Below are 57,671 nucleotides of genomic sequence, written 5' to 3' on the forward strand. Positions count from 1 at the left end.
TAAAAAATTAAAAGTAAGAAAGCAAAAATGCTAATGTCAAGCTTTAAACTTCTATAAGGAAAATATCGTTTATGAAAAAAAGCGTATAAAGGAGCAAAAATCAAAAAGCAAAAGCTAAATAACAAGCCCAAATGATACCCGCTAATAGCAATTAAATGCGCGATATTATAAAAATTTACATCATTTCTAAGTTCACTTGATACATTTTTTGCAAAAAATAAAGCCCCGTAAAATTCTTTGATTTTTTCATTTTGATGTTGATTTAAAAAATACCTTATTAAAGTATTTTCTTTTTGTGTATCGGTTTTGTTAAAATCATAACTTGGCGCATAAAAACTTTTACTAAGATAATCTTTAAAGTTAATATTTTTAGTGATAATTCTAAGATTTAGAATATCGTTTTTGCTTAAATTTAGATCTTTATAACTAGTAGTGTAAAAAATAAAATCGGAATTTTTGAGTTTGAAAACTTGATATTTTTTACCTTTTTTATTAGTTTTTTCATAAGAAGATAAAATGATGTTATCTTTAAGTAATAAATGTTTAGTAAGTTTAAAATTTTGATATTTTTTGTACTCATAGATGAGATTTAAACTAAAAATTGCTAAAAAACATAATAGTAAAATAAAAAATTCTCTATAAGTTTCTTTTATAGAGAATTTTAAACTCATTTTTTCTTAGAAAAGCGTGATAAATATAACCATATAATAAAAATTAAAGTGATTATAAAAGCAGGAGCTATGTAAGGATAGTTGGCAAATGCTTCAAAAGCTTCTTTTAGGGTATTTCCAAAAATAAAACCAGCATAGCCTAAAATAACAGCCCAAATCAAACTAGCTAAGGTGTTGATGATAAAAAATCTTACAAAGCTAAATTTACAAAGACCTGCTGCTATAGGAATGATAGTTTTTACTCCATAGATAAATTTTTGCACTACTAAAAGCAAATCACCATATTTTTTGATTTTCATCATAGCAAGAGCGATTTTTCTTCTATGATTTTTAAAATAAGGCATTATGTCTTTTTTATAGTATTTTCCCAAGATAAACAACAAGGTTGAGCCTATGGTATTAGCTAAAAAGGCTAAAAATATACACAAATGTAAATCAAGTTTAGTTGAACTTGCACAAAGCACTCCTGCAGCAAGTATAGCAACCATACCTCCACCAAAGGAATAAAAAAATAAAATCAAATAGCCATAAGTGCTTAGATTATCTATCATTTCTTGCATGAAAAACCTTATCTTGCAAAATCAATAGCTCTAAGCTCTCTGATGACATTGACTTTTATTTCACCAGGGTATTGAACTTTTTCTTGGATTTCTTCAGCTATTTCTTTAGCTAAAAGCACAGATTCATCATCATTGACTAATTTTGCATTAACAATAACCCTAATCTCCCTACCAGCATTAATAGCATAAGCTTTTTTAACCCCTTCTTTACTTTTTGCTATATCTTCAAGTTCACTCACTCTTTTTAAAAAAGCTTCTAAAACTTCACGTCTTGCACCAGGGCGCGCAGCGCTTAGTGTATCTGCTGTACAAACTGCAGCTGATTCTATGCTAATAGCTTCTTCATGTCCATGGTGAGCATAAATTGCATTAATCACCACAGGATGTTCTTTATATCTTTTGCAAAGCTCAGCTCCTAAATCCACATGAGAACCTTCAAATTCATGTGTTAAAGCCTTGCCTATATCGTGTAAAATCCCAGCTCTTCTTGCTAATTTTTCATCCCCGCCACACTCAGCTGCTATGATTCCAGCTAAATGTGCCACTTCTAAAGAATGTGCTAGAGCATTTTGGCCATAACTTGCTCTATATCTTAATTTTCCTATTAATTTAACAATTTCAGGATGTATATTATTAAGTCCTAAATCCATTACTATAGTTTGACCTTCTTCTAAGATATTATCTTCAAATTCTTTGCAAACTTTTTCATGAATTTCTTCTATTTTTGCAGGTTGTATTCTGCCATCTTCAACTAAAAGCTCAATCACTTTTGTAGCAATGGCGCGTCTATAAAGATTAAAACAACTTACTATAATCGCTCCAGGTGTATCATCGATGATAATATCAACACCCAAAACCATTTCTAAGGTTTTAACATTTCTTCCTTCTTTACCTATAATACGACCTTTTAGTTCATCATTTTTGATATTTACTACATTGATTAATCTTTCAGCAGCAAATTCTCCTGCAAATCTTGAAGTAGCCTGCGCTAAGATAAAATTAGCCTTTCTTTTAGCTTCATTTCTAGCTTCTTCTTCGTATTTTCTAACAATATGAGCAATCTCAGCTCTTGAGTTTTCTTCTACTTTTTGTAAGACAATGTTTTTTGCCTCTTCTTGTGTAAGACCAGCTGAATGTTCAAGGATTTTTAAAACATCATTTAGTTTTGTTTCATAGTTTTGTTTTAAATTTTCATTTTCCTCATGTAAAGCTTTTATAACTTGTTGCTCTTTTGCTAATTTATTTTTGTTTTCCTCATGAAGTTTTTCTTGATAATGAAGATTTTGTTCTTTTTTATTAAGCTCTTCTAGCTTAACAGAATGCTCTTTTTGTAGTTTTTGAATTTTTTCATCAAATTTTTTCTTTGCTGTAAATTCAGCTTCAGCAACTGAATTTTTAGCATCTTTAAGTGTTAATTCAGCTTCGTATTCAATGGCTTTTGCTTTTGCTTTTGCTTGCTCTAAAAAGATATTGAAATTTGCATCATTAATCTTTTTGGCGACTATATACCCAATCCCTCCGCCTATAAAAACGGCTATTAATGCGACTAATATTTCTATCATTGTTTTTAACTTTCCTAAAATATTTTTTATAAGGGTTTATATAAAAATTTCCTTTTATATCATGATCTTGGCTAAAAAATTGATCAGATTTTGCATCTATCATTTGCGTAAAAATAACCAAAGGTTTTTTATAAGAAATGCTTTCAAAAAATCTATCGTAAAAACCTTGACCATGACCGATTCTTCCTAATTTTGCATCTACACCTATTACAGGGATAATCGCAACATCAATGCGAGTTTGCAAAAAAGAATCTTTTGGTTCATATACCCCAAAGCTCTTTTTTTCAAGAGCTAATCTTAATTTTACTACCTTTAAACTTTTATCTTGCATAAATGGGACGAAAATTTGATATTTTTTTGTTAAAAAATGTCTGAATTTATAAAGATTAATTTCATATTTTAAAGGAATATATATAAGGATATTTTTACAATTTTTGCATAAATTTAGAATTTTCATTATTTCTTGAAAAACTAAAAAATCCCTTTTGTATTGATATTTTAATTTTAAATGCATTTTGGATTTTTGTTTTATTCTAAAATTGTTTTTTATCAAGGCTTTCCTTAAAGTTTTTAACTTTTTATGTTATACTTTTAAGCTTAAAAAATCATAAGGATAAGAATTGAAATTTAAAATTTTTTTAGTAATTTTTATCGCGGTATTTTTTGCTTCATGCTCTAGTGATAAAGAAAATTCTAGTGCTGAAAATACAGACAATGCAAGTTTAACTCAAAGTGAAAATACTGATTTTACTTTGAAATTTTTAGATGGTAGAAAAATGTATGTGAAATATCATGAGCAAGCATTTAATTTTGATGATACGGCTAAAGCTAAGTTGTTTGTTTTTTTTACAAGTTGGTGTGCGCCTTGTAAGGCTCAAATTCCACATTTAAATAATCTAAATAAAAAATATCAAGACAAATTTGAAGTAATAGCGCTTTTTTTAGAAGAAAATAAAGAGCAAGAAATATTAACTTTTATAGAAGATGAAAAAATGAAATTTCCAGTGGCTATAGGGGGGAATAATTTTGTTTTTTCCAAGGTTTTAAATGTCAGTTCTGTACCAACAATGGTGTTGTTTAATGCAAAAGGCGAAAAGATTAAAGAGTATTTAGGGATAATTCCTGAAGAAATGTTAGATATAGATATACAAAAAGCGATAATGTAATGTTTGGATTTTTAAAAAATGGTTTGAAAAAAACCTTAGAAAGTATTCATTTAGTTAAGGCTTCAAATAAAATCATTACCAAAGATTTGCTTGAAGAAATGCTTTTAGAAGCTGATGTAGCGTATGAAATAGTTGAAGAGATTATTTATTATCTTCCTCCAAATGATGAGGTTAAAAAGGCTGATTTAGAGCGTGTTATGGGGACTTATTTTATTTATGATAAACCAGAACTTGCTAATGCCAAGCCTTTTGTGGATTTGATTTTAGGTGTAAATGGGGTAGGTAAGACTACAAGTATTGCTAAAATGGCGCATTTACATAAAGAAAATGGCGAAAAAGTTATACTTGGAGCTTGTGATACTTTTAGAGCAGGAGCCATAGAGCAGTTAAAGTTATGGGCGCAAAAATTAGATATAGATATCATAGCTACTTCACAAGGACACGATCCTTCAGCAGTTGCTTATGATGTTATTTCTAAAGCTTTGGCAAAAAACTATGATAGGGTTATTTTAGATACAGCAGGACGCTTGCAAAATCAAAAAAATCTTGCTAATGAGCTTGAAAAAATCGTTCGCATAAGTGATAAAGCTATGCAAGGAGCTCCTCATAGAAAAATCCTTGTGCTTGATGGCACTCAAGGTGTAGCAGGAATTTTGCAGGCAAAAGCTTTTAATGATTTGGTAAAACTTGATGGAGTGATTATTACAAAACTTGATGGAACTGCTAAAGGTGGGGCTTTATTTAGTATAGCAAGAGAACTTGAGCTTCCTATTTTATATGTAGGAGTAGGGGAGCAACTAGGACAAATTCATGAGTTTAATCCTAATGAATACGTTAAAACTTTAGTTGAAGAGATTTTTGCATAATTTATGGCTAAAAAACATATTTTATTTGAATGTCAAGCTTGTGGAAATCAGCAAAGTAAATGGCTAGGCAAATGTCCTGAATGCGGTTCTTGGGATAGTTTTGTTGAGTTAAAGCAAGAACAAATTAAGGTTTTAAAAGAGTTAAATTCACTCTCAAACACTCCAAGTTCTGCAGTATGTATCAATGATGTTATAGCAGAAAATTTCACTCGCATTAGCACTGATGATAATGAACTTGATTTAGTTTTAGGTGGTGGGCTTGTTGTGGGCTCTTTGGTGTTAATTGGGGGTTCACCTGGGGTTGGAAAATCCACACTTTTATTAAAAATTGCTTCCAATTTGGCAAAAAGTGGTAAAAAAGTACTTTATGTAAGTGGAGAGGAGAGTAAATCTCAAATCAAACTGCGTGCAGATCGTTTGAATGCAAATTGTGAGAATTTATTTTTACTTACTGAACTTTGCTTGGAAGATATTTTAAGCGAGCTTTCTAAAAAAGATTATGAAATTTTAATTATTGATTCTATTCAAACTTTATATTCTAATAAAATTACTTCAGCAGCAGGTAGTATCACTCAAGTTAGAGAAATTACTTTTGAGTTAATGCGCTATTCTAAGGCTAATAATATCAGCACTTTTATCATAGGTCATATTACTAAAGATGGAGCTATAGCTGGACCTAGAATTTTAGAGCATATGGTAGATGTAGTGCTTTATTTTGAAGGTGATGCTAATAAAGAAATAAGGATTTTAAGAGGTTTTAAAAATCGTTTTGGAAATATTTCTGAAGTTGGTATTTTTGAAATGACTTCTAAGGGTTTAATTAGTGCTAAAGACATAGCTAATAGATTTTTTACGCGTGGCAAGGCAGTAAGTGGTAGTGCTTTGAGTGTAGTGATGGAAGGAAGCAGAGCTTTAGTACTAGAAATTCAAGCCTTAGTTTGTGAGAGTGCTTACCCAAAACGCAGTGCAACAGGCTATGAAAAAAATCGTTTAGATATGCTCATAGCTTTACTTGAGAGAAAGCTTGAAATTCCTTTGGGGCATTATGATGTTTTTATTAATGTAAGTGGTGGGGTAAAAATTAGTGAAACTGCGGCAGATTTAGCGGTGGTTGCGGCTATTATTTCAAGTTTTAAAAACCGCCCTTTAAGCAAAGATAGTGTTTTTGTGGGTGAGCTTAGTTTAAATGGTGAAATCAAAGAAGTATTTTCGCTTGATGTGCGTTTAAAAGAAGCTAAAATGCAAAAATTTAAAAATGCCATAGTGCCTGTAAAACCTATGGAAGATCTTGGTTTAAAATGTTTTGTAGCTAAAGAATTACGTGAGGTTTTAGAATGGATGTAAAATTTGATGTAATTATTATAGGTTCAGGTCTTGGAGGCTTAAGTGCGGGCGCTTTTTTAGCTAAAAATGGAAAAAAAGTTTTAGTTTTAGAACAGCATTCTTTAATCGGTGGTTGTGCTACTTGTTTTAAAAGAAAAGGCGCTTTGATTGATGCGGGACTTCATGAGATGGATTTAGGTGAAGCAAAAACTGACATGAAGCATTTGGTTTTTGAAAAACTTGGTATAAAAAATAAAATTGAAATTTTACCTTTGCCAAGTGCATGGAGTATTAAAAGTAAAAATTATAATCTAACTTTACCTCATGGTATAGAAAAAGTAAAAGAAGTTCTGAAAAAAGAATTTCCACAAGAATGCAAAGGCATTGATAAGTATTTTAAAGCTATAAAAAAGCAAGCTTATGCTATTCGAAGATTTCCTTGGGATTTAAAATTAAGTGAATTATTGTTATTTCCATTTAGTACTGCTTGGATATTTATTAAAAATAGATTGTTTGATAAAAAAGTTTATGATGTTTTAAATGCTTATATTAAAAATGATAAGCTAAAAAAGATTTTAAATGCAAATTTAAGTTATTATCATCATGATAGTAAAGAATTTATTTTTAGTTTTCATGGCATTGCTCAAAAGCATTATTATGATGGTGGGGTGTATATTAAAGGTGGCTCGCAAGCTTTAAGTGATGCTTTGGCTGAGGTTATCAAAGAAAATCAAGGACAGATTTTAGCCAAGGCTGAAGTTGTTAAAATACTCACAAAAGATCAAAAAGCTTATGGAGTAGAATACATTCAAAATAATCAAAAACACACCATCCATGCGCAAAATATCATCGCAAATTGTGATCCTTTAATCGTATATAAAGACTTACTTAAAGATTTAAATTTAACCCAAGAAATCAAAGCAATAGAATCTAAAAAGCGTGCTTGTTCTTTGGTAAGTGCTTATTTTATTTATGATAAAGATATTTCTAAAATTTATGAAAATATGGATTATTGTAATTTTATATTCGAAGATGATTTTTTAAATAGTTCATATGAAAATACTAATATTTTAAAACTAGATATCAAAAAAAGACCTATAGCTTTTGTAAATTATTCTAAGATTGATAGTGGTTTAGCTAGTGATAAATACATAGGTGTTGTAGCTTTTAGTTCAAATTATCAAGAGTGGGATTTAAATAAGCAAGATTATAAAGCTAAAAAAGAAGAAGTGTTAAAAGCTATAGTGCAAAGACTAGATGAGATTTTTCCAAATTTAAGCTCATACTTGATCCATCAAGAATTAGCCACGCCAAAAACTATACAAAGATACACTAGAGCTTATGAGGGTACAATTTATGGATTTTCTCAAGATCAAGAAGGAGCTAAATATAGATTACATTATAAAAGTAAAAGTATAGAAAATTTATATTTTGCTAATGCTTTTATATTTCCTGGCGGTGGTTTTACAGGTGCAATTTTGGGTGGATATTTTTGCGCTAATAAAATGAATTTTCATTAAAATATAAGCAATTTTTTTTTATAATATTAGCTTTGAAATATTTATTCTGCTAAGGATTTTTTAATGAAAGATTTATTTTTATTTAGTTCTTTTATAGATTCTAGTCACACTTTTGCATACTTTTTTCATTTGGGTATAGTAGTTGTGATTTCTTTGATTTTAGCAAAACTTGCTACAAGATCTATGCAAATTGTTCCAAGAGGTAGTCAGAATTTAGCTGAAGCTTATATGGAAGGCATTTTAAGCATGGGTAGGGATACTATGGGTAGCGATGAAGCTGCTAGAAAATACTTGCCTTTAGTTGCAACTATAGGTTTTATGGTGTTTTTTAGTAATATTATAGGAATCATCCCAGGTTTTGAAGCTCCAAGCGCTAGTTTAAATTTTAGTGCTTCTTTGGCTATTATAGTATTTGTGTATTATCATTTTGAAGGTATTAGAACTCAAGGATTTTTTAAGTATTTTGCACATTTCATGGGACCTGTGAAAATTCTAGCGCCTTTAATGTTTCCTATAGAAGTGGTTTCTCATTTTTCAAGAGTTATTTCTTTATCTTTCCGTTTATTTGGTAATATCAAGGGAGATGATTTATTCTTAGCAGTTATTTTAGCTCTTGTGCCTTGGGTTGCACCACTACCTGCTTATATGCTTTTAACTTTTATGGCATTTTTACAATCTTTTATTTTTATGATTTTAACTTATGTTTATTTAGCAGGTGCAACTGTAGTTGATGAGCATCATTAATTTTTAAAAAGCAAAAAATATTTTTTGCTTTTTTTCTTTTCTAATCTTCCTCTTTTATTCTTTTTTAAACTCTTTTTGAAATAAAAAACGCTAGAATAAATAAAAAATTCTAAGGAAAATTTTAATGTTTGAAGTTGTTATAGGACTTGAAGTTCATGCACAATTAAATACAAAAACAAAAATCTTTTGTTCATGTGCAACTTCTTTTGGAGAAAAATCAAATACTAATGTATGCCCAACATGTTTAGCTTTGCCAGGTGCTTTGCCTGTATTAAATCAAGAAGCAGTGAAAAAAGCTATAGCATTTGGAAAAGCAGTTAATGCAACTATAAATAAAAAAAGTATTTTTAATAGAAAAAATTATTTTTATCCTGATTTGCCAAAAGCTTATCAAATTTCGCAATTTGATATTCCTATAGTGGAAAATGGCGAGTTGTTTATCAATGTAAATGGAGAAAATAAACGTATAGGTATCACTAGAGCTCATTTAGAAGAAGATGCGGGGAAAAATATACATGAGAGTAATTTTTCAAAAGTAGATTTAAATAGAGCAGGTACACCTTTGCTTGAAATCGTTAGCGAGCCTGAACTTAGAAGTTCTGATGAGGCAGTGGCTTATTTGAAAAAGCTTCATTCTATTATAAGATTTTTAGATATTTCGGATGCAAATATGCAAGAAGGTAGTTTTAGATGTGATGCTAATGTTAGTATTCGTCCTAAAGGTGATGATAAACTTTATACTAGAGTAGAGATTAAAAACTTAAATTCATTCCGTTTTATCCAAAAGGCAATTGAGTATGAAGTAAAACGCCAAAGTGAAGCTTGGGAAGATGGAAAATACGATCAAGAAGTTGTGCAAGAAACAAGATTATTTGATACGGTTAATTTAGTTACTAGAAGCATGAGAGGTAAGGAAGATTCTGCTGAATATAGATATTTTCCTGATCCTGATCTTTTACCTGTAATTTTAGATGATGAAATGTTAAATCAAGATATACCTGAACTTCCTGATGAGAAAAAAGCTAGATTTGTTAGCGAGTTAGGTATTAAAGAAAGCGATAGTGAAGTGATTGTATCTTCATTAGAGCTTTGTAGGTATTTTGAGTATTTAATTGATCAAAAATTAAACCCAAAACTTTGTGTTACTTGGCTTACGACAGAATTAATGGGACTTTTAAAAGGTGAGTTAACTATAGAAAACTCACCTATAAAACAAGAAAAATTAGCTATTTTAATCAAACGTATAGAAGAAGGTGTTATTAGCGCTAAAGCAGGTAAGGATATTTTAGCTTATGTGTTTGAAAATACAGAAGTTGAAATTGATGATGCTATTGAAAAACTTGGTTTAAAACAGGTTAGTGATGATGGTGCTATTGAAAAGATTATTGATGAAATTTTAGCAAACAATGAAGATAAAGTAGCTGAATATAAAAGCGGTAAAGATAAACTTTTTGGTTTCTTTGTTGGGCAAGCAATGAAAGCAGGCAAGGGTGCATTTAATCCTGCTAAAGTGAATGAAATTTTAAAAGCAAAACTTGGTTAAATATGAAAATAGCAGTTGTTGGTGCAGGAAAATGGGGAAGTGCTTTATATGATGCATTGAGCGTTAAAAATGAATGCGTGATAACTTCTTTTCACAAAAAAGATCTTTCTTATTTTGTTAGCACCAAAGAAGCTTTAGAATATGAATATTTAGTTTTTGCTTTATATGCTCAAGGAATACATGAGTGGCTTGTAAATAATTTTAAAGATTTAAATCAAAAAATTCTTGTAGCTTCTAAGGGTATTGATTGTAAAAGTTTAAAATTTATGGATGAGGTTTTTGGTGAGTTCATAAGTAGTGATAGACTTTGTTTTTTAAGTGGTCCTTCTTTTGCAAGTGAAGTTTTAGAAAAAAAACCTTGTGCTTTGGTTGTTAGCGGTAAAAATCAAGATCTTTGTAATCAATTTGCAAGTTTTTTTCCAAATTATATTAAAACTTATACAAGTTCTGATGTTAAAGGTGCTGAAATTTGTGGTGCATATAAGAATGTTTTAGCAATTGCAAGCGGGGTTTGCGATGGTTTAAATTTAGGTAATAATGCAAGAGCTTCTTTGGTTTCAAGAGGCTTGGTGGAAATGCACCGTTTTGGGCAGTTTTTTAACGCTAAAGAAGAAACATTTTTAGGACTTAGTGGGGCTGGAGATTTATTTTTAACAGCTTCTAGTAATCTATCAAGAAATTATAGAGTAGGTTTAAGTTTGGCTAGTGGCAAAAATATAAAAGATATTTTAATGGAGCTTGGAGAGGTAGCCGAAGGAGTGCAAACTGCTTATGCTATACATTCTTTATCAAAACAATTTCAAATTTATACCCCGATTGTTAACGAAGTAGTCTTAATGCTAGAGGGTAAGAATGCTTGGGAGTCTTTGAAAGATTTGATGTCATCAAAGGAGGAAATATCATGATTATCAAAAATGCAAAAATTTATGGTGAGCAAAAGCTTGATCTTAAAATAGAAGATGGAAAAATCACTCAAATTGCTAATGATTTAAATGATGATGAGCATATTGTTGATATAGAAGGTAAGACTTTACTTCCTTCGTTTATTGATTTAAATGTTAGTTTGCTTGATAATGAATTTAGTATAGATAAATTATACGATCTTGAAAAAGCATGCTTAAAAGGTGGGGTGGGGACTATTGTTTTAAAAGATAGTTTAGAAGCTAACACTCAAGGCTATGCACTTTATTTTGATAAATTAAAATCTTTAGATATTAATGTTTTACCTACTATTAATGTATTAGATAAAACAGAAAAATTAAAAAATATTGCTACCTTAATTGATATGGGCGCAAAAGGATTAGAGCTTTCAAGTACTTTAGGTGCAAATTATTTAAGACAATGTATGCAATATGCTAATATGAAATCAACTCCGGTGTTTTTAAAGTGTTTTGATGAGAGTTTTGATGATCATGGAGTGATGAACGATGGACAAATAAGTTTTGAATTAGGACTAATAGGAATTAGCGATATAGCTGAAACTAGTGAAGTAGCAAAAATGAAAGAACTAGTGAAATTTTATAAAAACAAAGCTTGTTTTAGCTCTTTAGCAATTACAAGATCATTTGAATTATTGCATGATCAATATAGTGAAATTTCAATCCATCATTTAATCAAAGATGAAAGTGCATGTGAAAATTTCAATACTCAAGCAAAAATCTTACCTCCTTTAAGAGCAAAAGATGAATTAATAAGCCTTAAAAAATTACTTCAAAATAAAAAAATTACTTTCTTAAGCTCTTTGCATACTCCTAGCACTAAAAAAGATTTAGCTTTTGATGAAGCAGATTTTGGAGTTAATGCCATAGCTATGTATATGAGTTTATGTTTTACATATTTAGTAAAAGAAGGTATTTTAACTTGGAAAGAATTATGTGATTTTACAAGTTATAATCAAGCGCAATTTTTAGGATTAAACAAAGGTAAAATAGAAATTGGCTTTGATGCTGATTTAGTTGTATTTGATGAAAAACTTTCTTTTAGTGGAGAAGGTTTATATGTAAATGATATCTTGCAAGGTAAGGTAGAGAAAAGCTTTATAACAGGAAAAGTTTTTAGCATTTAAGCTAAAAACTTTTATTTATTTTGCATAGCTTGTGCTACTTGAGCTGAGCTATTTCTAATTTTTTCCATACACTCTCTAGCCTCTTTAGCTAAGTCCACACTTTGATTTACGCCACTTAAACCATCTTTAATACTTTGTACCACTTCAGCTGTTACATTTCTAATAGAATTAATGGTAGTAGTAATTTCATTTACTGAATGTCCAGTTCTTTCAGCTAGATTTCTAACCTCATCAGCAACAACAGCAAAGCCTCTACCATGTTCACCTGCACGCGCTGCTTCAATAGCTGCATTTAGTGCTAAAAGATTAGTTTGATCAGCTATATCGCTAATAGTTTGAATAATATTTTTGATTTCTTCTGATTGCTCATTTAATGATGAAACCAAATTACTACTATTATTCATCATATCAGCAATGCCCTGAATATTTTGAACTGTATTTTCTATAACGCTATCACCTTCTTGGGTTAAATTATCATTTTGCTCAGCTAATTCACTGATAAGTTTTAATTTTTCCTCATCTCTTACAACTTGTTCGGTAATATCTGTTGCAAATTTAATAACTTTGTAAATTTCTCCATCATCATTTTTGATAGGATTATAACTTGCTTCTAAATGGATTAGTTTGTTATTTTTACCAAAGCGTATGAATTTTCCTGATTGAAATTTACCACTTCTTAGTTCTTCCCAAAAAATTGTATATTCTTTGGAATTTCTAAATTTTTCTTCACAGAACATACTATGGTGTTTTCCTTTGATTTCACTTAATGAATAACCCATAGTTTGAGTAAAGTTTTCATTAGCATTTAAAATCTCTCCATAAGGATTAAATTCAATAATAGCCATAGAACGATTAGCTGCATCTATGGTATTTTTTAGATCAAGCATTTCATAATGTCTTTGAGTGATATCATTAGCAAATTTAATAACCTTATATACTTCATTATTTTGATCTAAAATAGGGAGATAATTTGCTTCAAGATAGATGTCTTTTCCACCTTTTGCAATACGTCTAAAAAGACCATTTCTTGATTTACCACTTTTTAAATCTCTCCAAAAATCAACATAGCGCTGTGATTTTACTACCTCAGGTAAGCAAAACATACTATGGTGTTTTCCTTTGATCTCTTCTAGAGAGTAATTCATGGTTTTTAGAAAATTTTCATTGGCGCTAATGATGGTTCCGTCTGTTTGGAATTCTATCATTGCCATAGTTTTACTTATAGCATTAAGTATATCTTGAAAGGCTTGATTAGATTGCTCTAATTGAGTAATTTGTTCATTAATTTTTTTCTTGTTGATAAACATAAAACCCCTTTATAAAATAATTTGGAATTATATAGTGTTTTTTAAAATAAATAATTTGTTTATATTAGTTTTTTGTTAAATTAGAAAATTTTTCTTGCAAAGAAGTTCTTATTGAATCATTGATTTTTTCACTATCATTTAGATATTGCTCGTTAAGTTTTTCAAACTCTTTTAAAAACTCAAAAAGAGTTTCCTCCCATAAAGCACTATTTTTTTTACTTAAATTCATGGTTTGAATATGATTAAGTTTTCTACTCATATCACTTAAATTTTCTAAAAATTCATCTTTATGATTTTCATTTTGAAGCGTAAAGGTATCTTGTAAAAGATTGTTTTTGATATTTCTTATTTCTTCATTGATTAGATCACAAAACTCAGGATAAATATCATTTTTTATAGGCTCAAGTAAAGCTTGCTCATCTAATTTTAAGGTGTATTTTTTAATAGCAAAGAAAAGAATTAAAAAAGCTATTGCGCTAATTAAGAGATAAAAAGCCATTTTTTAAATTTCCTTAAAATGGTGCGGTTAGCGAGATTTGAACTCGCACACGCTGAGCGCACCACCCCCTCAAGATGGCGTGTCTACCAATTCCACCATAACCGCATAAAGCCCTAAATAGGGCTTTAAATTAAGCTGCTACTAATGCTTGGAATGGATTAGCATAAAGAGCGATAAGAGCAATAACAAGTGCGTAAATAACTTGAGCTTCAATCATCGCTAAAGCAATAAACATAGTAGTCATTAATTTACCACCAAGACCAGGGTTTCTAGCAGTACCTGCTATAGTTGCTGCTGCAGTGTTACCCATACCGATAGCTCCACCTAAAGCTGCAACACCAAGTCCTAAACCTGCTGCTAAGATAGAAAAAGAAGCTAACCATTGATTCATAGAACCTTCAGCTGCAAATGCAAAACCGCTTAAAGCTAGCATTAAAAATACGATTTTTTTCATAGTTTTTCCTTATAAAAATTTAAATCCTTTCGGCTTGCGTATCCCTACTCGTGATTTATAAAAGCGAAATTATATATCAATATAGCTTTAAAATTATTGAAATTTAAATTAATATATCTATTTTAAAACAAATTAAAGTTTTTTTTAGCTACATTAAAAGTTTTTTATAGTTTTATAAATTTAAGGTTATTTTTATGAATGAAAAATTTTCTAAAATAGGTTTTGTATTAGCAGTAGCAGGCTCAGCTGTTGGGCTTGGAAATGCTTGGAAATTCCCAACTTTAGTAGGACAAAATGGAGGCTCAGCCTTTGTGCTTTTGTATTTACTTTTGACTTTGGGAGTAGGTTTTGTGATATTTTTAGCCGAACTTAGCATAGGAAAACTTAGTGAAAAAGACCCTGTAAATGCTTATTATACTTTAGCACCAAAACACAAAAGAGCTTGGTCTATAGTCGGCTTTTCTTTAATAGGTGCTATTTTAATTGTTTCTTTTTATAGTGTGATTATAGGATGGATTGTAAAGTATGCTTATTTTGGGTTTTTTCCTTTACCAAAAAGCATAGAAGAAAGTGGCGCTATTTTTGGAAATTTGCTTTCTAATGATGTTTTATCTCAATTTATATGTTTTACTTTTGTATTTATAGTGATTTTTTATGTAGTATCAAAAGGTGTTAAAAGTGGTATAGAAAAACTCAATGTTTGGATGATGCCAAGTTTATTTATACTACTTATTTTAATGCTTGGATATTCTTTTAGTATGGATGGTTTTTCTAAAGCGAGTGAGTTTTTGTTTTCTCCGGACTTTTCTAAGCTTAGTGTAGGAGCATTTTTGAGTGCTTTAGGACTTGCTTGTTTTTCTTTATCTATTGGAGTGGGTTCGATTATAACTTATTCTGCAAGTTTATCAGATAAAACAAATTTTATTACAAGCACTATTAATATTATTATTATTAATATTATTATTGGTATTATGATGGGACTTATTGTATTTACTTTTATATTTGAATTTGGAGCTGATCCTACTCAACAAGGTCCAGGTTTGATTTTTGTATCTTTAATGAGTTTGTTTTCAAATATTGATCCAATCGGTTTTTTACCTTTAGGAAATATTTTAGCTGTGGCCTTTTTTATAGCTTTATTTTTTGCAGGGATTACTTCAGCAGTCTCTATGATAGAGCCTTTAACTTTTTACTTAATCAATTCTTATAATTTTACAAGAAAAAAAGCTTTAATTTTTATAGCTTTCATTGTATATTTTTTGGGAAGTTTGTGTATTTTATCAGGAATTGAGTGGAGTAAAGATTCTTTAGAATTTTTTGGAAAAAGTTTTTTTGATATATTAGATTTTATTGCTTCAAATTTAATGATGCCTTTGGGTGGATTATTTGGTGCAATTTTTGTAGGCTTTGTGCTTAAAAAAGAAGCTTTGCAAACTTTATTTTATCCTTATATGAGGGGTAAATACTTTGAGTGCTGGTATTTTTTTGTAAGGTATATCTCGCCTTTAGCGGTGATTTTAATCATGGTAAAACAATTATTTTTTTAAGGTTAAAAGATGAATGAAAAATTTTCTAAAATAGGTTTTGTATTAGCAGTAGCAGGCTCAGCTGTTGGGCTTGGAAATGCTTGGAAATTTCCAACTTTAGTGGGTAATAATGGCGGTTCAGCTTTTGTAGTGGTGTATTTGCTTTTAACCTTAGGTGTGGCTTTTGTGATATTTTTAGCCGAACTTAGCATAGGAAAACTTAGTGAAAAAGACCCTGTAAATGCTTATCATACTTTAGCGCCAAAAAACAAAAAAGCTTGGTCGCTTGCGGGATTTTTTATGCTTGGTGCTATTATTTTAGTGTCTTTTTATAGTGTTGTTATAGGTTGGATAGCAAAATATGCTTATTTTGGGTTTTTTGAACTACCTAAAGATACAAATGAAGCAGGCGCTATTTTTGGAAATTTACTTTCTAATGATGTTTTATCTCAATTTATATGTTTTACTTTTGTATTTATAGTGATTTTTTATGTAGTATCAAAAGGTGTTAAAAGTGGTATAGAAAAACTCAATGTTTGGATGATGCCAAGTTTATTTATACTACTTATTTTAATGCTTGGATATTCTTTTAGTATGGATGGTTTTTCTAAAGCGAGTGAGTTTTTGTTTGTGCCTGATTTTTCAAAATTAAGTGTTAATTCTATATTAGATGCGCTAGGGCTTGCATTTTTTAGTATGTCTTTGGGTGTTTGTGTGATTTTAACTTATGCAGCAAGCTTGCCTGATAAAACAAATTTTATAAGTAGTGCTTTAAATATTATTATTATTAATACTATCATTGGCTTAATGATGGGGCTTATTGTATTTACTTTTATATTTGAATTTGGAGCTGATCCTACTCAACAAGGTCCAGGGCTTATATTTATATCACTAACAACACTTTTTGTAAAATTAGGATTTTTGGGAAATATTTTAGCCATAGCCTTTTTTATTGCATTATTTTTTGCAGGAATTACTTCAGCTATTTCCATGATAGAACCTTTTACTTTTTATCTTATAAATCGTTATCAAATTTCAAGAAAGAAAGCTTTGGTTTTTGTAGGTGTGATTGTTTATTTTCTTGGAAGTTTATCTATACTTTCTTTTTATCATGTAAGCGCGCCAAGTTTAAATTTCTTTGGAAAAAGTTTTTTTGATATTTTAGACTTTTTCATACAAAATTTATTAATGCCAATTTCTGCTTTAATTACAGCATTTTTTGTAGGTTTTGTGCTTAAAAAAGAAGCTTTGCAAATTTTATTTCAACCATTTATGCGTGGGGTATATTTTGAAATTTGGTATATCTTTTTAAGATATATTTCTCCATTAGCAGTGATTTTAATCATGGCTAGACAGCTTTTTTTCTAAGGCATTAAAATGAATGATAAATTTTCTAAAATAGGCTTTGTATTAGCTGTTGCAGGCGGGGCTATAGGGCTTGGAAATGCTTGGAAATTTCCAACCTTAGTAGGACAAAATGGAGGCTTTGCTTTTGTGCTTTTGTATTTGCTTTTGACTATTAGCGTGGGATTTTGTGTATTTTTGGCTGAAATTGCTATGGGAAGATTAAGTCAAAGTGATCCTGTAAATGCTTATAAAAGCTTAGCAACTAAATATGCTCAAAAATGGAAATTTGCGGGATTTTTTATGCTTGGTGGAATTTTTGTATTATCTTTTTATCTTGTTATTATGGGTTGGGTTTTAAAATACATGATAACTTCGATTTATTATTTACCTAGCAATACTCAAGAAGCAGGAGCTTTATTTGGAAATTTAATACAAAATAGTATTTTAGAAAGTAGTTTGTATTTTTTAATTGCTTTTTTTCTTACCTTGTTTGTTGTCTCAAGAGGGGTTAAAAGTGGTATAGAAAAACTCAATGTTTGGATTATGCCAAGTTTGTTTATCATGCTTGTTTTAATGCTAGTGTATTGTTTTTTTCAAGATGGTTTTAAGGAAGCTTTTGCTTATTTGTTTTATCCTGATTTTACTAAGCTTAATTTAAATTCGGTTTTAACAGCTTTAGGTCTTGCTTTTTTTACTTTATGTTTGGGTATAGGTTGTATTACTACTTATGCAGCTTCATTAAAAGATGATACAAATTTAATTACAAGTTCAATTGTAATTGTACTTTTAAATATCAGCATAGGTTTAATGATGGGGCTTATTGTATTTACTTTTATATTTAAATTTAATGCCAATCCCGCAGAAGGTGCTGGACTTGTATTTATATCTTTAACAACTTTATTTTCTAATTTAGGCACTATTTTTGGGCATTTTTTAGCCTTTTATTTTTTCTTGGCTTTATTTTTTGCAGGAATTACTTCGGCAGTTTCTATGATAGAACCTTTTACTTTTTATCTTGTGAATGAATATAAAATTTCAAGAAAAAAAGCTTTGGTTTTTATAGGCTTTGTGGTTTTTCTTTTAGGGATGAGTTGTATTTTATCTTTTAGTGCTAGTTATGGAGTTAGCTTTAGCTTTTTTGGTTTAAGTTTTTTTGATATTTTGGATAAATTAACTTCTAATTTTATGCTCCCACTTGGAGCTATTGTAAGTGCTATTTTTGTGGGATTTTTTGTAGATAAAATGAAAATCTATAATTTATTTTCTAAATTTATGAGTAAAGCTGTTTTTGAAGTATGGTATTTTTTGCTTAGATTTGTTGCACCTATTGCGATTATTATCATTATGTTAAATCAAATTTTATAAATTTATTTTTTAAGAAAGTAGAGTTATAATTGCAAAGATGTAAAAATAAGGAAAAATTATGGCTAAAAAGTTAATTGATGTAATGGATACCACATTTAGAGATGGTTTTCAATCTGTTTATGGTGCTAGAGTTTTAATGAATGACTTTTTTCCTGCCCTAGAAGCAGCTAAAGAAGCAGACATTAAACATTTTGAATTTGGCGGTGGAGCTAGATTTCAAAGCTTATTTTTTTATTTAAATGAAAATGCCTTTGAAATGATGGATAAATTTAGAGCCATCGTTGGAAAAGAAGCAAATTTGCAAACTCTTGCAAGAGGGGTTAATACTGTAGCACTTGATACAGGTAGTAAAGAAATTATTGACTTGCATGCAAAAATGTTTGCAAAACATGGCACAACTACCATAAGAAATTTTGATGCATTAAATGATGTAAATAATTTAAAATTTAGTGGAGAATGTATAGTTAAGCATGGTTTAAAACATGAAATTACTATTACTTTAATGGATTTACCTCCAAAATGTAAAGGCGCGCATGATGTGCCTTTTTATGAAAGAATTTTAAAAGAAATCCTACAAGCTCAAATTCCTTTTGATAGTATTTGTTTTAAAGACGCAAGTGGAACTTCAAATCCAAATAAAATTTATGAAGTTATTAAAATGGCTAGAAAAAACTTGCCTGAAAATATGCATATAAGATTACATACGCATGAAACTGCAGGGGTGAGTATAGCATGCTATTTAGCAGCTTTAGAGGCAGGTGTTGATGGTATAGATTTAGCTGCTGCTCCTGTTAGTGGTGGTACTTCTCAACCTGATATTTTAACCATGCTTCATGCTTTAAAAGGAAGTAATTTTGATCTTGGTTTGGATGAAGAAAAAATTTTAAAATACGAAGAAGCGCTAAAAGATTGTTTAAAAGATTATTTTTTACCACCTGAAGCAACAGCGGTAAACCCTTTAATACCTTTTTCGCCTATGCCAGGTGGAGCATTAACCGCTAATACACAAATGATGAGAGATAATAATATTTTAGATAAATTTCCTCAAGTTATAAAAGCCATGCAAGAAGTGGTAGAAAAAGGTGGTTATGGTACTTCGGTTACTCCTGTATCACAGTTTTATTTCCAACAAGCTTTTAATAATGTAATGTTTGGTCCTTGGAAAAAAATCGCAGATGGATATGGTAAGATGGTTTTAGGATATTTTGGAAAAACTCCCGTTGCTCCAGATTCTGAAGTAGTTAAGCTTGCAAGCGAGCAATTAAAATTAGAGCCAACTACAAAATTAGCCACAGATATTGCCGATGCAGATGAGAGTAAAAGTATAGCTTATATTAAAAACTTATTAGAAAAAGAAAATTTAGAAACAAGCGAAGAAAATATTTTTATCGTTGCAGCTTGTAAAGAAAAAGGCATAGCTTTCTTAAAAGGCGAAGCTAAGGTTAATGTTAGAAAGAATAGCAAATTAAAACCAAGTCTTGTTAATGAAAATCAATTTACCGTTTCAGTTAATGGTAATAAATACCATGTAGAAGTAAGTGCAGGTTTTGATAGAGATGTTAATGTTAAAAGTGCTGTAAAAGTAAGTAGTAACAACGCAGAAGCTAAAAAAGTCCAAGCGGGTGATAATGCTATCGTTGCAAGTATGAATGCAAATGTATTTAAAATTTTAGTCAAAGAAAATGATAGTGTAAAAGCAGGACAAGTCGTAGCTGTACTTGAGGCTATGAAAATGGAGATTGAAGTTAGCGCAAGTAAAGATGGAGAAATTGCAGAACTTTTAGTAAATGCCGGTGAGAGTGTAAGTGAAGGCCAGGCTTTAATGACTTATAAATAAGGAGGCAAAAATGATAGGTTTAGAAAATTTAGGTTTAGAAAATATCGGACAAGTTTTTCATAATCTTAGTTATGATGAGCTTCTAAAACATGAAAAAAACAACAATGAAGGTGTATGTACTAAAAATGGTACCTTTAGTGTGGATACGGGAATTTTTACCGGAAGAAGTCCTAAGGATAAATATTTTGTAAAACAAGATCCTTCACAAAAATATATTGCTTGGGGTAAGATTAATCAACCTATTAGTGAAGAATTATTTGAAAAACTTTTAGCAAAAGCTAAAAAGCAACTTAGTAATAGTGATATTTATATTCAAGATGCATATTGTGGAGCTTCATTAAAAAGTCGTAAAGCTGTGCGTTTTGTAACGCAAATTGCATGGCAAGCGCATTTTGTAAAAAATATGTTTATTCGTCCAAAAGAAGAAGATCTTAAAGAGTTTAAGCCTGATTTTGTGGTATATAATGCTTGTAAATGTGCGAATGAAGACTATAAAAAAGATGGTTTAAATTCAGAGGTTTTTGTTATTTTTAACATAGAAAAAAATATAGCAGTAATTGGTGGAACTTGGTATGGTGGAGAGATGAAAAAAGGAATTTTCTCTATGATGAATTACTGGCTTCCACTAGAAAATAAACTTTCTATGCATTGTAGTGCTAATGTTGGAGAAAAAGGTGATGTGGCGCTTTTCTTTGGACTTAGTGGCACAGGTAAAACCACTCTTTCAACCGATCCAAAAAGAAAATTAATAGGCGATGATGAGCATGGTTGGGATGATGAGGGTGTGTTTAATTTTGAAGGAGGTTGTTATGCAAAATGTATCAATCTTGATCCTCAAAGTGAGCCAGAAATTTATGGAGCTATAAAGCAAAATGCACTTTTAGAAAATGTAGTTTTAAAAGATGATTTAAGTGTTGATTTTAATGATGGTTCTAAAACTGAAAATACTAGAGTTTCTTACCCGATAGAACATATTTTAAATCATGAACCAAGTCTTAGCGCAGGTCATCCTAGTAATATCATTTTCCTTTCAGCGGATGCTTTTGGCGTTTTACCTCCGGTTAGTAAACTTAGTAAAGAACAAGCAATGTATTATTTTCTAAGTGGTTATACTGCTAAAGTAGCAGGAACTGAAAGAGGTATTACTGAGCCTGTTGCGACTTTTTCAGCTTGTTTTGGGGAAGTGTTTTTGCCATTACACCCAACTGTTTATGCAAAACTTTTGGGCGAAAAAATCAGCAAGCATAATGTGAATGTTTATCTAGTAAATACCGGTTGGAGCGGTGGAGCTTATGGTGTAGGCAAAAGAATGAGTATTAAAGCTACTAGAGCTTGCATTAATGCGATTTTAGATGGTAGCATACAAAATTGTGAGTTTGAAAACTATGATTTATTTAATCTTGCAGTTCCAAAAGAATTAGCAGGTGTAGAAAGTAAGCTATTAAATCCTATTAATACTTGGGAAGATAAAAAAGCTTATGAGGAAACCAAATTAAAGCTTGCGAAAATGTTTATAGAAAATTTCAAACGCTATGAAGATGTAAAAGAAGGAGCAGAATTTAAATTAGCTGGTCCTGCTATCTAAAAAGAGTTAAGCTCTTTTTAGAATAGTGATTCAGGGTTGATTTGGGCTTCTTTATTTTTTGGAAGCTCAAATCCACCTAACATATGAAAATGCAAATGAAAAACTTCTTGTCCGCTATTTTTTCCACAATTTGTGATTAATCTATATCCACTTTTATCAAGTCCTAAAAGAGTAGCTAATTCTTGAATGAATTGTGTCATTTCGCTCATTAATTCAGGTCTTAATTCTTGAAAGTTTTCAAAATGCTCTTTTGGAATGATTAAAATATGAATAGGTGCTTTAGGATTGATATCATGAAAAGCTAAAAATTTTTCACTTTCTAAAACTTTATTAGCAGGGATTTTTCCTTCTACGATTAGTTCAAATACGGTTTTTTCTCTCATTTAGTAGTCCTTTTTTTATTATTTTTGCTAATTTTAAATAATTTTACATTAGAATGTTTAAAAAAAATTTAGTTGGAGCTAAAATTGCAAGATATGATAGAAAAAATTGCTTCTGTAAATACTTTAGCAGAGCTTGAAAATATAAAAGTAAGTGTTTTAGGAAAAAAAGGTATTTTGACTTTAGAATTTGCAAAGTTAAAAGATTTGCAAGGTGAAGAAAAAAAAGAATTTGCCAATGGTTTAAATAAAACAAGAGATGAATTTAATGAAGCTTATCAAATAAAATTAAAAGAATTAGAAGAAAAAGCTTTAAATGAAAAAATGAAACAAGATGTGCAAGATTTTAGCTTTTTTGATGAAACTTCAAATGCAGGTGCTTTGCACCCAATCATGCAAACTATGGATAAAATCATAGAATATTTTACAGCTTTAAATTTCAGTATAGAAAAAGGGCCTTTGATCGAGGATGATTTTCATAATTTTGAAGCATTGAATTTACCACAAAATCATCCTGCAAGAGATATGCAAGATACTTTTTATTTTGAAGATAAAACCTTGCTTAGATCTCAAACTTCTCCAGTGCAAATTAGAACTATGCTATCTCAAAAACCACCTATTAGAATGATAGCACCAGGTGCAGTTTTTAGAAGAGATTTTGATATTACACATACGCCTATGTTTCATCAAGTAGAAGGACTTGTGGTAGAAGAAGGCGATAAGGTAAATTTTGCAAATTTAAAAGATATGCTAGAGCATTTTTTAAAACATATGTTTGGCGATGTAAAAGTGCGTTTTAGACCAAGCTTTTTTCCTTTTACAGAGCCATCTGCTGAAGTAGATATTTCTTGTGTGTTTTGTAAAGGTTGTGGATGTAGGGTTTGTAAGCAAACAGGATGGCTTGAAGTTTTAGGATGTGGCGTTGTTGACCCTAATGTTTATAAATTTGTTGGTTATAAAAATGTAAGTGGTTATGCTTTTGGTTTGGGTGTGGAGCGTTTTGCTATGCTTTTACATAAAATTCCTGATTTGCGTTCTATGTTTGAAGGTGATTTAAGATTATTGGAGCAATTTAGATGATTATTAGTAGAAATTGGTTAAATGAATGGATTGATTTAAGTGAAATATCAACACAAACTATAGTAAATACTTTAAATTCCATAGGATTAGAGGTTGATAGTTTCAAAAGTGTTAAAGCTCCCCAAAAAGTTGTAATAGGTAAGGTTTTAGAAAAAGTTAAACATGAAAATTCAGATAAATTGAATATTTGTAAAGTAGATGTTGGGAATGAAATCTTACAAATTGTTTGTGGTGCAAAAAATGTTGATAAAGATCAATTTGTAGCCGTATCTTTAGTAGGTGCAGTGCTTCCTAGCGGACTTGAGATAAAACCTGCCAAACTTAGAGGGGTTGAATCTATGGGTATGATTTGCTCTTCTAGTGAGCTTGGTTTTGGAAAAAGTAATGAAGGCATTATGGTTTTAGATGAAAGTATGGGAGAGTTAGTTTTAGGAAAAGCTCTTAATGAATATGATTTGTTTAATGATGAATTAATTGAAATAGAACTTACTCCAAATCGCGGGGATTGCTTGAGTTTATATGGTGTTGCTAGAGATTTAAGTGCAGCACTTGATTTAAATTTAAAAGAATTAAACCCTTTAAAAGAAAGTGAAAATAGCGTAGGTATAGGAAGAATACTAAGTGTTAAAAATCAAAGTGATGTTGAAGGATTTTTTGCTTATAAGGCACTAGAGATTAAAGAAGAATTTAAGTTAAATATCACGATACAAATTCGTCTTGCTTTGATTGAAGCATATAAAAATAACAACATAGAAAATCTTTTAACTTATGCAACTCATGCAAGTGGAGTGATTTTTTGTGCTTATGATTTTCATAAGCTTTGTCAAGATTGTCAAATTGATGAAAAGATTGTTTTAGAGATTAAAACTCAAGAGCATGGAGAGTATGGGGTTTATTATAAAGATGAGTTGATTGCTTTAGCAGGTATAGAGCAAGAAGATAAATTTAAAATTAATGATGAGAGTAAAATCATCATTATAGAAGCAAACTATACTCATCCTCAAACTATAGCAAATGCAATAGCCTTTTATAAAAAGAAAAATGATACTATATATCGTTCTTTAAGAGGCAGTGAGCCTAAGCTTTCTTTGGGAATGGAGTATTTATTTAATGAGTGCTTAAAAATTAGTGCAATGGGTGTTTTTTCAGGAAGCCAACAAGTTTTTAAAGAAAATGAAGCAAATATTATTGGGATTTTTGGTACAGAGATTGATAAAATCATTGGTATGCCTATAGATAAAAATAATTTAGTCAAAATTCTTAGAAAACTAGGCTTTGAAATAAGTGTGGTAAATGATGAACAATTTAATATTAAAATTCCACTTCACCGTAGTGATATAGTAAATATAGCTGATATTAGTGAAGAAATAGTAAGAATTATCGGTATTGATAATATCCCATCAAAAGCTTTAGAATTTAGAGAAAAAAATCGCTTAAATCAAGTATATTTTGATTATCAAGAGCTTAAAAATTTAAGATTAAAAGCAAGTAATAATGGATATTTTGAAAGTGTGCATTATGTTTTGGATAATGAAGAAGAATTAAGTCAGCTAGGATTTAAATGTATTAAAAACAAACTCATTAATCCTATTACTAACGAACTTAATACTTTAAGAAGTACTTTAATAAATCATCTTTTAAATGCAGTAAGCTTTAATCTAAGAAATTCAAAAAAGAAAATCAAGCTTTTTGAGTGTGGTAGTGTTTTTGATGAGTTTTCAAACGAGCATGCTAAATTTGCGATGATCTTTAGTGGTTACAAAGAAGAAGCTAAAATCACAAATAAGGCCAAACCTGTTTTGGTAGATTTTTATACCTTTTTAGCAGAATTAAAAAGCATTATAGGTGAGTTTAGTTTACAAAAATCAGAATATGCATTTTTAAGCCCATATGAACAAGCAAATGTATATAAAAATGGCAAGCGTATAGGGTTTATAGGTAGAGTGCATTTAAGTATAGAAAATGAAAGAGATTTGACTAAAACTTATATTTGCGAGCTTGATTTAGAAGGCTTAAAACAAGACTTTAAAACCGCTAAAGCTTATTCTAAATTTCCATCTATGAGCAGGGATTTAAGTATAGTTATACCTAAGGGTTTTGAATATGAAAAAATCAAACACACTATTGCTAAATTAGATATTGAAAGATTAGAAAGTTTTAGAGTGGTAGATTTATATACAGATGAGAATTTAGGCGATTTTTATAGCTTGACCATTAATTTAGTATTTAGAGATTTTGAAAAAACCTTAGAAGATAATATTATCCTTGAATATATTGATAAAATCATCAAAGCTTTAGATGATGAGCATGGTTTAAAACTTCGATGAAAATCAGTCCTATTGGTTCTTTTACAGCAGAGCTTGAAGATATAGCTTCTGATAAGTCTATATCTCATCGCTTTGCTATTTTTTCTTTACTCACTCAAGGAACTTGCAAAATTAAAAATTATTTAAAAGCACAAGATACTTTACATACTTTAGCAATTATTCAAGCTTTGGGAGCTGAGGTTGAAGAAATTGATGGATTAATTTGCATTAAAGCTCCAAAATATATAAAATCTCCAAATTGTGTTTTAGATTGTGGCAATTCAGGTACAGCTATGAGACTTTTAATAGGTCTTTTAAGTGCCATTGAAGATGAATTTTTTGTTCTTAGTGGGGATTGTTATTTAAATGCTAGGCCGATGAGGCGTGTAAGTGAGCCTTTGATGAGTTTAGGGGCTAAAATTTATGGAAGAGCTAATGCAAATTTAGCACCTATTTGTATACAAGGAGCTAAGTTGGATGGTTTTGATTTTAGTAGTAATATTGCTTCAGCTCAGGTAAAATCGGCTTTAATTTTAGCAGCTTTATTTGCCAAAAAAGAAAGTTATTTTAAAGAAATTGAGCTTTCAAGAGATCATAGTGAGATTATGCTTAATAAAATGGGAGCTTGTATTGAATATTTAAATGAGGAAAAAACTTTTATCAAAATAAATCCTTTAAAAGAAAAATTAAAAGCATTTGAAGTATGTGTGCCAAATGATCCATCATCGGCATTTTATTTTGCTTTAGCTGCTTGTATTTTACCTCATTCAAAAGTAGTTTTAAAAAATGTTTTGTTAAATAAAACACGCATTGAGGCCTTTAAAATTTTAGAAAAAATGGGTGCAAAAATCACTTATAATGTTATCAATGAAGATTTTGAAAGTATTGGAGAAATTTGCGTTGAAAGTGCGCCTTTAAAGGCGGTAAATGTGAGTGAAAATATCGCATGGTTGATTGATGAAATTCCAGCTTTGGCCATAGCTTTTGCTTGTGCAAAGGGAAAAAGCGTTATAAAAAATGCTAAAGAATTGCGCGTAAAAGAAAGCGATAGAATCAAATCAATTGTATTAAATTTGCAAAAATGTGGCATAAAGGTAAAAGAATTTGAAGATGGTTTCGAAGTAGAAGGTGGCGAAGCTAAAAGTGCTAAAATAGAAAGCTTTGGAGATCATAGAATTGCGATGAGTTTTTTAATTTTAGGTTTAAGATGTGGAATGGAAGTGGATGATAGTGAATGTATTAAAACTTCTTTTCCAAATTTTATTGAGATTTTAAAGCAAATAGGAGCTAAATTTGGAGATTGAACTAGCAAAAAGCTATGGATTTTGTTTTGGGGTAAAAAGAGCTATTAAAAAGGCTGAACAGATTAAAGATGCAGCTACCATAGGCCCTTTAATTCATAACAATGAAGAAATCACAAGACTTTGGAAAAATTATAATGTTAAAACATTAAATGATATCAATGAATTAAGCACAGAAAAAAAAGCTATCATTAGAACCCATGGTATTACAAAGCAAGATTTAGAAAAATTAAAACAAAAAGATATAGAAATTTTTGATGCAACTTGTCCTTTTGTGACTAAACCTCAAAAAATTTGTGAGCAAATGAGCAATGAAGGCTATGAAGTTGTAATTTTTGGAGATGAAAATCATCCTGAAGTAAAAGGGGTGAGAAGTTATGTAAGTACTAAGGCTTATGTAGTGCTTGATGAAAAAGAGTTGCTTGATATTAAATTGCCTTCTAAAATTGCAGTGGTATCACAAACTACAAAAAAGATAGAAAAATTTATGGAGATTGTGAATTTTTTAATGCTTAGAGTTAAAGAAGTGCGTGTTTTTAATACCATATGTGATGCGACTTTTAAAAATCAAGAAGCAATCAATGAGCTTGCTAAAAAAAGTGATGTAATGATAATAGTTGGAGGAAAAAATTCAGCTAATACTAAGCAACTTTTTTTAATAGCAAAAAATTACTGCGAGGATAGCTATTTAATCGAAAATGAAAAAGAAATTCAAAAAGAATGGTTTAGTGGCAAAGAAAAATGCGGTATTAGTGCAGGTGCTTCTACACCGGATTGGGTGATTGATTTGGTTTTGGAAAAAATCAAAGAATATACCAAAATTAACTAAGTTTAAAGAAAACAATACTATAATCAAGAATTAAAATTTAAAACAAAGGACCACGATGAGCGAGGTGAACAAAAAAGTTCAAAACAGACTAGAGGATATTATCATAGAAGAAGATTTTGAGCAAATGCTTGAAGAATCTTTTAAGTCTGATGAGGAGGCAACTACACAGGGTATAATTGTCGCGATTAAAGGCGATGAAGTATTTGTAAATGTAGGGCAAAAATCAGAAGGTATTTTAGCAATAGAAGAAATTCAAAACGACAAAGGCGAATTTATCTTCAAAGAAGGCGATGCATTAGAAGTTGCTATAGTGGGTTCTCGCGGTGGCAGATCTTTACTTTCTCATAAAAAAGCTTTAAGAAAGCAAAAAGTTAAAGAATTTATTGATAATTATAAAGATGATGAAAGTATGTTTGATGTGAAAATCATTGGTAAAAATAGAGGTGGCTTTGTGGCTGTGGATGAAAATGGAGTAGAATTTTTCTTGCCAAAATCACAAAGTAGCTTTAAAGATTCAAATAACATCATCAATAAAACTTTCAAAGTTAAAATCATCAAAATAGATAAAGAAGCTCAAAGTATAGTAGTTTCTAGAAAAAAAATAGTAGATGAAGAAAGAAAAAAACGCAAAGAGATTATCTCAAATGTGTTAAACCAAGAAGAAATTATAGAAGGCATTGTTAAAAAAATCACTACCTATGGTATGTTTGTTGATGTAGGCGGTGTTGATGGTTTGGTTCACTATAGTGAAATTTCTTACAAAGGGCCAGTAAATCCTAGTTCATTGTATAATGAGGGCGATAAGGTTCCTGTAAAAGTGATTAAATATGATAAAGATAAAAAACATCTTTCTTTATCTATCAAACTTGCTATGCCTGATCCTTGGGATGAAATTAAAGATGGTTTAGAGGTTGGTGACACTATTAAGGTTACAGTTTCAAATATAGAGCCATATGGTGCTTTTGTTGATTTGGGAAATGATATAGAAGGATTTTTACATATAAGTGAAATTTCTTGGGATAAAAATGCTAAAAATCCAAAAGATTATATTAGCGAAGGCCAAGAGCTTGATGTAGAAGTAATTGAGATTAATGCTAAAGAAAGAAGACTTAGAGTTTCTTTAAAAAATTTATTAGCAAAACCTTTTGATGAGTTTTTAAAATCACATAAAGTAGGTGATGTGGTAAAAGGTAGTGTTACTTCTGTGACTAATTTTGGTGCCTTTGTAAAAATTGCAAACTTAGAAGGTTTATTGCATAATGAAGACGCTTCATGGAATAGAAACGATAAATGCAAAGATATGTATAAAGTTGGTGATGTTATAGAAGTTAAAATCATCAAGCTTGACAAAGAAAATCAAAAAATTTCTTTAAGCACTAAAGAATTGCAAAAAAGTCCTGTACAAGTTTATGCACAAAAACACCAAGTGAATGATATTATCTCAGGAAAAATTAGAGATATTAAAGATTTTGGAGTTTTTGTAGAGCTTGAAGAGGGTGTTGATGCGCTAATCCACAAAGAAGATTTAGGTAATATTGATTTTTCAAGTTTAAAAGTAGGCGATACAATAGAAGCTTTAATTGTTTTCATTGATGAAAAGAAAAATAGAATTCGTTTAAGCGTAAAAAGTCTTGCAAGAATGAAAGAAAGAGAAGCGTTAAACGAAATCAATGATAATGATAAAGTAACTTTAGGTGATATTATCAAAGATCAACTTTTATAATAACAAATGAAAAAATATACCCTTTATGGTATTTTAGGCTTTTTAAGCCTAGCTTTGATTGTTGCTTTTGTTTTTATGGTGAGATATGTAAATGTTGGAAATTTACCTATCTCACAAAATGTTAAATATTCTTTTGATGAGATAAAAAAAGAATTGCCACAAACTTGGCAAGATAAGCTTTCAAATCTTAAAATTAATGATTTTTCTCCAGCAGCGAATGAATTTTATATGAGTTTTAATATGGATGATTCTGTGGTAAAACCAAAACAAAAATTTTATATGCTCGATGTAAATAAAAACGATGTTTATTCTATGTTTTGTTTAAAGCAAACTTTGCATTCTTTTTTTATCAAATACACTTTAACACAAAGCAAAGATGAAGTGGCAATTTATTTAGATACAAATAATGAAAAAGTTTTAAACGCACTGATCGACAAATTAAAAATTTACAACATAAATGCAAAATTAAAGGAGGTTTGGTTATGAAAAAAATTATTGTATGTGATGCAATATTAGACAAAGGTGTGGAGCTTTTAAGAAAAGCTGATGATGTAGAACTTATTGAAGCAGCGCATTTACCTAAAGATGAGCTTTTAACAAAATTAAGTGATGTAGATGTAGCTATTACTAGAAGTTCGACAGATGTGGATTTGAAATTTATCAATGCATGTTCTAATTTAAAAGCTTTAGTTAGAGCAGGTGTTGGGGTTGATAATGTTGATATAGATGAATGCTCTAAAAAAGGCATTATAGTTATGAATGTACCAACGGCTAATACTATAGCAGCAGTCGAACTTACTATGAATCATCTATTATGTTCTGCAAGATCTTTTGTAAATGCCCATAATTTTTTAAAAATACAAAGAAGATGGGAAAGAGAAAAGTGGTATGGTGTTGAACTTATGAACAAAACTTTAGGGGTAATAGGTTTTGGCAATATAGGTTCAAGAGTAGCTGTACGCGCAAAAGCTTTTGGTATGAAAGTTATAGCTTATGATCCTTATGTGGTAGCTTCTAAAATGACTGATTTGGGTATTGAATGTGTGAATTCTTTAGATACAATTTTAACTCAAAGTGATTTTATTACTATACATACACCAAAAACAAAAGAAACAACAGATATGATTTCTTTTGAAGAAATTTCTAAAATGAAAGATGGTGTAAGATTGATAAATTGCGCCAGAGGTGGTCTTTATAATGAAGATGCATTGTGTGAGGGGTTAAAAAGTGGTAAAATAGCTTGGCTTGGTATCGATGTGTTTAATAAAGAACCAGCAACTAATCATCCATTTTTAGACTTTGAAAATGTTTCTGTTACTTCTCATCTTGGTGCAAATACCTTAGAAAGTCAAGAAAATATAGCTATCCAAGCATGCGAGCAAGCTTTAAATGCCGCAAGAGGAATTTCTTATCCTAATGCTTTAAATTTACCAATTAAAACTGAAGATTTGCCAAGTTTTGTAGCGCCTTATATTGAGCTTATTTCTAAAATGGGCTTTTTGGCTGCTCAGCTTGATAAAACTCCTATTAAGGCTATTAAACTTGAGAGCGAAGGACAAATTAGTGAATATAATGAGTCTTTGCTAACTTTTGCAACAGTGAGTGTTTTAAGAGGAATTTTAGGTGAAAATATTAATTATATTAACGCACATTTTGTAGCTAAAGATAAGGGCGTGGAGCTTTCTTCTTGTATTTTACCAAGTAGTGGTTATAGTAATAAAATCACCATAAAGGTAATCACAGACAATTCTAACCTTTCTATTTCAGGAACTATTTTTGGTGAAAATGAACAAAGAATAGTAGAATTAAATGGTTTTGATGTAGATTTTAAACCAAAAGGGAAAATGATAATTTTAAATAACAATGATATACCAGGAGTTATTGCTAATGTTAGCGGAATTTTAGCTAAAAATAATGTCAATATAGCTGATTTTAGACTTGGTAGAAATGGCTTTGGAAAAGCTTTAGCTGTGATTTTGCTTGATGCAAAAATTTCAAAAGCTTTGCTTGAAGAATTAAGAGCAGTTGATGCTTGCATTTTTGCAGAATATGCAGAAATTTAAGGCTTTTTATAAGCCTTAATTGTTACAATTATTTTTTAATTTTAAAATTAAGGAAAATATATGGCTTCTTATGGAATGGGAGATTTAAAAAAAGGTTTAAAAATAGAAATTGATGGTATTCCTTTTAAAATCGTAGAATATCAACACGTAAAACCAGGAAAAGGTCCTGCTTTTGTACGTATTAAAATTAAATCTTTTATCGATGGTAAGGTTTTAGAAAAAACTTTCCATGCAGGAGATAAATGCGAATCTCCAAATTTAGAAGAAAAACAAATGCAATATCTATATGATGATGGTGAAAATTGTCAATTTATGGATACTCAAACTTATGAGCAAGTTGCAATTAGCGATGAAGATGTGGGTGAAGCTAAAAAATGGATGCTTGATGGAACCATGGTGGATGTTTTATTCCACAATGGAAAAGCAATAGGTGTGGAAGTGCCTCAAGTAATGGAACTTAAAATTATCGAAACAGCACCAAATTTCAAAGGTGACACTCAAGGCTCAAACAAAAAACCAGCTACTTTAGAAACAGGTGCAGTAGTGCAAATTCCTTTCCATGTACTAGAAGGAGAAGTAATCCGTGTTGATACTGTGCGTGGAGAGTATATAGAAAGAGCAAATAAATAATCCCTTATTTTAAGGGATTATAAAGTTCTTAATTTGTTAATCTCATCTCTAAGCATTGCTGCTTTCTCAAACTCAAGATTTTTAGCCGCTTCTAGCATTTGTTTTCTTAATTCTTTTACTATTTTGGCGCGTTCTTTTGCAGGCATTTTTTCAAGTTCTTTGCCTTTGCGATAAATTTCTCCTTGCTCAAGTTCATGTTTTAAACTTTCTTCTATATTTCTTTTTACTGAGGTTGGTGTGATGTTGTGCTTTTTATTATAAGCTTCTTGTAGGGTTCTTCTTTCATTAGTAGTATCGATAGCTTCTTGCATAGATTTTGTGATTTTTTTGGCAAAAAGTAAAACTTTCCCATTAACATTTCTAGCAGCACGCCCCATCGTTTGAATGAGTGCAGTGGTACTTCTTAAAAAGCCTTCTTTATCTGCATCCATAATGGCTATAAGAGAAACTTCAGGCAAGTCAAGTCCTTCTCTTAAAAGATTAATTCCGATTAAAATATCAAAAGCACCACTTCTTAAACCACGGATGATTTCATTACGCTCTATTGCGTCAATTTCTGAATGCATGTATTTTACTTTTAAGCCAAGTTCTAAGTAGTATTTACTAAGCTCTTCAGCCATTTTTTTAGTTAAAACGGTTATTAAAACTCTTTCATTACGCTCTATAACTTTTTTAGCTTCATCATATAAAATTTCTACTTGATTTTCACTATCTTTGATTTCTATTTTAGGATCTAAAAGCCCTGTTGGACGCATGATTTGATAAAAAATATTTTCTTTGCTTAATTCTAGTTCTAAAGGTGCAGGTGTGGCTGAAACAAATAAAAATTTACAATTTTTATTAATAAATTCATCAAACATCAAAGGTCTATTATCTAAGGCACTTGGCAAGCGAAAACCATAATCAACCAAAGTTTGCTTTCTGCTTCTATCCCCTGCAAACATTCCGCGAAATTGTGGCAAAGATACATGAGATTCATCTACAATGACTAAAAAATCTTGATTTTTAATGGCAAAATAATCAAAAAGCGTATAAGGTGTATCGCCGCTCTTAAGCCCTGTTAAATGCAAGGCATAATTTTCAACTCCTTTGCACATGCCAGTACTTTGAAGCATTTCAAGGTCAAATTCTACCCTTTGTTTTAGTCTTTGTGCTTCTACGAGTTTATTTTCATTTTCAAAATAAGCAAGGCGTTTATTTAATTCAGCTTTTATACCTTTTATAGCCTCTTTAAGTCTAGCTTCACCTACGCTAAATTGACTAGTTGGATAAAGTATAAATTTTTTTAAGTCTTTACCTTTTTTATTTTCTAAGATATTATAATGATACATCGCCTCAAGTTCATCGCCAAAAAATTCAAGTCTAATAGCTTCATCCTCATAATAAGCTGGATATATATCTACTATATCTCCATTGACTCTAAAATCAGCTCTGTCAAAGAAATTATCATTGCGTTTATAACCCATATCTACAAGTTTTTTTAAAAGTTCTTTTTGATTTATTTGCATATTAAGCTCTAAAATCAAAACCATACCCACATACTCACTTGGATTTCCCAAACCATAATTTGCTGAAACACTAGCTATGCAAATAACATCATCATAACTTAAAAGCGAAGCGCTTGCGCTTAATCTTAATCTTTCTAAATCTTCATTAGTGGAACTATCTTTTTCTATAAAAACATCCGTTCTTGGTATATAAGCTTCTGGTTGATAATAATCATAATAGCTTATAAAATACTCCACATGATTATTTGCAAAAAAACCTTTAAATTCACTATAAAGTTGCGCACATAAACTTTTATTGTGACTCATGATAAGAGTAGGCATGTTTAAGTTTTTAATGATATTTGCCATAGTGAAAGTTTTTCCACTACCTGTAACACCTAGTAAGGTTTGGTATTTATTACCCGCTTTAATGCTTTTTACTATACCATCAATGGCTTGTTTTTGATCAGGACTTGGTTTAAAATCACTAGTAAGTTCAAACATAAATTTTCCTAACTTGTATTTTTGCTAATTTTACACAAAATTTTTTGTAAAAATTTAAATTTTAAAACAAAAAGCTATGCAAAATTAAATTTTTTTTTGTTACAATTATGTGTTTAAAATACTCTAAATATAAAATCAATAAAGGCAAGAAAATATGTATGATGAAAGAATAATCAACACAATGACAGATAAAGTAAATGAGCTTTTGGCTAAATATAATGAAGTATGTGAAATAAATGAAAATTTAAGAAATGAATTAGTAAGTGTAAAAGCACAAAATGAAGCTAAAAATAATCAAATCGCGCGTTTAGAAGAAGAGCTTAAAAATAAAAATATTGAAAGTGAAGATGTGATCAAAAAAATAGAGGCAGTTCTTGGCAAACAATAACCAAAGAAAAGTTACAATTAATGTCTATGCAAAAGACTTTGTTGTAACATGCAGCAATGAATTTGCAAATCATCTTGAAGATGAAATTGCTTTAATTTCTGGAGGCACAGGCAAGATAGAGCTTGCAAATTTCATTAATGCTTTTGTGAAACTTAGCTACGAAAACTATATCTTAAAAAAAGAACTCAATAAACTTATCAATACTATCGATGAAGAAATAAAATAAATGCAAATAAAAAAAGCTTTTACTTTGATAGAGCTTGTTTTTTGTATGATGATTATTGCTATTCTTAGCGTAATTGCTTATCCGTATTTTTCTTTTGGAAAAAACGATGCTAAACTCATTCAAGTAAAAAGTGAGGTGGAGCTTATCAATGCTTCTTTGTCTTTACTTAGAAATCAGTTTTTATTTAAAGAAAGTAAGGATTTTCCAGCAATTTTAGATGAAGCTTTGATAAATAGTGAAAATCAAAAATTATTTGTATGTTCTAATTTTCAAAATCATAAAAATACAAAACAATGCACTTACAGCGTTTTAGAAAAACCAATCATTTCATCTAAAAAATCGTGGATGAAAACAACAAATACTCAATATAGATTTTTCATAAATACTAAAAATTACATAGATTTTTCTTATAATAGTGAAAAAGTTTTTTTAGAATGTGTGAGTTTAAATTGTAAGGATTATGGGTTTTGAACTTTTATCAACTTGCTATTAAAGGATATTATTTAGATACCTTAACTTATGAAAGTGAAGAAGAATTTGAAATTTTAGATGAGGTGGTAGTTGATCTTGCAAGGAAAAAAAATCTCAAAGCTATAATTTTACAAAAATGCTCAAATCCTGATTTTAAAACCCAAGCTATAAAAGAAAAAACAGGTTTTAAGCTAATGCAATACCAATACGAACTTGCTCAGTTTATTGCTTATTATTATGCTAGTAAAATAGCTTTTGTTTTGGGCATGTTTGAAAGCATTAAAGAGTATAAAAATGAAAAAATTCATATAGAAAAAACACCTATTTTAAGTAAAAACCAGCAAGAGGCTTTGGAATTTATAAAAACCAAACAAACTAGTTTGCTATTTGGTGATACAGGAAGTGGTAAAACTGAAATTTATATTAGCTTGATAAAAGAATATCTAGAGCAAGGAAAGCAGGTTTTGCTTTTAATGCCAGAAATCGCTCTAACTCCACAAATGCAAAAAAGATTAAAAGTGTATTTTGGCGAGCATTTTTTCTTGTGGCATTCTAAAATTACTAAGAAAAAAAAGCAAGAATGTTTGCAAGATTTAGCAAATTCAAAAGCTCTTTTAGTGGTGGGAGCTAGGTCGGCTTTGTTTTTGCCTTTTGAGAATTTAGGTTTGATTATTATTGATGAGGAGCATGATAATTCTTATAAAGCTTCTAATAATCCAAAAATCAATGCAAGAGATTTGGCTTTATTTATAGCAAAAAAAATGCATATAAAAGTTCTTTTAGGTTCTGCTACTCCAAGTGTTGTAAGTTTTTATAAACATCCTTGTTTTAGACTTAAAGGAACCTTTTTTGAAAGCAAAAAGCAGTTTTTGTATGATGAGAGTGAGCTTAGTGTTTCATCAAAATTGCTTTTAGAATTAAAAATTAGCTTAAGAAATAAAAAGCAAGCCGTGGTATTTTTACCTACAAGGGCAAATTTTAGACAAATTTTATGCAAAGAATGTGCTAATACCATTAAATGCCCTTTTTGTTCTATTGCTTTGAGTTTGCACAAAAATAAAAATGCATTAAAATGCCATTATTGTAATTTCACTAAAGAAATCGATCAAACCTGCCCAACTTGCAATGGAGTTATGCTTGAAGCTAAAAAAATGGGTACAGCAGAGCTTTGTGAGCTTTTAGAAAAAGAATTAGCCGAGTTTAATCCTATCATAAAAAGATTTGATAGTGATGAGATTAGCAGTGTAAAAAAGCTTGATATGATTTTAAAAGATTTTAACCAAGAAAAAATTGATATTTTAGTAGGCACTTCTATGCTTGCTAAAGGACATGATTATCATAATGTGGATTTGAGTGTGATTTTGGGGCTTGATGAGTACTTATTTAGACCTAATTTTAAAGCCTTAGAAGAGACTTTGGCTCTTGCTATGCAAGTAGCAGGTCGTGCAGGTCGAAAGGGTGAGGGTAGGGTGCTTTTGCAAACTAAGAATAGATCTTTTTTTGAAAAATATATACAAGATTATGATAGTTTTTTAAAAGATGAATTAAATGCTAGAAGTGAGCTTTACCCTCCATTTAAAAGACTTTTAAGGATAATTATTGAAGATGAGGATAAAAACAAAGCTTTAAATTTGTGTGAATTTATAGCTAATAAAGTTCAAGAATTAAAACAAGTGCAATTAGTAGGACATGGTGCTTGTGGCATTGAAATGCTAAATAAAAAATGGCGTTTTTATGTATTATTGCGTGCTAATACTCATCAAGAACTTGTAAAATTTGAGCATTTTGCTTTAAATTTTAAAAATATTACTTGCGATATAGATCCGGTTGACTTTTCTTAAAAAATATATTTATTTATAAATAATTATTATTTTATAATAAAAACAATATTTTATTTTTAATTTTAAATTTATTTTGATAAGAATATACTTTTTTAATTTCTTAAATTTAAAGGAGAGAAAATGAAAAAGTTTAGTTTTCTTACAAGTTGTGTACTTTTTGGTGCTTTGCTTAATAATGCTTTGGCTTGCACTACTATTTTAGTACCAAATGAAGCAAGTAAAGATGGCTCTATGCTAGTTGCAAGAAGTGCTGATAGTAAAGCAGATAAAGCACAGGTTTTTTTAATCCATCCAAGAGTTGAAAATCAAAAAGGTATTTATAGCACTAAAGCACATCAAGGAATGAATGATTTTACCCACCCTTTACCTGCTAAATCTTTTCAATATAGCACTATAGCTAATTGGCAAAGTAAATTACATGGTGCTACTGGTTTTAATGAAAAGGGTGTTGGGATAAGTGCTACTGAATCAATTTATGCAAAAGATGAACTTTTAAAATTTGATCCTTATAATGAAAAAAATGGTATTAGTGAAGATGATATTTTAGATGTTTTGCTTCCAAGAATTAAAAGTGCAAAAGAAGGTGTTTTGTTATTGGGTGATATTATAGAAAAGCAAGGAGCTGCTGAGGGTTTTGGAGTGGCTTTTGTGGATTCTAAAGAAATTTGGTATTTAGAAAGTGCCACAGCACATCAGTGGATGGCTGTAAAAATTCCTAATAATTCGTATTTTGTTAGCGCAAACCAGGGTAGGTTGAAGCAATTAAAATTCAACGATGAAAATACCTTGCATTCTAAAAATTTAATAAATTTTGCCGTCATTCATAAAGCGTATAATCCTAAAGTGGATAAGGATTTTGATTTTTTTAAAGTTTATACAAGAAATGATGATAGAGATTTAACTTATAATTATCCTAGAGTTTGGTGGATACAAAAAATGTTTAATCCATCTTTAAATCAAGATGTAAAAAATGGTGCTAATTTTAATGTGTTTTTACAACCTGAGCAAAAACTTAGTGTGGATGATTTAAAAAAAGCTTTAAGATCGCACTATGATGGAACAAAATATGATCCATATGCAAATTTCAATGAAAATGAAAACATTTACCGTGTTGTGAGTGTGTTTAGAACTTATGAATCTCACATTATGCAAGTTAGGCCGTGGCTTCCTAAAGAAATAGGTAGGTTAAATTATGTCGCAATAGGAATGGCTGATTTGAGTGTGTATTTGCCTTATTATTTTGGTAATGATGAGTTTATTGCAGGATATCAACAAGGAACAAATGAAGCTGATGATGAATCAATTTATTGGATTTATCGCAAGTTGCAAACTCTTGTAATGAGCGATTATAATAAATATGCTCCTATTGTAAAAAATGCTTATGCTAAATTTGAAAAAGATACATCTTTAAAACAAGAAGCTATGGAAAAAGAATATTTAAGTCTTTATAAAAAAGACAAGAATAAAGCAAAGCAAATTTTAGTTGATTTTTCATTACAAAATCAAAAGGAAGCTAAAAAACTTACTCAAGATTTAACAAATCAAATTTTTACTCTTTTAACAAGAGATACAGATATAAAATACAAATCTCTTAATAAAAATAAAAAAGATTAATAATATAGCCCATTTTTGGGCTATAATACTCTAAAATAATTTTAGAGTGATTTTAATGACAAGATATAAAACAAGACAAATAAAAGTAGGTAATGTTTTAATAGGTGGTGATGCTCCTATTTCAGTGCAATCTATGCTTTTTACTAAAACAAGAGATATTGAAGGTTGTTTAGAGCAACTTAATAGACTTTATTTTGCTGGCGCGAATATAGTGCGTTTAGCCTGTTTGGATATGGCAGATGCAAGAGCTTTAAAAGAAATTAAAGCAAAAAGCCCCTTACCTTTAATAGTGGATATACATTTTAATCACAAGCTAGCAGTCTTTTGCGCTGAATTTATCGATGGGGTGAGAATTAATCCAGGAAATATAGGCTCAAAAGAAAATATTAAAGAAGTGGTGCAAGCTTGTAAGCAAAGAAAAATTCCTATTAGAATAGGGGTAAATCATGGTTCTATAGAAAAACAATTTAGCGATAAATATGGTTATAATATAGAGGCTATGCTTGAGAGTGCTTTGTATAATATAAAATTACTAGAAGATTTAGACTTTTTTGACATTAAAATTTCTATGAAAACTTCAGATGTGCAAAATACTATAAAAGCTTATGAAGCTCTAAGACCACTTTGTGATTATCCGTTTCATTTAGGAGTTACTGAAGCAGGAACTAAATTTCATAGCACGGTTAAAAGCTCGATTGCCTTAGGAAATTTGCTTTTAAAAGGTATAGGCGATACAATGAGAGTTTCTATGACAGGGGAGCTTGAAGAAGAGATTAAAGTAGCAAGAGCGATTTTGCAAGATAGTGGAGTGCAAAAAAGTGGAGTAAATATCATCTCATGCCCAACTTGTGGAAGAATTCAAAGTGATTTGATTAAAGCGATTAAAATAGTAGAAGAAAAAACTAAGCATATAAAAGAGCCATTAAATATAAGTGTTATGGGTTGTGTTGTAAATGCCTTGGGTGAGGCTAAGGGTGCTGATGTGGCGATTGCTTTTGGAAAAAATCAAGGTTTAGTTATAAGACATGGCGAAGTAGTGGCAAAATTAAAAGAAGATGAGCTTGTGGATAGATTTTTACTTGAAGTAGAAGATGAGGTAAAACTTAGAGAAAAAGATTAATTTTTTTCTAAGTAAGTTTTTTGCATATTTTGTAATTTTTTAGAAATTTTTACTTTATAAATACTTGGATTTTGAAGTTTTTTTAGTTTAAAATCCAAACCATCAACACTTTTTTTATGATACTCTTGAATATTTTTCAAGTTAGGAAGCTCATAGATTAATTTTCCATCTATAAAAATAAGCTCATGTAAATTTTTATATGTATAACCTTGGTAATTTTTGATATTTTCATCATGTGCATATAAGATATCAAAACTTGCTTTATTTTCTTTATAATACCTTATAAGTTTTTTAAAATGTGGCAAGGTTGTTTTGCTTGAGCTTGCGCTGATTTTGATTTTAGGGATGATTTGATGGTTTTTTTCTAATGCAACAAGCTTATAAACAGCTCCAAAAATAGGCGAACTTGCCGAAGTAATAAGCTTTTCTCCAATACCAAAAGCATCGATTGGAGCTTTGTTTTTTAGTAATTTCTCTATGATAAACTCATCTAAAGCATTACTAGCTATGATTTTGCATTTTTTTAAGTTAGCAAGATCTAGTTTTTTTCTAATATATTTAGAGATTTTCAGCAAATCTCCTGAGTCAATACGGATAGAATAATTTTGCATAGAATCTTGCGCATTTAACTCATTAAAAACTAAAATAGCATTTTCAATACCTTTTTTATAATCATAAGTATCAATCAAAAGACTTATATTATCTTTATAAATTTGACAATATGCTCTAAAAGCACTTAGTTCATCATCAAACATTTGCACCCAAGCATGAGACATGGTTCCGTTTATAGGAATGTCAAATTTTTTCCCAGCTAAAGTACAAGCGCTTGCATGAAAACCACCTATAAAAGCAGCTCTAGCACCATTTAAAGCTGCACTTTCTCCATGGGCTCTACGAGAGCCAAATTCTAAGAGTAATTTTTCCTTTGCAATTTGAGCAATTCTGCTAGCTTTAGTGGCAATTAGACATTGATGATTTAGGGTTAAAAGTATGAAAGTTTCTAATAATAAAGCTTCTATTATAGGTGCTTTGATGATCATTAAAGGTGTATTAGCAAAAACACATTCACCTTCTTTAACACTTAGTATATCCCCGCTAAAATTTAAGGTTAAAAGGTAGTTTAAAAAATCATCATCAAATTTGTGAGTATTTTTTAAAAATTCTATATCGCTTTGAGAGAAAGAAAAATGATTAATATAATTTATGATTTGTTCTAATCCACAAAAAACAGCATAAGAAGCATTATCGGGAGCTTTTCTAAAAAAAACTTCAAAATAAACAATCTGCCTATGCATATTTTGTTTAAAATAAGCATAAGCCATACTTAGTTCGTAAAAATCACATAATAATGAAGAATTCATATAAGGATTTTTACTAAAAAATTAATCCATTTGGCGACGCAAGAAAGCAGGAACGTCAAGTTGAGAAATTACTTCTTCATCAAATCCACCGCTAGCTTTGCGCAAATTCATATAGCTATTTTTTTTACTTTCTTCTTGTTCTTTAGCACTTTCTATTTCAGCTTTATCTTCAAAACCTGTAGCAATGATAGTTACTTCAACACGATCACCCATACTCTCATCAGTAGTTGCACCAAAGATTACTTTTGCATTTTCATCTGCTATATCGCTAATGCTTTGAGTAGCTTGTGAAATTTCTATCAATGAGCATTCAGGACCAATTTTATAATGGATAATTACGCCTTTAACGCCTTTCATAGTCATACCATCTAATAATGGAGATTCTATAGCACTTGATAATGCGTCCATGATAGCATTTTCACCTTCTCCATGACCCACGCCCATTAGTGCTAAACCTCTGTGGCTCATAACAGTTCTAACATCAGCAAAGTCAACATTAATATCGCCATCTTCTAAAAGGATAGAAACCATACCCCTAACAGCTCTAGCTAAGATATCATCAACTAGTTTAAATGCTTCTTTTATACCTGCTTTTTTTGGAAGTATGCTAAGAAGTTTTTCATTTTGGATTACAATGATAGAATCACTTTCTTTTTTTAATTCAGCCAAGCCAGCTTCTGCTAATTTTTTTCTTTGTTTTCCCTCAAATGCAAAAGGCATGGTTACAACTGAAACGGTTAATGCGCCTACTTCTTTAGCAGCTTGTGCTACAACAGGAGCCGCACCTGTACCAGTTCCACCACCAAGTCCTGCTGAAATAAATACTATATCGCTTTGACTTAAAGCAGCTTTTACTTCTTCAAAACTTTCTCTTGCGCTTTCTGCTCCAATTTCTGGTTGCATTCCAGCACCCAAACCCTTGGTTTTTTTCTCACCTAGTTGAATTCTAGTTTTTGCTAAAGATTTAGCTATAGCTTGTGCATCAGTATTAGCTGAAATAAGATCAAGATCATGTAAACCCATATTTACCATATGATCTATCATATTACCGCCACCGCCACCGCAGCCTATGACTTTTATTTTTGCACCTTTTGCGTGTTGCATTTCTTCTACTAGATATTCGCTCATTGTATCTCCTATTAGAACTGGTTTATTAATTTATTCCAAAATTTATGCATAAAACCTGATTTTTTATCTTTTTTGGTTTCAACTTTTGTTAATTCTGCTTTTTCCTCTTCAAAGTCTTTTTGATCTTGAAAAATTTCTTCAAAATCTTTGTTTTCTTCTTCATGCTCTTCTATGGTGAGATTTTGTTTAATCTGTTTATTGATAAACTCAGGTTCTCCTTTGTATCTTAGCTTCTCATTAGAGTCTAACTCATAAGGAGTAAAATGTCCACCACCATATAAACAAAGACCTATAGCGCAGCTATTTTCTGCATCTTCAAAAATTTCTTTAAAGCCATCCATAGTATCTTTTTTTGCGGTCGCTATTCTAACAGCTTTATTATCAAAATAAGCTGAAGCAAGTTTGTCAAGTCCTGCAAATTTTGTCATTCCACCTGTTAATACTATGCCTGCTCCTGCTTGATTTGCACAAGCATTGTCGCTTAGCATTTTAGCTAAAATAATAATAGTTTCTTCAATTCTTGCATAAATTACATTAGATATAACTTCTACTGAAACTTCATTTTTTCTTTTTTCATCACCCATGTATGGAATTTGTATGATTGAGTTTTCATTTTGTGCTAAAGATGCGTAATTTAATTTTAGTTTTTCCGCTTCTTTTGGTGGGGTATGTAAAGCTATGGATAAATCATTAGTGATATTTACTGAACCAATTTGTAAGCATTCATTATAGCGTATAGAATTACCCGCATGAATGACCATATCACAAACTGCTCCACCCATATCGATTAAAATAGCACCTAATTCTTTTTCACTATCATCAAAACATGCAATAGAAGAAGCATATCCTGAAAGAACGATGTTATCTACTCTAAGATCGGCAAGCTCCACGGCTTTCTTTAGATTTTTAATATGCACTTCTTGTGAGATTACAATATGTGTAGAAACTTCAAGGCGATTTCCGCTCATTCCTAAAGGATCTTCTACATGTTCAAGATCATTTACTTTAAAATTATAAGGTAATACATGAATGATTTCATATCCGCTAGGTATATTTGCAGTATGTTTTGCTGTGCTTACTGCTCTATGAATTTCTTTAATACCTATTTCATGATTTGGTATATTAACCACACCTATGCTATCTACGCTTTTTGCATAAGCACCTGAAATGGATACAATTACCTTATCATAATGCACGCCTGACATCATTTGTGCATCAGCTACTGCCTCTTCTATAGATTTTGAAGCAAGTTCTATATTAGTAATTGCTCCTTTTTTTATACCATTTGATTTTGACTTTCCAAAACCAATGATTTTAAGTCCTTCTTCGCTTTTTTGTGCTAATATGGCGCAAGTTTGTATTGAGCCTAAATCAATTCCTAAAATATTCAATTTGTATTTCCTTTATAATAGCGTTGAATTGGATATAATTCTATAAGTTTTTTTAATAATTCTTCCTTAAGTAAAGCTTGTTTAGTTTGTCTGGCACTTTGCTCTATGATGAATTTATAAATTTCTTCTTTATTTTTATTTTCTAAAGTTTGTTTTGTGATTTCATAAACAATTGCTTTATCATCAAACAATACATAAGATTTAGCTTTGTTTGAGTCAAATACATGCATTAAAAACTCGCTAAATTCAGTATCATTCATCATATCACCTACTTTTGCATTTTTGGCTGAGTCGCGACTATAAGTTCCTATGTCTATGCCTTGGAAATTATCTAGGGCAAGTTTTGCTTTTTCTTCTAATAAGGCTTTAGTTTTTTCTTTAATGTAAAGTTTACTTACTTCGTTTTTAGCTTGCTCAAAAGTCATAGTTTGTATAGGATTTATTTTTATAACTTTTGCAACCATATAGCCATTTTCAAATTTAAAAGGTTTGATAAAATCATTTTCTTTAGCTTTTTGTATATTTTCTAAAGGATAATAAATATCAGCATCGCTGATTGTGATATTTTTATCAAAATTAAGCTCATTTTTTCTCAAAGCCACATAGCTTTCATTGGCTTTAAGTTTAAGTTTAGAAAGTTTTAAATCTTTTATCACTTTATCTTTGCTTTGTTCTAGACTTAGAATTTTCCCTGCAAAATCTTTATAGTCATTTTTATTTTCTTCATAGTAGGCTTGGATCTCTTTATCATCAACTTTGATTATATCAGGGTTTAAAAAATAAGTTGCAAGTTCGTAGCTTTTTTGTGTTTTATAAAGTTCTTTATTTTTCTCCCAAGTTTGTTTTAACTCTTTTTCATCAATTGTTATATTTTTGTTATCAAGTTTTATAGCTTGGACTTTTAAACTATCTTGCATTAAAAAACTTGCACCAAACATATCAAGCTCATTTGGTTTGATTTGTAAATTTAAAATAGCATTGATTTTTTTAAGTAACAACTCATCATGAATGATTTTTTCATAAGTTTTTGGTGTATAGTTGTTTCTTGCAAGTAGATTGTAGTATAAATTTTTATCAAAAACACCTGAAGCATTATGAAAGATTTTTTGATGTGCTAAATCATAAGCAATTTCTTCCTCGCTCACATTTAAACCCAAAGTTTTAGCATAAGAAAGTAGTAATTTTTCTTGTATAAGTTCATTGATAGCTTGAGTATCCAAGCCATCTTTTTGTGCTTGTTCTTGTGTGTAATTGCCATTGTTTAGCTGAGAATAATAGCTAAATAATTGAGAATATTTGAGATTAAACTCATCATAGCTTATTTTTTCATCGCCTACTTTTGTAACAGAATTAGATCTATCTGTGTTAAAATCATAACTCCCCCAACCAACAAAACCTGCTCCAACAAAAGCAATAACACTAATCCAAATAGTAACAACTAAATATTTTTTATGATGCTGCATCCAAGTGAGCATTTTTACCCCAATCCATAATTAAATAAATTAAACCATACATTATAGATAATTTGTGATTAATACAAAATTAATTTTACATAGATTATGATAAATTTGTTTCAGCTAAATGGATAATTTTGCAAGAATTTTCAATTAAATCTATAATTTTACCTAATTCATAACTTGTTCTACCATAAGCAAATATGCCATAACCCTTTACAACGACAAAATTTTGCTTTTGTTCTAGCATATAACGATAAATTTCAGTTTGTGATCTATCCTCCCAATCTTCATAACTTTTAGGATTATAAACTCGAATTTCTTCTAGAAAAATTTCACCAAAATAATCCTGAGGTGCTATAAAATCATGATTTAAACTCATGGATAAAGTGTAAGCTGGGCAAGCAAAACATACAAATTTGGCTTCAGGTATATTCTCATATATACTTTTATGGATTTCAGAGTCATTGCTAGCTTCATTCCAACTATAGTCTTTTGCAAATTTTAAAATGCTTAGACTTTTTTCATCTAGCTGATTTAAAAAAGTGTCATTTTTATTTATAATAAAAGAGCTTTGGGATAGTTTTGCTGAAACTGAACCATGGCAAATCCCAAAAAAATTTTTTTTAAACATTGAAGTAGAAAGCATTTTAATTTGAGAAATAATATTTTCTTTATTCATTAAAAACCTTGTTTTAAACTTTGCTAAGATATTATACTAAAAAAATTAAAAGGTTTATTTTGCAAAGTCCACATATTCCTGTTTTATTACAAGAAGTTTTAAATGCTTTTGATGATTTTGATAGTGGAGATTTTTTAGATTGTACTTTGGGTTATGGAGGGCATTCTAAAGCATTATTGCAAGCTCATGAAAAATTAAGATTAATTGCTTGCGATAAAGATTTAGAGGCTTTAAATTTTTCCAAAGAGTTTTTAAAAAATTTTCAAGATAGAATAAGTTTTAATCATATAGGTTTTAAAGATATTTTAACTCAAATTTCAACGCAAAACATAAGAGGAATTTTAGCTGATATTGGTGTATCTTCTTTGCAGCTTGACAAAAATGATAGAGGTTTTTCACTAAATTCTGATTTTTTAGATATGAGAATGGATCAAAATAACCCTTTAAGCGCTAAAGAAGTGGTAAATTCTTACAACAAGGAAGCCTTGGAGCAAATTTTCAAAGACTATGGAGATTTAGCACCGGTTGCTTCAATGCTTGCTCAAAAAATCATCAATGCAAGAAGTCAAAAAGAGATTACAAGCGCAAAAGAATTAAGTCAAATCATAGGAAATACTAAGCTAAAAGGACGCAATGTGTCTTTAGTTTTACTTGTATTTCAAGCTTTACGCATAGAAGTAAATAATGAGCTTGGCGAATTAAAATCCTTACTTGAAAATATAGAAAAAGCAAAATTAAGAGATTGTAAATTAGCTATTATTAGCTTTCATTCTTTAGAAGATAGAATAGTAAAAAATACTTTTAAAAGATGGGAAAAAGACTGTATTTGTGATGAAAGAGCCATAAAATGTGAATGTGGTAAAAATCATAGTCTTGGGAAAATTTTAAGTAAAAAAGCTATAAGTGCCTCCAAAGAAGAAATAAGCTATAATAGCAGATCAAGTTGTGCAAAAATGAGAATTTTTTATTTTAGGTAAATAATGGTTGAAGATGATTTTTTAAAAGAAAAACAAAATATACGTGAAAAAATGTTGAAATATTCTAGGGCTATTAAAGAAGGTAGGCCTTATGAAGAATATGAGCAAAATTTTAATGAAAGTGATCGTATATTAAAAAATAGAATACAACGTAAAAAAAGACCCAAATTTACAGATTTTGATGAAGAATATGAAGAAAAACCTAAAAAACAATCTGCTATTTATTTAAAAGAAGATTTGATTAATGTTAAATTAGAAGAAAAAAAACCTTTTAAACTTCAACTTAATTTTTTCAAAAAACAAAAAGAAAAATTCGATAAAAAAAATATTGCAAATTCTAAAACGCTTAAAAGTGGCAAATTGCCACAAGAAGTAAAAAAAACAGAAAAAAAGCAAGAAAATAAAGATCCTATTCAAATATCTAAAATTCTTACTCAAAGTAATGTTTTTGTCGCGTCAAAATTTCAAGATTTAAAAGAAAAAAGAAAAGAAAAAGCTAAACTCAAACAAGAATTAAAAGAGCAAAAAAAAATCGAACAAGAAAAAATAAAAAAAGCTCAAGAAGAATTAAAAGAAAAAGAAAAATTAGCCAAACAAGAACAAAAAATTTTAGAAGAAAAAGTAAGACTTGAAGAAAACCAAGAATATAATCAAGAAGATAAATATGAGCTTTTAGATAGCATAGTAAGTGAGGAAAATAAAAATTTAAGTCCTAAAAATTTATTATATGCAGGTTTAATGATAGCATTTGCTTTGTTGATATTTTTCCCACAAATTTATATTAGAAATCAAATTTATTATGTAAGTAGAGATATAGCAGATTTAAGATCGCAAGAGCTTGTTTTAGATGAAGAAAACAAAGAACTTCAAAGACAGCTTGAAGCACTGTATTTTCAAAATCAAGTTTTAGACTTTTTAGATTAATCTTGTGTTTGAATGATTTTTTCTAAAACATATTGCTCGAGTTGATTTTTTGGAATTTCTTCTTTAATAGCTTGATTATAAATATTTTCTGCTATTTTTGAATATTTTTCATAAGCAAAATATGGAAAATGCAAAGCCCAGGCTTTTTTTAGTAATCTTTTGCTAATGATTTTTCTAGTGTAAATTTTAAAAATATCATAGCCAATAAAAACACAAGCAGTAACAAAAATAGCACTTAAAATACTAATATGAAAATCAATAATTGTTAAAAAATAATGTGTAATTAAAATTAGAGGAATGATAATTAAAGCACAAAAAAATGCATAAATAAGATAAGAATTAAACACTTTAAATTTAAAATTTAATTTTGCAGGATCTACCATCATGCCTTCATTAAGCAAGGCGTTTGCTTCTAGTAAATCTTTTAAATTAACAGGTTGATTTGAAACTTTAAAAATAAAGTTTAAAATAAATTCTTGTATTTTCATTGTTTTACCCAAAATTAGTATGTGATTTTTGTGATTTTAACATTTTTGTTTTTAAATAAACTAAATTTTAAGTCTTGTAAATGAAATCTTGTGTTAAAATTTATATTATTTTGATATCAAAAGAAAGAAAAAAATGGCAGATTCTAGATTTATGATGAATGTAAAAGGCATAGCTAAAAGTTTTATACCTAGAAAAATTTATCAAAATCAATTGCAAAATATTTTAAAAGAAATTTTAAAATCAAAAAATATAGATAATATTATTACTCGTTTAAATTATTATAATCTACAAAATGATTTTTTTGATATAAAAAATTTTCAAAATTATGAAAAAATAGGAAAATTTCCTTTTAAAAAAACTTCCTATGCTTATGATGCTTATGTAATCAGTAAGTATTTTGATGATGATTTTTTATGGATTAAAGGTTTTGGAGATATTAGTTATAATCTTAAATATCCAAGTATAGCTAAATCAAGACCGGTTGAAAATGGTTTTAATAATATCATTTTAAAATTAGACAAAAACAGACATTTTGATTTTATACAGGATAAAAACCAATTTGAAGATAAAAAAGATTTGCTTTTTTTTAGAGGTGCGATTTATCAGCCTCATCGTATTAAATTTTTTGAAAAGTATTTTGATAATGCTCGTTGTGATATTGCTCATGTTGGTGGTAGAAAAATTCAAGCCGAAAAATGGATTAAAAATTTAAATTTTAAAATCAGTAGAGCCTATCAAACTCAGTTTAAATTTTTACTTTCATTAGAAGGTAATGATGTAGCAAGCAATTTAAAGTGGGCGATGAAAACAAATTCTTTGGTTTTGGCACCAAAAATGCGCTATGAAACTTGGTTTATGGAAGGAAAACTAGCTCCAAATGAGCACTTTGCTTTGATTGATGATGATTATGAAAATGTAGAAGCTTTGCTTGATTATTATTTAGCTAATCCGCATAGAGCAAAAGAAATTATTCAAAATGCCCATGCTTACATAGAGCAATTTTTAGATGAAAAGATAGAATTTTATATAGGAATTTTAGTTTTAGCTAAGTATTTTTATTATTCTAATCAGCTTGATTTACCAAAAGATATTGTTGATTTATTTGATTAAAGGAGGATTTGTGCAAGAAATGGAAATGGTGTTTTTAAATGATGAGTTTGTAAAAGCTAGTGAAGCTAAAGTGAGTGTTTTTGATAGAGGTTTTATCTTTGGAGATGGAATTTATGAAGTAGTTCCTGTGGTAAATGCAAAAATAGCTGACAAAGAAGAATTTTGGGAGCGTTTTGAGCGCAGTTTGGCTCAAATTGAATTACAAATTCCTTATACAAAAGAAGAATTTGAAAATATTTTAGAGCAATTAATCATTAAAAACTCTCTTAAAGAAGGCGGGCTTTATATGCAAGTTACTAGAGGGGTTGCTAGTAGAAATTTTGCTCTTTTAAAGGGATTAAAACCTACTATTATGGCTTTTGCTTTTGAATGCAAGGTGATTGAGCATGAGTGTGCTAAAAACGGGGTGAGTGTTATTTCAACAGCTGATTTAAGGTGGAAAAGAAGGGATATAAAATCAATTTCTTTATTAGCTCAATGTCTTGCAAAAGAAGAAGCTATAAAAGCTAAGGTTTTTGAAGCTTTTATGGTAGAAAATGCTTTAGTAACGGAAGCTTCTAGTAGTTCAGCTTTTATTATAAAAGATAAAACTTTAATCACTAAGCCATTTTCTAATGAAATTTTGCCAGGAATTCGCCGTAAAAATATCTTGAAATTTGCCAAAGAACTTGATCTTAAAGTAGATCAAAGAGCTTTTAGCATGAAAGAAGTGTATGAAGCTGATGAGGTGTTTATTTCCGCAGCTACTTTTTTGATTTTGGGTGTTATAAAAGCAGATAGCAAGGTGATTAATGATGGTAGGGTAGGTTTTTATACCCAAAAGCTAAGAGAAAAATATGTAGAAAAAATACAAAAAGAGGTTTTTTAATCAAAACCTGCATTTGTAAATTCTTTAGGATTATCAAGAGCGTAGCGGAATTTTTCCCAGTCTATTTGTTTATCCCAAATAGCTACGATTAAAGCTGCTACGCTATTTCCACATAAATTTCCTACTGCGCGAATTTCAGACATAAACTTATCTACACCCAAAAGTATAGAAATAGCAGCCACAGGTAAAACCTCTCCTAAGCTTGCTCCTAAGCCATTATTAGCTTCTGCTATATGCATATTAGATAAAGCTGCAAGTGTGCTTCCTAGTATGATAAAACCTGAACCAGTTACACCAACAGCACCTTTTGAGGCTATCATTAATACGATTAAAATGCTAATTTCATGTGTTAAAGAAAGCTCTACATTAAAAGCTTGTGCAAGGAAAATCAAACTCATAGCCAAATAAATATTAGTACAATCAAGATTAAAACTATACCCAGTTGGCAATACCAAACCCACAGTGGCTTTTGAAATTCCTGCTTTTTCAAGCTTTCTCATAAGTGGAGCTAATGCTGATTCGCTAGAACTTGTAGCAAAAACTATCAAAACTTCTCTTGAAATAAAACGCATAAATTTAAAAATATTAACTTTAGCAATAAAACAAATAATTCCTAAAACCCCAAAGATAAAGAGTAAAGAAGCAAGTAACATAACAATAAGCAAATATCCTAAATTTAATAAAGAATCAAGCCCATATTTTGCCACTAAAAAAGCCATCGCAGAAAAAGCGGCAATAGGAGAAAAATACATAATGATTTCTAGAATTTTAAAAACAAAACTTTGCATTATTTCTAATGTTTTTTGTATAGCTTTTCTCTCATCAATTCTCATAAGCGAAATAATAAAAGCACAAGCTAGGGCTATAACTAAGATTTGCAAAGTTTTTCCCTCGCTAAAAGCAGCGATGATGTCAGTAGGTATAGCGTCTTTTAAAATATGCAAAATCTCATTTTGCGCGCTTATTTCTATATTGTTATTGACAAATTGAGCTACACTATCTTTATCTAAGGTGCTTGGATCAAGGTTCATTCCTTTTCCAGGTCCCATAATATTTGCCATAAAAATACCAATAGCTAAAGCAAAAGTACTCACTACTTCAAAGTATAGTAAGGCTTTAGCGCCTATACTTCCAACTTGTTTTAAGCTTTCAAGACTAACAACTCCTAAAACAATAGTTAAAAATATAATAGGTCCTATGAGAATTTTTAAAGCTTGTATAAAATAATCTACCCCGATTTTACTAGCTAGTGCAAGTTCTTTATCTAATAAACCAAGGCTAATGCCAGCTATAATTCCTATAATCACCCAAAAACCTAAATTTTTTAACATTTTTTTGAGCTTGCTTGGTTTTTCATGAGTGATTACTAGCACAAAAACTCCTTGTAATTTTAAAAACAACACATATTAGCAAATAAAAACTTATTTTTATGATTAAAATAAATAAAAAATAAACAATATTCTTAAAAATAAGAATTTTTTAGCTTATTTTGTAGCTAAAAGTAGCATTTTGTAGTATTTTTGTATTATTTATTATGAAATAAATAATGATAATGTTTATCTAAATTTAAGAAAGCTAGTACTATACTTGCGACTATGATTTTAAAAATGAATATCATTTCGGAGTAAAATAGTGTTTAAAAAAATAAGTTTGTTAATGATTTTTTTATTTTGTTCTATTGTTTATGCTAGAGAGATTGATTATCAAAAAGAAGCCCAAGCAATCAAACAAATTTTAAATGAAAGTATGCTCTTATATAAAGAAAATAAAAATTTAGAAGCGAAAAAAAAGGCAGAAGATGCATACTTTCAGCATTTTGAAACCATGGAAGGTTCTATTGGGCGTAATGTTGGCAGAAAAGCCATTGTTATGGAGCGTAAATTTGTTAATTTAAGAAAGTTATATAAAGATAAAGAAGATTTTTCTAAAATAGAAGCTTTGATTAGTAGTTTGTATTTTGATTTAGATGAAGTAGTTCCTATTTTAGAAAAAGGCTTCCAGCTTAAAGCTGAAGCTAGTGATGTAAATTATGATAAAAAAGCAGCTGAAAGCTCATCTTTAAAAGCAGAAAAAGAGCGCCAAGCGCAAGCTGAGGCGATGTTTGCAGCTTTACTTGGAGAGAATGTTAAAGAGCAAACTTCACAAAACTCAACTCAAAGTTTGATTGCTCAAGAGCAAAGCACCCAAAAAGATGAAGCATTGCTAGCTTTGCAAGAAGCTTCAGCTTTGGATGCAAGATTGCAATTTTTGATGGATTCTATGATTTCAAAGCTTGATCAAGCTGCATTAGCTTTTGTAAATAAAGACCATCAAAAAGCTAAAGATTTGATTCAATCAGCATTATTTGAAGACTATAGAAATTCAAAAGTAGAAGTTTTAGTGGCAAGATATACTAAAGCAGGGGCGGATAAAAAAATTCAAACCAAGCTTAGAACTATTATAAGAAAAATCAATGCTAATACTTTAGATGAAAAAACTATTAGAGATGAAATTTCAAACATATCAGATTTATTATATGAAGCGTTTTTAGCTTTACCTAAAGAAGAATTAGCCTTACTTCAAGTTAAAGGCTTTGATGAAAATACTATGAGTACTAAAAACTATACTAAAGTATATGATGATATGAAAATTGCTCTTAATGATATTTTGCAAAATTATGAGGGATTTAATTTAAATAGCATAGATGCTTTACAAAATGTGTATTTGGATATTTTTGAAGCAAGTGGTATGGAAAGTAAAATTGGTGCTATTGATAGTGCTTTAAAATTAAAAATAGAAAGTTATTTTTCAAAAGGTGTTGCACTTATTAAAGCAAGTGCCTCTAAAGAAGAATTAAAGCAAAATTTTGATGAGCTTAGTGCCTTAGTAGAAAGCTCTTTGGATAAAATTCAAGAATCTTCGCCTATGTCTTTATTTATATGGGCTTTAGGTATTATTTTAAGAGAGGGTTTGGAAGCTTTAATTATCATTGTAGCTATAGTTTCATACCTAGTTCAAAGTGGCAATAAAAAGCGTTTAAATATAGTATATTCAGCACTTTGGAGTGGAGTGTTTTTAAGCTTTGTAACGGCATTTTTTATATCATGGATTTTTAAAGAACAAGCAGGGCAAAGCAGAGAACTTTTAGAGGGCATTACTATGCTTGCGGCTGTTGCATTACTATTTTATGTGGGTTTTTGGCTTTTATCAAATGCACAAAATAAAAAATGGGCAAATTATGTAAAAACTCAAGCAGTTGAAGCTATCTCAAATAATTCAGCAAAAACCTTATGGTTTAGTGTGTTTTTAGCTGTATATAGAGAAGGTGCTGAAACTATTCTTTTTTATCAAGCTTTATTATTTGATGCAAAAACAAGCACGGACTATAGTTTTATATTTATAGGATTAGCTAGTGGATTAATCATACTTATAATACTTTATTATTTATTAAAAGCTGGTGCTTTAAAAATACCAGTAAAACAATTTTTCTATATAACTTCATACATTATTTTTTATATGGTCTTTGTCTTTACAGGCAAAGGCATTGGTGAGCTCATAGAAGCTAAGGTTATCACCCCAAGCTTACTTCCTTTTGATTTTGAAGGAATTTTATGGCTTGGAATTTATCCTTACTATGAGAGCATCATACCTCAGTTTATGGTTTTAATCTTACTCATTATGGGTATTTTTATAACAAAGCAAATTTCAAATAAAAGGGAAAAAATATGAAAAAAACTTTATTAAGTTTAGGCGCAGCAGCTAGTATTTTAGCTAGTTCAGTTTTTGCAGCAGAGGTACCAATTGGCGATCCTTATGAGTTAAATGGTATGGAAATAGCAGCGGTTTATTTACAACCAATCGAAATGGAGCCAAGAGGGATTGACCTTGCAGCAAGTTTAGCAGATATTCACCTTGAAGCAGATATTCATGCATTAAAGGGCAATAAAAACGGCTTTCCAGAAGGCTTTTGGATCCCTTATTTAACTATAGCTTATAAGCTAACTAATCTTGATAATGGTAAAGTAAAAACAGGAACTCTTATGCCTATGGTAGCAGATGATGGCCCTCACTATGGTGCAAATTTAAAAATGGATACAGGTATAGGAAATTATGAGTTAGTATTTTTAATAGAAAGTCCAGAAAAACAAGGTTTTGGACGCCATGTTGATAAAGAAACAGGTGTTGGCAAGTGGTTTGAGCCATTTTCAGTTAAATACAACTTCAAATACACAGGAAAACCTAAGTGATTTTTCCCTAGCTTTTTGCTAGGGTTTATTTATAAAATTATTGATTTTATAAATAAATTCTATCAAAGAAGAGCCTATGTCGATTTATTTTGTACATTTTTTTGGAGTGTTTTTTTCTTATGCGCTTTTGAGTGCTTTATTTTTTTATAATCTAAAAAATTCTTTAGTGTTTAAACTTGCTTTTGTGGGTTTTGTTTTTTCTTATTTTGCTTTTTTTATTAGCGCTAAAACACTAAGTTATGATTTGCTGTATTTTTCTAATGATATTTTATTTGTTTTATTGTCTTTGGGTATTATCATTTTTTCTTTTATGAAAAATAATTTTTTAAAAGAAAAAATTCAAGCAATATTTCTTTTTTTATTATCTTTTGCTTTTGGTATAAAATACTTACATATTTCTATAGACTTTCCTATATTAAGCACTAATTTTTTAGATTCTTTAGCGATTAGCTCTTTTGGGCTTATTTTACTTGCTTTTGTTGTGTGTTTTGGGGTTTATCTTTTTACAAGATGGCTAAGGGAATTTAAATTTAAGTTTTTAAATTTATTTTTATTTATTATTGTGATTTTTTATCTAAATGAAGCTTTAGCACAAATTTTATTACACCTTATGAGAGAAGGTGTGATAGAAACAGAAAGTTTGTATTTAAGCTATGTGGCAAAAAGTGTATATTATGCTAAATTTTATACATACATATGGTTTTTATTATTATTTATTTGTATAGTCTTAGCTCTAAAGCAAAGAGTAAGTGAAAACACCAAGAAAAAAGATTTTGATATAGAATTTAGAAAAAATCAAGCAAAAAATTCAACTATAACTAGCTTTAGTGCAAGTATTTTTAGTGCTATGATTTTAAGTCTTTGTATTTTTCTCTTTTATGACTTACATGCTTCAAGACCGGTAACCATAGATGAGCCAACCTATGTAGAGCCAAATGAAAATGATGAATTTGTCTTTGATGTAGCGATTTTAAGAGATAATAATTTACATCGCTTTGCTTATATTAGTGATGAGGGTAAGGTAGTGAGATTTTTCTTAATTAACAAAAGAGAAGATAAAGACTCGCCAGTAGCGGTTTTTGATGCTTGTAGTATATGTGGGGATATGGGGTATGTTAAAAAAGGTGGAGAGTTAATTTGTATCTCATGTAATGTTAGAATTTTCTTACCAAGTGTAGGTAAAGCAGGTGGGTGCAATCCTATCCCTATGAAATATAAATTTGAAAATGGTAAGGTTATCATACCTTTTTCAGAAATTTTAGATGGGGTAAATTTTTTCACTCAAGTAGTAGAAAAGAAAGTTTATGATCCTATTGATAATACTGAACTAATTAATTTAAAAGCACCAAGATCTTATGTTTATAAAGGAAGAACATATTTTTTTGCTAATGAAAAAAATTATGAAGAGTTTAAAAATGATCCTTTAAAATACATCGATATGAATAAGACTTCAAAATATAGAATTCATAATTTATTAGGAAATGACTATGCAAATTAAGATTGTAAAAAATTCCATTTTTCAAAATAAAATTCAAAAATCTCTTGCTTTACTAACGATTTTTTTAGCTACTTTACTTATGGCTACTATGTTAAATCTTACTTTGGGCATAGGTAATGAAATCACAAAAGAATTAAGAAGTTATGGATCAAATATTTTAGTTTTACCTAAAGGCGCAAGTTTAAGTGTGGAAGTGGGTAATAAAATCTATGAGCCTTTGAAAAATCAAAATTTTTTAGAAGAAAGCAAACTCCATACTATAAAAGAAATTTTTTGGAGAAATAATATCAACGCCTTTGCGCCATTTTTAGATACCCAAGTAAAAATTCAAACTCCAAATGCAAATTATGAAAATATCTCTTTAGTGGGAACTTATTTTGATAAAGCTATAAAGGTGCAAGATGATGATGATTTTTATGCAGGCATTAAAGAATTATACAAATATAGTCAAATCAAAGGAAATTATCCAAAAGATGATAGTTTAGATGAAATAATGCTAGGAAAAGACTTAGCACAAAAGTATGATTTAAAAATAGATAATGAAATCACCCTTGTGCAAAATGATCAAATTTTTAAAGTAAAAATTGTTGGTATTATAGACTTAACTCAAGCCTTTTCAAACAAAATCATTACTTCTTTACTTTTAGCACAAAAACTTTCTAAAAAAGAAGGTTTGTTTGCCAAAGCAGAAGTTTCAGCTTTGACTATACCTGAAAACGATTTAGCGCAAAAAGCAAGACGTGATGTAGATAGTCTTAATCAGCTTGAGTATGATCAGTGGTATTGTACTGCTTATGTAAGTTCTATTGCTTATCAAATCGCAGAAGATTTTAAAGGTGCTAGCACAAAAGTAGTGAGTGCGATTTCAGATGCAGAAAGTTTGATAGTATCTAAAATTCAATCTTTAATGGGTGTAGTTAGCATTATATGTTTAATCGTAGCTTCCATAGCTATATCATCTTTAATGAGTGCGGATATTTTTAGAAGAAAAAGCGAAATAGGACTTTTAAAAGCTTTGGGTGCTAGCACTTTGCAAATTTATATGATTTTTGCACTAGAAGGGGTTGTGGTAGCTTTAGTTGGAGCAGTTTTTGGTTTTGCTTTTGGCGTTGGGGTTTCAGAAGTTATTGCTCTAAGTATATTTGATCATACTATTGCTATATCTTGGATTATTTTACCAATTTGCTTATTTTTTGCGGTGCTTATAGTATTTTTAGGATGTTTGTTCTCTATTAAAGGAATTTCTAAACTTTCTACTTCAGAGGTTTTATATGGCAAATAATTTTTTTATGCAAGAGGTTTTTAAATCTCTTATTTTTTCTTATAAAAGAGTTTGTGTTATTTTTATAGCTGTGTTTATGGGTGCTATGGTTAGTGCTTCATTTTTTAATATTTATTTTGATATTGACACAAAATTATCTAAAGAATTAAAAGCTTATGGAGCTAATTTTATTATTACACCAAAAGATGATGAGTTTTTAAGTATGGATGAATTTAATCAAGTCAAAGAAAACTTGAAAGCAAAAGCTTTAACCCCATTTTTATATGGTTTTTATAATCTTGAAAGTTCAAGTGCGGTAGTTGTTGGAGTTGATTTTGCAAATTTAAAGCTTACTAAGCCTTTTATGGAAGTTTTAAAAGGAAGTTTTTCTTTGAGTGA

The 57,671-nt window shown here is 29.7% G+C and carries 52 protein-coding genes, 1 tRNA gene and 1 pseudogene (1 of these 54 running past the window's edge); 36 read left to right on the forward strand and 18 right to left on the reverse strand.

Annotated elements, in window-relative coordinates; translation table 11 throughout:
• The 4 genes from L8W68_RS04890 to L8W68_RS04905 all read right to left on the reverse strand — a co-directional run.
• On the reverse strand, positions 1-671 hold a 671-nt coding region (locus L8W68_RS04890; protein WP_263675216.1), incomplete at its 3' end, for a ComEC/Rec2 family competence protein.
• Positions 668-1,231, reverse strand: a complete 564-nt coding sequence (locus L8W68_RS04895) for a DedA family protein (protein WP_263675217.1) — start codon at positions 1,229-1,231, stop codon at positions 668-670. The genes L8W68_RS04890 and L8W68_RS04895, both read right to left, overlap by 4 nt.
• Positions 1,232-1,239: 8 nt before the next feature.
• Complete coding sequence (gene rny, locus L8W68_RS04900) at positions 1,240-2,793, reverse strand: ribonuclease Y (RefSeq protein WP_263675218.1); 1,554 nt, start codon at positions 2,791-2,793, stop codon at positions 1,240-1,242.
• Positions 2,717-3,346 carry a 5-formyltetrahydrofolate cyclo-ligase gene (locus tag L8W68_RS04905; protein WP_263675219.1) on the reverse strand — a complete coding sequence of 210 codons (630 nt, stop codon included), beginning with the start codon at positions 3,344-3,346 and terminating at the stop codon, positions 2,717-2,719. The genes rny and L8W68_RS04905 overlap by 77 nt, the downstream gene beginning before the upstream one ends.
• A 67-nt stretch (positions 3,347-3,413) precedes the next feature.
• Here L8W68_RS04905 and L8W68_RS04910 point away from each other — a divergent pair, with 67 nt between their 5' ends.
• The 8 genes from L8W68_RS04910 to L8W68_RS04945 all read left to right on the forward strand — a co-directional run bounded on the left by L8W68_RS04910 (position 3,414) and on the right by L8W68_RS04945 (position 12,020).
• Complete coding sequence (locus L8W68_RS04910) at positions 3,414-3,959, forward strand: TlpA family protein disulfide reductase (RefSeq protein WP_263675220.1); 546 nt, start codon at positions 3,414-3,416, stop codon at positions 3,957-3,959.
• Positions 3,959-4,825, forward strand: a complete 867-nt coding sequence (gene ftsY / locus L8W68_RS04915; RefSeq protein ID WP_263675221.1) for a signal recognition particle-docking protein FtsY — start codon at positions 3,959-3,961, stop codon at positions 4,823-4,825. Before L8W68_RS04910 ends, ftsY begins: the two co-directional genes overlap by 1 nt.
• A gap of 3 nt (positions 4,826-4,828) precedes the next feature.
• A complete protein-coding gene (radA, locus tag L8W68_RS04920; protein ID WP_257938838.1) occupies positions 4,829-6,169 on the forward strand; it encodes a DNA repair protein RadA in 1,341 nt (446 codons plus the stop codon).
• Positions 6,160-7,668, forward strand: a complete 1,509-nt coding sequence (locus L8W68_RS04925) for a phytoene desaturase family protein (protein WP_263675222.1) — start codon at positions 6,160-6,162, stop codon at positions 7,666-7,668. Before radA ends, L8W68_RS04925 begins: the two co-directional genes overlap by 10 nt.
• Before the next feature lie 63 nt (positions 7,669-7,731).
• Entirely contained in the window at positions 7,732-8,412 is a 681-nt protein-coding gene (locus L8W68_RS04930) for a F0F1 ATP synthase subunit A (protein ID WP_039668715.1), read from the forward strand.
• A gap of 124 nt (positions 8,413-8,536) precedes the next feature.
• Positions 8,537-9,955, forward strand: coding sequence for an Asp-tRNA(Asn)/Glu-tRNA(Gln) amidotransferase subunit GatB (gatB, locus tag L8W68_RS04935; RefSeq protein ID WP_263675223.1), 1,419 nt, complete (start codon positions 8,537-8,539; stop codon positions 9,953-9,955).
• 2 nt (positions 9,956-9,957) lie between these two features.
• Entirely contained in the window at positions 9,958-10,860 is a 903-nt protein-coding gene (locus L8W68_RS04940; protein ID WP_263675224.1) for an NAD(P)H-dependent glycerol-3-phosphate dehydrogenase, read from the forward strand.
• Positions 10,857-12,020 (forward strand): metal-dependent hydrolase, encoded by a 1,164-nt coding sequence (locus L8W68_RS04945; protein WP_263675225.1) that lies wholly within the window; start codon positions 10,857-10,859, stop codon positions 12,018-12,020. The genes L8W68_RS04940 and L8W68_RS04945 overlap by 4 nt, the downstream gene beginning before the upstream one ends.
• Positions 12,021-12,031: 11 nt before the next feature.
• Here L8W68_RS04945 and L8W68_RS08270 read toward each other — a convergent pair whose 3' ends face one another.
• The 5 genes and pseudogenes from L8W68_RS08270 to L8W68_RS04965 all read right to left on the reverse strand — a co-directional run bounded on the left by L8W68_RS08270 (position 12,032) and on the right by L8W68_RS04965 (position 14,280).
• Positions 12,032-12,580 (reverse strand): methyl-accepting chemotaxis protein, encoded by a 549-nt coding sequence (locus L8W68_RS08270; protein WP_391527395.1) that lies wholly within the window; start codon positions 12,578-12,580, stop codon positions 12,032-12,034.
• Positions 12,560-13,327, reverse strand: a pseudogene (locus L8W68_RS08275) (PAS domain-containing protein); the annotation flags it as partial. The gene L8W68_RS08270 and the pseudogene L8W68_RS08275, both read right to left, overlap by 21 nt.
• Positions 13,328-13,391: 64 nt before the next feature.
• Positions 13,392-13,826 carry a hypothetical protein gene (locus tag L8W68_RS04955; RefSeq protein WP_263675227.1) on the reverse strand — a complete coding sequence of 145 codons (435 nt, stop codon included), beginning with the start codon at positions 13,824-13,826 and terminating at the stop codon, positions 13,392-13,394.
• Positions 13,827-13,845: 19 nt separating this feature from the next.
• Positions 13,846-13,931 (reverse strand) — tRNA-Leu (locus tag L8W68_RS04960).
• 25 nt (positions 13,932-13,956) lie between these two features.
• Positions 13,957-14,280: a F0F1 ATP synthase subunit C gene (locus tag L8W68_RS04965; RefSeq protein ID WP_012661906.1), complete on the reverse strand. Its 324-nt coding sequence runs from the start codon at positions 14,278-14,280 to the stop codon at positions 13,957-13,959.
• 194 nt (positions 14,281-14,474) lie between these two features.
• On the opposite strand from L8W68_RS04965, the gene L8W68_RS04970 reads away from it, so the two are divergent.
• The 5 genes from L8W68_RS04970 to pckA are packed head-to-tail and all read left to right on the forward strand — an operon-like array spanning position 14,475 to position 21,940.
• Positions 14,475-15,827, forward strand: a complete 1,353-nt coding sequence (locus L8W68_RS04970; RefSeq protein ID WP_263675228.1) for a sodium-dependent transporter — start codon at positions 14,475-14,477, stop codon at positions 15,825-15,827.
• A 9-nt stretch (positions 15,828-15,836) separates the two neighbouring features.
• On the forward strand, positions 15,837-17,174 hold the full coding sequence (locus L8W68_RS04975; protein WP_263675229.1) for a sodium-dependent transporter: 1,338 nt from the start codon (positions 15,837-15,839) through the stop codon (positions 17,172-17,174).
• Positions 17,175-17,183: 9 nt separating this feature from the next.
• Positions 17,184-18,518 (forward strand): sodium-dependent transporter, encoded by a 1,335-nt coding sequence (locus L8W68_RS04980; RefSeq protein WP_263675230.1) that lies wholly within the window; start codon positions 17,184-17,186, stop codon positions 18,516-18,518.
• Positions 18,519-18,576: 58 nt separating this feature from the next.
• Positions 18,577-20,355 (forward strand): biotin/lipoyl-containing protein, encoded by a 1,779-nt coding sequence (locus L8W68_RS04985; protein ID WP_263675231.1) that lies wholly within the window; start codon positions 18,577-18,579, stop codon positions 20,353-20,355.
• A gap of 10 nt (positions 20,356-20,365) precedes the next feature.
• On the forward strand, positions 20,366-21,940 hold the full coding sequence (gene pckA, locus L8W68_RS04990; protein WP_263675232.1) for a phosphoenolpyruvate carboxykinase (ATP): 1,575 nt from the start codon (positions 20,366-20,368) through the stop codon (positions 21,938-21,940).
• A gap of 17 nt (positions 21,941-21,957) precedes the next feature.
• Here pckA and L8W68_RS04995 read toward each other — a convergent pair whose 3' ends face one another.
• Positions 21,958-22,323 (reverse strand): histidine triad nucleotide-binding protein, encoded by a 366-nt coding sequence (locus tag L8W68_RS04995; RefSeq protein WP_263675233.1) that lies wholly within the window; start codon positions 22,321-22,323, stop codon positions 21,958-21,960.
• A gap of 84 nt (positions 22,324-22,407) precedes the next feature.
• Here L8W68_RS04995 and pheS point away from each other — a divergent pair, with 84 nt between their 5' ends.
• The 8 genes from pheS to efp are packed head-to-tail and all read left to right on the forward strand — an operon-like array spanning position 22,408 to position 32,252.
• The gene (pheS, locus tag L8W68_RS05000) at positions 22,408-23,400 is read left to right on the forward strand and encodes a phenylalanine--tRNA ligase subunit alpha (RefSeq protein ID WP_087699975.1); all 993 of its coding nucleotides are present in this window, start codon (positions 22,408-22,410) and stop codon (positions 23,398-23,400) included.
• Positions 23,397-25,727 (forward strand): phenylalanine--tRNA ligase subunit beta, encoded by a 2,331-nt coding sequence (gene pheT, locus L8W68_RS05005; protein WP_263675235.1) that lies wholly within the window; start codon positions 23,397-23,399, stop codon positions 25,725-25,727. Before pheS ends, pheT begins: the two co-directional genes overlap by 4 nt.
• Positions 25,724-27,010 carry a 3-phosphoshikimate 1-carboxyvinyltransferase gene (gene aroA / locus L8W68_RS05010; RefSeq protein WP_263675236.1) on the forward strand — a complete coding sequence of 429 codons (1,287 nt, stop codon included), beginning with the start codon at positions 25,724-25,726 and terminating at the stop codon, positions 27,008-27,010. Before pheT ends, aroA begins: the two co-directional genes overlap by 4 nt.
• Entirely contained in the window at positions 27,000-27,836 is an 837-nt protein-coding gene (locus L8W68_RS05015) for a 4-hydroxy-3-methylbut-2-enyl diphosphate reductase (protein WP_263675237.1), read from the forward strand. The genes aroA and L8W68_RS05015 overlap by 11 nt, the downstream gene beginning before the upstream one ends.
• A 55-nt stretch (positions 27,837-27,891) precedes the next feature.
• Positions 27,892-29,559, forward strand: a complete 1,668-nt coding sequence (locus tag L8W68_RS05020) for a 30S ribosomal protein S1 (protein ID WP_263675238.1) — start codon at positions 27,892-27,894, stop codon at positions 29,557-29,559.
• A gap of 6 nt (positions 29,560-29,565) precedes the next feature.
• Positions 29,566-30,045 (forward strand): hypothetical protein, encoded by a 480-nt coding sequence (locus L8W68_RS05025; RefSeq protein WP_263675239.1) that lies wholly within the window; start codon positions 29,566-29,568, stop codon positions 30,043-30,045.
• The gene (locus L8W68_RS05030) at positions 30,042-31,622 is read left to right on the forward strand and encodes an alpha-ketoglutarate reductase / D-3-phosphoglycerate dehydrogenase (protein WP_039618935.1); all 1,581 of its coding nucleotides are present in this window, start codon (positions 30,042-30,044) and stop codon (positions 31,620-31,622) included. Before L8W68_RS05025 ends, L8W68_RS05030 begins: the two co-directional genes overlap by 4 nt.
• Positions 31,623-31,682: 60 nt before the next feature.
• The gene (efp, locus tag L8W68_RS05035; protein ID WP_039618934.1) at positions 31,683-32,252 is read left to right on the forward strand and encodes an elongation factor P; all 570 of its coding nucleotides are present in this window, start codon (positions 31,683-31,685) and stop codon (positions 32,250-32,252) included.
• A 17-nt stretch (positions 32,253-32,269) separates the two neighbouring features.
• Here efp and uvrB read toward each other — a convergent pair whose 3' ends face one another.
• On the reverse strand, positions 32,270-34,243 hold the full coding sequence (uvrB, locus tag L8W68_RS05040) for an excinuclease ABC subunit UvrB (protein ID WP_263675240.1): 1,974 nt from the start codon (positions 34,241-34,243) through the stop codon (positions 32,270-32,272).
• A gap of 154 nt (positions 34,244-34,397) precedes the next feature.
• Between uvrB and L8W68_RS05045 the strand changes: the two genes are divergently transcribed.
• The 6 genes from L8W68_RS05045 to ispG all read left to right on the forward strand — a co-directional run bounded on the left by L8W68_RS05045 (position 34,398) and on the right by ispG (position 39,903).
• On the forward strand, positions 34,398-34,631 hold the full coding sequence (locus tag L8W68_RS05045) for a hypothetical protein (RefSeq protein WP_012661890.1): 234 nt from the start codon (positions 34,398-34,400) through the stop codon (positions 34,629-34,631).
• Positions 34,618-34,857, forward strand: coding sequence for a hypothetical protein (locus L8W68_RS05050; protein ID WP_012661889.1), 240 nt, complete (start codon positions 34,618-34,620; stop codon positions 34,855-34,857). The genes L8W68_RS05045 and L8W68_RS05050 overlap by 14 nt, the downstream gene beginning before the upstream one ends.
• Entirely contained in the window at positions 34,858-35,328 is a 471-nt protein-coding gene (locus tag L8W68_RS05055) for a type II secretion system protein (protein ID WP_263675241.1), read from the forward strand.
• Positions 35,325-37,169, forward strand: a complete 1,845-nt coding sequence (locus tag L8W68_RS05060) for a primosomal protein N' (RefSeq protein WP_263675242.1) — start codon at positions 35,325-35,327, stop codon at positions 37,167-37,169. Before L8W68_RS05055 ends, L8W68_RS05060 begins: the two co-directional genes overlap by 4 nt.
• 120 nt (positions 37,170-37,289) lie before the next feature.
• Positions 37,290-38,783, forward strand: a complete 1,494-nt coding sequence (locus L8W68_RS05065) for a C69 family dipeptidase (protein ID WP_263675243.1) — start codon at positions 37,290-37,292, stop codon at positions 38,781-38,783.
• 55 nt (positions 38,784-38,838) lie between these two features.
• Positions 38,839-39,903, forward strand: a complete 1,065-nt coding sequence (gene ispG / locus L8W68_RS05070) for a flavodoxin-dependent (E)-4-hydroxy-3-methylbut-2-enyl-diphosphate synthase (RefSeq protein WP_412175556.1) — start codon at positions 38,839-38,841, stop codon at positions 39,901-39,903.
• Here the strand turns inward: ispG and L8W68_RS05075 are convergent.
• The 5 genes from L8W68_RS05075 to L8W68_RS05095 form a co-directional block, all read right to left on the reverse strand.
• Positions 39,900-41,264, reverse strand: a complete 1,365-nt coding sequence (locus tag L8W68_RS05075) for a nicotinate phosphoribosyltransferase (RefSeq protein WP_263675244.1) — start codon at positions 41,262-41,264, stop codon at positions 39,900-39,902. The genes ispG and L8W68_RS05075 overlap by 4 nt on opposite strands.
• A gap of 21 nt (positions 41,265-41,285) precedes the next feature.
• Positions 41,286-42,392: a cell division protein FtsZ gene (gene ftsZ, locus L8W68_RS05080; protein ID WP_039626779.1), complete on the reverse strand. Its 1,107-nt coding sequence runs from the start codon at positions 42,390-42,392 to the stop codon at positions 41,286-41,288.
• 11 nt (positions 42,393-42,403) lie between these two features.
• Positions 42,404-43,783, reverse strand: coding sequence for a cell division protein FtsA (gene ftsA, locus L8W68_RS05085; protein WP_263675245.1), 1,380 nt, complete (start codon positions 43,781-43,783; stop codon positions 42,404-42,406).
• Positions 43,780-45,258 carry a peptidylprolyl isomerase gene (locus L8W68_RS05090; RefSeq protein ID WP_263675246.1) on the reverse strand — a complete coding sequence of 493 codons (1,479 nt, stop codon included), beginning with the start codon at positions 45,256-45,258 and terminating at the stop codon, positions 43,780-43,782. The genes ftsA and L8W68_RS05090 overlap by 4 nt, the downstream gene beginning before the upstream one ends.
• An 82-nt stretch (positions 45,259-45,340) precedes the next feature.
• A complete protein-coding gene (locus L8W68_RS05095; RefSeq protein WP_263675247.1) occupies positions 45,341-45,919 on the reverse strand; it encodes a class II aldolase and adducin N-terminal domain-containing protein in 579 nt (192 codons plus the stop codon).
• Positions 45,920-45,978: 59 nt separating this feature from the next.
• On the opposite strand from L8W68_RS05095, the gene rsmH reads away from it, so the two are divergent.
• On the forward strand, positions 45,979-46,896 hold the full coding sequence (rsmH, locus tag L8W68_RS05100) for a 16S rRNA (cytosine(1402)-N(4))-methyltransferase RsmH (RefSeq protein ID WP_263675248.1): 918 nt from the start codon (positions 45,979-45,981) through the stop codon (positions 46,894-46,896).
• 3 nt (positions 46,897-46,899) lie between these two features.
• Positions 46,900-47,820 carry a hypothetical protein gene (locus L8W68_RS05105; protein ID WP_263675249.1) on the forward strand — a complete coding sequence of 307 codons (921 nt, stop codon included), beginning with the start codon at positions 46,900-46,902 and terminating at the stop codon, positions 47,818-47,820.
• On the opposite strand, the gene L8W68_RS05110 is transcribed toward L8W68_RS05105, so the two are convergent.
• Positions 47,817-48,308 (reverse strand): hypothetical protein, encoded by a 492-nt coding sequence (locus L8W68_RS05110; protein WP_087700007.1) that lies wholly within the window; start codon positions 48,306-48,308, stop codon positions 47,817-47,819. The genes L8W68_RS05105 and L8W68_RS05110 overlap by 4 nt on opposite strands.
• A 133-nt stretch (positions 48,309-48,441) precedes the next feature.
• Between L8W68_RS05110 and L8W68_RS05115 the strand changes: the two genes are divergently transcribed.
• On the forward strand, positions 48,442-49,419 hold the full coding sequence (locus L8W68_RS05115; protein ID WP_263675250.1) for a glycosyl transferase family 90: 978 nt from the start codon (positions 48,442-48,444) through the stop codon (positions 49,417-49,419).
• A gap of 19 nt (positions 49,420-49,438) precedes the next feature.
• Positions 49,439-50,287 carry an aminotransferase class IV gene (locus tag L8W68_RS05120; protein ID WP_263675258.1) on the forward strand — a complete coding sequence of 283 codons (849 nt, stop codon included), beginning with the start codon at positions 49,439-49,441 and terminating at the stop codon, positions 50,285-50,287.
• On the opposite strand, the gene L8W68_RS05125 is transcribed toward L8W68_RS05120, so the two are convergent.
• On the reverse strand, positions 50,284-51,618 hold the full coding sequence (locus L8W68_RS05125; protein ID WP_263675259.1) for a cation:dicarboxylate symporter family transporter: 1,335 nt from the start codon (positions 51,616-51,618) through the stop codon (positions 50,284-50,286). The two genes, L8W68_RS05120 and L8W68_RS05125, sit on opposite strands and share 4 nt — an antisense overlap.
• 325 nt (positions 51,619-51,943) lie before the next feature.
• On the opposite strand from L8W68_RS05125, the gene L8W68_RS05130 reads away from it, so the two are divergent.
• The 5 genes from L8W68_RS05130 to L8W68_RS05150 all read left to right on the forward strand — a co-directional run.
• Positions 51,944-53,995 (forward strand): FTR1 family iron permease, encoded by a 2,052-nt coding sequence (locus L8W68_RS05130; protein ID WP_263675251.1) that lies wholly within the window; start codon positions 51,944-51,946, stop codon positions 53,993-53,995.
• Positions 53,992-54,513, forward strand: coding sequence for a ferrirhodotorulic acid transporter, periplasmic binding protein (locus tag L8W68_RS05135; protein WP_012661874.1), 522 nt, complete (start codon positions 53,992-53,994; stop codon positions 54,511-54,513). The genes L8W68_RS05130 and L8W68_RS05135 overlap by 4 nt, the downstream gene beginning before the upstream one ends.
• Positions 54,514-54,589: 76 nt before the next feature.
• Entirely contained in the window at positions 54,590-56,011 is a 1,422-nt protein-coding gene (locus tag L8W68_RS05140) for a Fe-S-containing protein (RefSeq protein WP_263675252.1), read from the forward strand.
• Positions 56,001-57,293: an ABC transporter permease gene (locus tag L8W68_RS05145; protein WP_263675253.1), complete on the forward strand. Its 1,293-nt coding sequence runs from the start codon at positions 56,001-56,003 to the stop codon at positions 57,291-57,293. The genes L8W68_RS05140 and L8W68_RS05145 overlap by 11 nt, the downstream gene beginning before the upstream one ends.
• A protein-coding gene (locus tag L8W68_RS05150) for an ABC transporter permease (RefSeq protein WP_263675254.1) crosses the window boundary here: on the forward strand, positions 57,283-57,671 show its 5' end (the start). 727 nt of this gene lie beyond the right edge of the window; 389 of the gene's 1,116 nt are visible here — the first part of the coding sequence; it begins with the start codon at positions 57,283-57,285; its stop codon lies beyond the right edge, outside the window. Before L8W68_RS05145 ends, L8W68_RS05150 begins: the two co-directional genes overlap by 11 nt.

The organism is Campylobacter sp. FU_497 (assembly GCF_025772425.1).
GTDB classification, from domain to species: Bacteria; Campylobacterota; Campylobacteria; order Campylobacterales; family Campylobacteraceae; genus Campylobacter_D; species Campylobacter_D lari_C.

What these genes read in the sequence shown, in the direction of transcription:
- L8W68_RS04895 (WP_263675217.1), bottom strand. Translation starts at nt 1,231, where the DNA reads ATGCAAGAAATGATAGATAATCTAAGCACTTATGGCTATTTGATTTTA.
- rny (WP_263675218.1), bottom strand. Translation starts at nt 2,793, where the DNA reads ATGATAGAAATATTAGTCGCATTAATAGCCGTTTTTATAGGCGGAGGG.
- ftsY (WP_263675221.1), top strand. Translation starts at nt 3,959, where the DNA reads ATGTTTGGATTTTTAAAAAATGGTTTGAAAAAAACCTTAGAAAGTATT.
- radA (WP_257938838.1), top strand. Translation starts at nt 4,829, where the DNA reads ATGGCTAAAAAACATATTTTATTTGAATGTCAAGCTTGTGGAAATCAG.
- L8W68_RS04925 (WP_263675222.1), top strand. Translation starts at nt 6,160, where the DNA reads ATGGATGTAAAATTTGATGTAATTATTATAGGTTCAGGTCTTGGAGGC.
- L8W68_RS04930 (WP_039668715.1), top strand. Translation starts at nt 7,732, where the DNA reads ATGAAAGATTTATTTTTATTTAGTTCTTTTATAGATTCTAGTCACACT.
- gatB (WP_263675223.1), top strand. Translation starts at nt 8,537, where the DNA reads ATGTTTGAAGTTGTTATAGGACTTGAAGTTCATGCACAATTAAATACA.
- L8W68_RS04940 (WP_263675224.1), top strand. Translation starts at nt 9,958, where the DNA reads ATGAAAATAGCAGTTGTTGGTGCAGGAAAATGGGGAAGTGCTTTATAT.
- L8W68_RS04945 (WP_263675225.1), top strand. Translation starts at nt 10,857, where the DNA reads ATGATTATCAAAAATGCAAAAATTTATGGTGAGCAAAAGCTTGATCTT.
- L8W68_RS04955 (WP_263675227.1), bottom strand. Translation starts at nt 13,826, where the DNA reads ATGGCTTTTTATCTCTTAATTAGCGCAATAGCTTTTTTAATTCTTTTC.
- L8W68_RS04965 (WP_012661906.1), bottom strand. Translation starts at nt 14,280, where the DNA reads ATGAAAAAAATCGTATTTTTAATGCTAGCTTTAAGCGGTTTTGCATTT.
- L8W68_RS04970 (WP_263675228.1), top strand. Translation starts at nt 14,475, where the DNA reads ATGAATGAAAAATTTTCTAAAATAGGTTTTGTATTAGCAGTAGCAGGC.
- L8W68_RS04975 (WP_263675229.1), top strand. Translation starts at nt 15,837, where the DNA reads ATGAATGAAAAATTTTCTAAAATAGGTTTTGTATTAGCAGTAGCAGGC.
- L8W68_RS04980 (WP_263675230.1), top strand. Translation starts at nt 17,184, where the DNA reads ATGAATGATAAATTTTCTAAAATAGGCTTTGTATTAGCTGTTGCAGGC.
- L8W68_RS04985 (WP_263675231.1), top strand. Translation starts at nt 18,577, where the DNA reads ATGGCTAAAAAGTTAATTGATGTAATGGATACCACATTTAGAGATGGT.
- pckA (WP_263675232.1), top strand. Translation starts at nt 20,366, where the DNA reads ATGATAGGTTTAGAAAATTTAGGTTTAGAAAATATCGGACAAGTTTTT.
- L8W68_RS04995 (WP_263675233.1), bottom strand. Translation starts at nt 22,323, where the DNA reads ATGAGAGAAAAAACCGTATTTGAACTAATCGTAGAAGGAAAAATCCCT.
- pheT (WP_263675235.1), top strand. Translation starts at nt 23,397, where the DNA reads ATGATTATTAGTAGAAATTGGTTAAATGAATGGATTGATTTAAGTGAA.
- aroA (WP_263675236.1), top strand. Translation starts at nt 25,724, where the DNA reads ATGAAAATCAGTCCTATTGGTTCTTTTACAGCAGAGCTTGAAGATATA.
- L8W68_RS05020 (WP_263675238.1), top strand. Translation starts at nt 27,892, where the DNA reads ATGAGCGAGGTGAACAAAAAAGTTCAAAACAGACTAGAGGATATTATC.
- L8W68_RS05025 (WP_263675239.1), top strand. Translation starts at nt 29,566, where the DNA reads ATGAAAAAATATACCCTTTATGGTATTTTAGGCTTTTTAAGCCTAGCT.
- L8W68_RS05030 (WP_039618935.1), top strand. Translation starts at nt 30,042, where the DNA reads ATGAAAAAAATTATTGTATGTGATGCAATATTAGACAAAGGTGTGGAG.
- efp (WP_039618934.1), top strand. Translation starts at nt 31,683, where the DNA reads ATGGCTTCTTATGGAATGGGAGATTTAAAAAAAGGTTTAAAAATAGAA.
- uvrB (WP_263675240.1), bottom strand. Translation starts at nt 34,243, where the DNA reads ATGTTTGAACTTACTAGTGATTTTAAACCAAGTCCTGATCAAAAACAA.
- L8W68_RS05045 (WP_012661890.1), top strand. Translation starts at nt 34,398, where the DNA reads ATGTATGATGAAAGAATAATCAACACAATGACAGATAAAGTAAATGAG.
- L8W68_RS05055 (WP_263675241.1), top strand. Translation starts at nt 34,858, where the DNA reads ATGCAAATAAAAAAAGCTTTTACTTTGATAGAGCTTGTTTTTTGTATG.
- L8W68_RS05065 (WP_263675243.1), top strand. Translation starts at nt 37,290, where the DNA reads ATGAAAAAGTTTAGTTTTCTTACAAGTTGTGTACTTTTTGGTGCTTTG.
- ispG (WP_412175556.1), top strand. Translation starts at nt 38,839, where the DNA reads ATGACAAGATATAAAACAAGACAAATAAAAGTAGGTAATGTTTTAATA.
- L8W68_RS05075 (WP_263675244.1), bottom strand. Translation starts at nt 41,264, where the DNA reads ATGAATTCTTCATTATTATGTGATTTTTACGAACTAAGTATGGCTTAT.
- ftsZ (WP_039626779.1), bottom strand. Translation starts at nt 42,392, where the DNA reads ATGAGCGAATATCTAGTAGAAGAAATGCAACACGCAAAAGGTGCAAAA.
- L8W68_RS05090 (WP_263675246.1), bottom strand. Translation starts at nt 45,258, where the DNA reads ATGCTCACTTGGATGCAGCATCATAAAAAATATTTAGTTGTTACTATT.
- L8W68_RS05095 (WP_263675247.1), bottom strand. Translation starts at nt 45,919, where the DNA reads ATGAATAAAGAAAATATTATTTCTCAAATTAAAATGCTTTCTACTTCA.
- L8W68_RS05105 (WP_263675249.1), top strand. Translation starts at nt 46,900, where the DNA reads ATGGTTGAAGATGATTTTTTAAAAGAAAAACAAAATATACGTGAAAAA.
- L8W68_RS05110 (WP_087700007.1), bottom strand. Translation starts at nt 48,308, where the DNA reads ATGAAAATACAAGAATTTATTTTAAACTTTATTTTTAAAGTTTCAAAT.
- L8W68_RS05115 (WP_263675250.1), top strand. Translation starts at nt 48,442, where the DNA reads ATGGCAGATTCTAGATTTATGATGAATGTAAAAGGCATAGCTAAAAGT.
- L8W68_RS05120 (WP_263675258.1), top strand. Translation starts at nt 49,439, where the DNA reads ATGGAAATGGTGTTTTTAAATGATGAGTTTGTAAAAGCTAGTGAAGCT.
- L8W68_RS05125 (WP_263675259.1), bottom strand. Translation starts at nt 51,618, where the DNA reads ATGTTAAAAAATTTAGGTTTTTGGGTGATTATAGGAATTATAGCTGGC.
- L8W68_RS05130 (WP_263675251.1), top strand. Translation starts at nt 51,944, where the DNA reads ATGATTTTTTTATTTTGTTCTATTGTTTATGCTAGAGAGATTGATTAT.
- L8W68_RS05135 (WP_012661874.1), top strand. Translation starts at nt 53,992, where the DNA reads ATGAAAAAAACTTTATTAAGTTTAGGCGCAGCAGCTAGTATTTTAGCT.
- L8W68_RS05140 (WP_263675252.1), top strand. Translation starts at nt 54,590, where the DNA reads ATGTCGATTTATTTTGTACATTTTTTTGGAGTGTTTTTTTCTTATGCG.
- L8W68_RS05145 (WP_263675253.1), top strand. Translation starts at nt 56,001, where the DNA reads ATGCAAATTAAGATTGTAAAAAATTCCATTTTTCAAAATAAAATTCAA.